Raw genomic sequence first — 55,667 nt, 5'->3', positions numbered from 1 at the left:
GCGCCCAGGCCGAGCAGCAGGTTCGTGAAGGCGCCGGTGGCGGCGGCCTTGGCCGCCAGTGCGTCCGACGGCCTGCTGACCGTGACCTCCTCCGGGTTCCGCGGGTTGACGGTGCGCGGGAGCGCGTCCCGTACCGACTCCACGGCCGCGTCCGACGAGCGCTCGTAGATGGTGGTCGGATAGCCGTCGAAGCCCAGCAGTTCCTCGGCCGCCGGGAACCCGACGAGCGCCGAGCGCTCGATCTCCGGCGCCAGCGGCATCGGCCCCAGGATGCCGATCACGGTGAACCACCGGCCACCCATCCAGACCTGCACCCCGGTCCTGGCCAGCCCGAGGCTGTCGGCCGCCACCGAGCCGAGCACGACCGCGGGCAGCCGCGCGGTGGCCGCGTTGAGCCAGGCGCCTTTGACGACCGTGCCCTCCAGGGTGGCCAGCAGTTCGGTGCTGGCGGCCTGTACGGCGATGCCGCCGGTGACGGTGTCGGGGATGTGGTTGTTGCGCCGGACGGTGGCCTCCACCCCGCCGGTGGCGGCGGCCGTGCGCACCGGGCGGATGCGTTGCACCATCGCCAGCGCGCCGACGGGCAGCTTGGCGTCCTCCCCGAACATGGTCCGGCCGGGAGCGACGGTCAGCAGGTTGGTGCCCAGCCGGTCGAGCTGGCGCAGGAGTTGCTCGCGCGACGAGGCCGAGATCCCGATCACGGCGATCATGGTCGCGATGCCGATGGCGATGCCGAGCGCGGACAGGATCACCCTCGTGGGCCGGGCCCGCAGCCCGGCGGCGCCCACCCGCAGCACGTCACCGGGGCTCAACCGGGCCGGCGTGGGGCGCTCGTGATGGTGGCCGGTCAACGCCTGGCTCCTCTCAAGAGCTCCACCGGGCTCGGATGGTCGTGATCATGGCCGTCGACGATCAGGCCGTCACGCAGGCGCACCTGGCGGGCGCACCAGCCGGCGATCTCGGCGTCGTGCGTGATGATGGCGATGGTGGTGCCCGATGCGTGCAGGTCGGCCAGGAGGGACAGCACACCGGCACCGGCGCCGGAGTCCAGGTTGCCGGTCGGCTCGTCGGCCAGCAGCAGCGGCGGGTCGCCGGCCACCGCACGGGCGAGCGCCACCCGCTGCTGCTCACCGCCCGACAGCTCCGACGGCCGGTGCCGCAGCCGGTGCCCGAGCCCGACCCGTTCCAGCGCGGCGGCGGCGCGCTCACGGCGGGCGCGGCGGCCGGTGCCGCTGTAGAGCAGGCCGTCGGCCACGTTGTCCAGCGCGCTGACCCCGGGCGCCAGGTGGAAATGCTGGAAGACGAAGCCGAGCTGCCGTGAGCGCAGCGCGGACAGCTCGCGGTCGGTCAGCGTGGCGACGTCGTACCCGGCGACGCGTACGGTGCCGGAGGTCGGCCGGTCGAGCGTGCCGATCATGTGCAGCATGGTCGACTTGCCGGATCCGGACGGGCCGACGATGGCCAGCAGGTCGCCGCGGGCGATGGTCAGGTCCACGCCGCGCAGCGCGTGCACCTGACCGGGGTAGGTCTTGGTCACCGCGCGCAGCTCCACGATCCCGTGGGGAGCCGGGGGAGGGGCGGTCATCGGGCGGGCACCCCGACCTTCATGCCCTCGGCCAGCCCCGCGCCCTCGACCTCCACCAGCCCTCCGCCGAACGCCCCCGTCTCCACGGCCACGATCCGGCTCGCCGGCCCCTCCACGACCTCGACCCCGAACCCGCCCTCGCGGAGTGCCAGCAGCGCCTCCACCGGCACGGCCAGCACGTTCTCGTGCCGCTCGCTCTGCATCTCCACCTCCACCGGTGCCTGGTCCAGCTTCGTCCGCGGCGGCTTGGCCAGCGTGATGTCCACGTCGATGGTGGTGCCGGAGTCCTGTTCCTGCTCCGACGCCTCCGCCACCGTGCCGACCGACGTGATCGTGCCCGCGGCCCGCTCCCCGCCGGGCAACGTCACCGTGACCCTGGCCCCCTCCCGCGCCAGCGACTGGTCGCCCGTGTCGAGGTCGACGTGCACCAGCCGCCGGATGCCGCTGACGGTCAGCGCCTGCCGGCCGGGCGCGGTCCTGGTGCCGACCGCGACCTTGGCCCGCGTCACGCGTACGGCACCCGGCTGGAACACGACCTGGGCCACGTCCACCTGGCCGGTCTCCGCCAGCCCCCGGTCGTCCTGCCAGTCCCGCACCGCCCGCGCGGTGGCGTGGCTGAAGTGGCCGTCCACGGTCAGGTCGTCGCCGTAGCCGAGCGCCTTGAGGTTGCGCTCCAGCTGCTCCACGTCCGGCCCGTCCGTCACCCCGAGCCGCAACGTCCGGTACAGCGGCAGCTTCCCGTACATCAGCACCAGCGGCCGGCGGTCCACCCTGAGCAGCGGCCGGCCGCGGCGGACCACCGCGCCTTCGGCCGCCACCCACGTCACGGTGCCGGAGGCGCCCGAGAAGAGCTGCCGCTCCTCCGCGTACGTGAGCGCCCCGTCCACCGTCTTCGTCTCCACCAGGTCCCGCCTGGTGATGTCGGCCGTGGCCGGGACCGGGGACTCGGCCGGCGGGACGGCGGCGGTGACGCCGTGGTTCACGGCCGCCACCGCTCCCCACGTGACGGCGACGGCCACGACGGCGCCGCCGCCGCCCAGGGCGAGGTTCCTCCTCACGGCTTGCCGCCGGAGGTGACGTTCCCGCCCTTGGCGAGGCCGGGCGCGTACTCCTGGCAGGCCTTGTGCGCGGCCTCCATCTGCTCCTTCGAGCCGTTCCTGAGCCGGATGCCCAGCCCCTCGCCGGGTTTGGGGTCGGGGACGTCCACGCCCTGCTCGCGCATGCACTGCGCGAACTTGACCATCCGGTCGAAGTCCTCCTGGCTGGGCGTGGCCCGGTCGCGTACGACGGACTCCATGATGGGCCGGCACGCCTGGTCGGCCTCGTCCACCTTCTTGCGGTCCGTCCCCGGAGGGATGCGCAGCTGGATGTTGCCGTCCGTCGGGTCGGGCATGTCGATGCCGTGGTCGCGCATGCACTCCGCGAACTTCAGCCCGGCCGTCCGCTGGTCCATCGTGGCCGACGGGGTGGCCGTCGGCGTGGTGGAGGCGGCCACGCCGCCCGCGCTCACCACGGTGTCGTCCGTGGTCCCGGCGCGCTGCTCGCCGCAGGCGGCCAGCGCCAGCGTGAGGGGGACGGCCACCAGCAAGAGCCGTACGTTCATGACGATCACTCCTCGACGTCCCGGGTCGTTCGCCCGTGACGCGGCCCCAACTTCAGCCCATGAGGTGCTAAAACCGAATAAGTCCTTACCTGCGGCTAACACCGGATACGTCACGCTCGTGGCCGAGGAGAGGGGCCGGTCATGCGCGTGCTTGTCGTCGAGGACGAGGAACGGCTGGCGGACGCGGTCGCGCACGGGCTCAGGCTGAACGCGATCGCCGTGGACGTGGCCTACGACGGGCAGGAGGCTCTCGACCTGGCCGCGTACGTGGACTACGACGTGGTGGTGCTCGACCGCGACCTGCCGGAGGTGCACGGCGACGACGTGTGCCGGCGGCTGCGCGAGTGCGGCGGGGGCGGCCGGGTGCTCATGCTGACCGCGGCCGGCCAGATCCGCGACAAGATCGACGGCCTGGCGCTGGGCGCGGACGACTATCTGGTCAAGCCGTTCGCGTTCGCCGAGCTGGTGGCCAGGATCAGGGCGCTGGCCAGGCGCGCCCGAACCGGCGCGCACGGCGCCGCCCCGGCGCTCGAACGCGAGGGCATCGCCCTCGACCCGGCCCGCCGCACGGTCACCAGGGACGGCAGGCCGGTGCCGCTCAACCGCAAGGAGTTCGACGTGCTGCGCACGCTGCTCGGCGCCGCCGGCGCGCTGGTCACCTCCGCCGAGCTGCGCAGGATCGTGTGGGACGAGCACGCCGACGCGAGCACGGGCGCGCTGCGGGTCACGATCACGTCGTTGCGCAAGAAGCTCGGCGCCCCGCCGCTGATCCAGAACGTCCCCGGCAAGGGGTACCGGCTGTGACGTCCCGGATGGAGGCCGCCCGCCACTGGTGGAACAGCAGGCGGCTGCGGTTACGGCTCACGCTCCTGTACGGCGGCCTGTTCCTCGTGGCCGGCTCGGTCGTGCTCTGGCTCACCTACCTGATCACCGCGCAGGCCATGAAACAGCAGTTCATCGCCAGTCCCGTCAAGGTCACCGGCGTGGCGCCGCTGCCGGGGCAGGCGCGCGCGCCGGCCCGGGTCATCACCGACTTCGTCCAGCAGGCCGACGTGGAGCACCGGGCGGACAGCGTGCTCAGCGAGATGGTGCGTTCCTCCACGCTCGTGCTGATCCTGGTCGGTATCACCGCGCTGCTGCTCGGCTACGTGGTCGCCGACCGGGCGCTGCGGCCGCTGGACCGGGTCACCGAGACCGCGCACCGGCTGTCGGAGAGCACGCTGCACGAACGCATCGGCCTGCGCGGGCCGCCCGACGAGGTGGGCCGGCTGGCCGACACCTTCGACGCGATGCTGGACCGGCTGCATCGCGTGTTCGACGCGCAGCGGCGCTTCATCGCCAACGCCTCCCACGAGCTGCGCACCCCGCTGGCCGTCAACCGTACGGTGCTGGAGGTGTCGCTGGAGGAGCCGGCGGCCTCGGAGGACCTCAAGGCGCTGGCCAGGGCCCTGCTCGGCACCAACGCCCGCTACGAGCGGCTCATCGAGGGCCTGCTGCTGCTCGCGCAGTCGGAGCAGGAGCTGACCGTGCGCAAGGTGGTGGACCTGGAACAGGTCGTGCGTGCCGTGGTGGAGCAGATCGACCTGCAGTCCCGCAAGCGACCCGTCACGCTGCACCAGGACCTGCGCCCGGTGCTCGTCGAAGGGGATCCGCTGTTCCTGGAGCGGTGCCTGTTCAACCTGCTGGAGAACGCCATCAAGTACAACGTCCGCGACGGCCAGGTCTGGCTCACTCTGGGGCGGCACCGGGGGGACGGCGTGATCACGGTGCGCAACACCGGGCCGCTGGTGCCTCCTTACGAGGTGGACGACCTGTTCGAGCCGTTCAGCCGGCTTCAGGGGGATCGGGTGCGCTCGTACAAGGGGACCGGGCTGGGGTTGTCGATCGTGCGCGCCATCGTGACCGCGCACGGCGGCCAGGTCGGCGCCGTGGCCCCGCCGCAGGGCGGCCTGGAGGTGACGGTACGGCTCCCGTCCGCTGAGCATCCCTGACGGATTGGGTAGCTCCACTATCTAATGTTGGATAGTATGGCTATCTGAGGGGAGTGATTCTCATGACCGTGATCGTCCTTGTCCTGGCCACGCTGGGTTTCCGCTTACTGGGGAAGTTGTCCGGGTCGGCCCGGTTCGCCACCTGGCGAGCGAGTGCCGGGCACGGGCTGGCCGTCATGCTGGTGATGACGGCCAGTGCGCACTTCGTCCCGCCAGGCGTGAGCTTCATGCCGAACCATGCCGACCTGCTGGCCATGGTTCCGCCGTTCGTTCCTTTCCCGGCGGCCGTGGTCTACCTGACCGGGGTGCTGGAGTTGGCCGGCGCCGTGGGGCTGGTCCTGCCGGGCACCCGTCGGGCGGCCGGGGCCTGCCTGGCGCTGCTGTTCGTGCTCCTGCTCCCGGCCAACGTGTACGCCGCCCTGGCGGACGTGCCCTTCGCGGGCGGTACGGCGACGCCGCTGTGGCAGCGCGTGCCGGAGCAGATCCTCTACATCGGCGTGGCGCTCTGGGCGGCCGGCATCCTGAGGCGGCCTGCCGGCCGTACGGCCACCGCGTCCCCCGCCGCACGGTGAATGTGCGGCCAGGGCACGGACAGGCCCGGAGGCTCGAAGCCTCCGGGCCTTCCCGGGGTTGCGGACGGGTGTTCAGCACGTGTGCCAGGGCTCTCCGCAGGGGATGGGGGCCGCATTGGCGGTCATCGTGCTGGTGAGGGCCAGTCCGCCGGTGGTGGCGATCATGGAGATGAGGACGATCCCGATGGCCTTGACGCTGAGTCGCTTGCTCATGTTCTGCCTGCCCCTGTGATCCGTCCGGCAGCCCCGCTGGCTCCCGATCAGGTGAACTGCCGTCACGGTCACAACCGGGGCCATCTCCTCCTTATCCGATCCCTTCCACCCCGATATCAGCCCAGGCCACCGCGGTTGCACCGGCCCACGCCCACACCTTCCGGGAGGAGAAACCCGAGATCACAGCCCGGCGGCCGACCGAACGACGCGGGGATAGCGCGGCGAAGGCGATCCGATTGCGCGGACCGGAACATTCACCACAAACCCGGGTGAACCCCCGCACAACGGCAGGGCGGTTCCGTACCCTAGGATGCCGGAATGATCATCAAAATCCTGGCGGGCATGGCGATCGGCCTGACCGCGTTATCCGGTACGGCGGCAGCGGATCCCATCGTCGGCGCGCCCGACCTGACCGGTAACAGCCTCTACAAGGCGGGCAAACTCCCCAAGACGTCATGCCCGGCCAAGAAGGGCACGAGCAGGTCCTCCACCGAGAAGTACCTCCGAATCCTGGTCGGTTGTCTGGACAAGGCCTGGCGCGGCGACAAGGTGAAGCTTCAGATCACCTATCAGGCGAACGGCAGCAAGAAGTACAAGTCCTGGCCGTTCATCACCCGCGACGGCATCTACGTCGGCCTCGCGGACGACTGGGTCAAGGCCGGGAACGACCAGCGCGTCTTCCACGAGATGGCCTCCGTCTACGGAGAGGTCATCCAGTCGCGGACCGGCATCGCCCAGGCCGCCCACACGCTGAACTACGGCGGGGACGAGAAGGTGCTCAAGCAGCAGGAACGCCGCTACGCCTACCAGAAGGACTGCCTGGCGGGCGCGGCGGCCAGAGCGCTCGGACGCCCGGCGAAGAACTCCTCGCTGAAGGGCAACGAACGCTACTGGTTCGAGCAGGGGTACAAGGCGGGCGGTCCCAAGGCCTGCAACACCTGGAAGGCCTCGGACGCCAAGGTCGCCTGACCGAAGGAGCCGCCGCACGGGCCCGGACGGCGAGGGGACACCCGCGGGCGTTCCCTCGTGTCGCCGCCGTCCGGGGGAGCGCGTGGAAGCCACGAGACCGGCCGCGGAAGGGGGCCCGACCCCCGGTGGCAAAGAGCGGTCACACGCCTTGTCAGGCCGTACGCGCGAGCGCACAGTCGAGGCACCTTCTCATCCACCGGAGGATGCATGAACGTGCACCCGGCACCAGATCGCCACCGGAAGAGCTTGGTACGACGGTTGTCATCGGCCGCCCTCGCGGTGCTCGCCACGGCGTTCCTCGTGGCGCCGCCCGCCAATGCGCTGGCCCTGCCGACACCCCGGGAGTTCGTCTCGAACCTCGACCTGGAGTGCTTCAGGACCACCCCGTACCAGCCGCCCTCGGTCACCCTGGCGCTGCGGCACCTCAACCCCGTGCTCGTGAACTTCCCCATCGGCCAGGTCACGCTCGGCCAGCGCGAGCAGCTGTGCGTCCCGGTGGCCAAGAACAACGTGTTGCCGCCACCGAACACCATCGACTACCTCAGGTTCGTCGACCTGTCGTGCTACCGGGTCACCGGAACCGCGCTCGACCAGAGCCTGTCGCTGCGACATCTCAACCCGGTGCTGCAGAGCGTGCCGGGCATCCAGGTGGTCCTGGACCGGCCGGAGCACCTCTGCGTGCCGGTCGCCAAGAACGGCCTGGTCCCCGCCCCGGACGTACTGCGGGTCATCTCGCACATCGACCTCCTGTGCTACGCTCACCGGCCGAACGTGCCCATGAACCGCGCCCTGGCACTCCAGCAGCTCAACCCGGTGCTGACCGGCCAGATCCCCACCGCGTCCGTCCGGGTCACCGACCCCCGCCAGCTCTGCGTGCCGGTGCTCAAGGCCGGTGACACCATCCCGCCGGACGTGCTTGACATCGTCCGATGGATCGATCTGGAGCGGTACGACATCATCGCCCCGGCCATCCCCCAGGTCACGCTGAGCCTGCGGCACCTCAACCCGGTGCTGGCCGGCCTGCCGGGCGAGACGGCGACGCTCACCGGCGCCCTGCAACTGGCCGTCCCGGTCGCCAAGAACGGGCAGGTCCCGCCCGGCTGAGCCACGTCCTCACCTCCGGGCGGGACCACGGCCTCTCACCGGGGGCTCGCGGTCCCGCCCGGAGATCCGTCCTACGTCAGGGCTCCCTCCGGAGCGCCGGAGGCCCAGGTCGCGTAGTCGGCGCCGCCGCGCTCGTATTCGGCGGCGTACGGCCCGGGACCCAGCGCGTCCCGCACCACCGCCGTGGTCTCGTCGACGGCCAGGCGCTCCGCGAGGGGAGGGGCCGCCGCAGCCGTGGACGTCCTGGCGGCGGCGGCCGTGCCGAGCAGCCGGGCGGCCGGGACGTGCTCGCCCATGAGCGCGAGGGTGCCCGCCAGCCCCTCCAGCGCGCGGGCGACGGTCCGCGGATCACCTCCGTCGCGGGAGATCCGGCAGGCCTCCTCGTGCCGGGCCCGGGCCTGCCCGGCGTCGCCGCGCCGGTGGGCGAGGAGCCCGAGCTCGGTCAGGGCGGCGGCGCCCACGTTGGGCTCGTGGCCGTGCTCCCTGTGCCACTCCAGCACGACGCCCAGGTGGGCCTCGGCGATGTCGAGGCGGTCCGTCAGGCGCGCGATGCGGGCGAGCCCGATCAGGGCGTACGTCTCGGCGGACCGGACCGACTGCTCGGCGGCCAGGCGCCTGGCCCGCTCGTAGAGCCGTTCGGCCGTATGGTGCTCGCCCGTCGCCAGATGGACCTCCGCGAGCCCGCACAGCTTGAACGGGATCTCGATGCCGAACCCCAACTGCTCGGCGATGCCGAGGCTGCGCCGGAAGAGGGACGCTGCCCGCTCGTAACGTCCGGTGGCCTCGGCCGCCCCGGCCAGGCTCTCCAGGGCCATCATCTGTCCCCACGCGTCGCCCAGCTCGGTGAATGCGGCCAGGCTCCGCTCCGCGTCCCGCTCGGCCGCGGCGATGGCGCCCCGGGCCGTGGCGTGCCAGGCCAGCGTGTTCAGGGCCGCGGCGGTCCCCCAGACGTCACCCCGGGCCTCGAACGCGGCCAGCGCCCGCCGGGTCAGCCGCTCACTCCCGGGCAGGTCGCCCACCCCGAAGAGGCTGGAGCCGAGAATCCACCCGGCCCGCGGATCGTCGATCTCGCCGAGCTCGGTAGCCAGGAGGCCGTGGCCGGTCGCGGGCGCCCGGCCACCGCCGATGGCCTGACCGGTGATGAGGGCGAGGGCCGAGCACCATGCCGCGCTGCCGGGGTCGCCGGCGCCGAGCGACAGCACCCGGGTGAACGCCCGATGTGCCTCCTCCAGCCGCCCCCGTAGCAGCCAGTACCACGACAGAGCGGTGGCCAGCCGGCGCACCAGCGGCCCGTCACCCGCGCGTACGGCGTCGTCGAACACGCCGCGCAGATTGGCCGTCTCCGCGTCCAGGAGCCGCAGCCAGCGCCGCTGGCCGGGACCGCGCAGCAGCGAGCCGGCGCGCTCGGCCAGCCCGGCGTAGTGGTCGTGGTGCCGCCGCCGGGCCGTGGCGAGCTCGCCGGACTCGGCCAGCCGCTCGACACAGTAGGCGGCGACCGAGTCGGCCAGCCGGTAGCGGTCGCCGGTCACCGCCACCAGCGAGCGGTCCACCAGGCCCGCCAGCAGGTCGGCCACGTCGTCCCGGGGCACCCCGGACGTGGCGCACACCGACTCCGCCGCGTCGAGGGTGCAGCCGTCCGGGTGCAGCGCCAGCCGGCACAGCACGACCCGTTCGGGCCCGGCCAGCAGCTCCCAGCTCCAGTCGATCACCGCGCGCAGCGTGCGCTGCCGGGCCGGCGCGTCCCGCCGCCCCCCGGTCAGCAGCCGGAAGCGGGCGTCCAGGCGGCGGGCCACCTCGGCCACCCCGAGCGACCGCACGCGTGCCGCGGCCAGCTCCAGCGCCAGCGGGATGCCGTCCAGCCGGCGGCAGATCACGCCGACGGCCTCGGCAGTGCGTGCGTCGAGGACGAGCTCTCCCGCGGCGGCGGCCGCCCTGGCCACGAACAGCCGCACCGCGTCGGCCCGCGCGACCAGCGCGGGGTCGGCGCCGGCGGCGGGCACCTCCAGCGGGGCCACCACCTGCAGGTGCTCGCCGGCGATGCCGAGCGGCTCGCGGCTGGTCGCGAGCAGCCGCAGGCCGGGCGCGCCGGCCAGGAGGCGCGCGGCCACCTCGGCGGCCGGCTCGACGACGTGCTCGCAATTGTCGAGCACCAGCAGCATGCGGCGCTCGCGCACGGCGGCGGCGACCCGCTCGACGATCGGGGCCGGGTGTCCTCGCGGCCCGGGCACCGTGGCGTCGGCGAGGCCGAGCGCCGCGGCGATCAGCGTGGCGACGTCGGCGGGCGTGGCGCGGGCGCCGGCGCGGGCCGGATGATCCAGTGCCGCGAGCTCGACCAGCCACACCCCGTCGGCGAAGGAGCGGGCCAGCCGGTCGGCGGCGGCGACGGCCAGGCGGGTCTTGCCCACGCCGCCGGCTCCGGTGAGGGTGACCAGCCGGTTCGCGCTCAGCAGCCGCTCCAGGCGGGCCACCGCCGCCTCCCGCCCGATCAGCTCGGTGACCGGCACCGGCAGGTTGCCGCGAAGCCGGGCAACGCCCAACCCCGTGTCCTGCCGGAGGATCGCCTGGTAGAGGGCCGCCGACTCCGGTGACGGATCCAGCCCCAGCTCGCCGGCGAGGCGTTCGCGCAGGTCGTGGTAGGTTTCGAGGGCTTCGTTCTGGCGGCCGGAACGGTAGAGGGCCTGCATGTAGGCGGTGCGGAACCGCTCGCGCAAGGGGTGGCGCCGCACCCGCTCGGCGAGGTCTCCGAGCAGATGCTCGTGCCGGCCCAGCGCCAGCTCGACCTCGGCGTGCTCCTCCATCGCGCTCAGCCGCTGCTCGCCCAGCCTGGTGATCGTGCCCTGCAGGAACGTCTCGCCGGCGAAGTCCGCGTAGGCCTCGCCCCGCCACAGCGCGAGCGCGTCGGCCAGCAGGACCGCCCGGACGGCCGGGTCCGCGACCGCCCGCGCCCGGCCGGTCAGGACGCCGAACCTGCGGGCGTCCACCGCGTCGGCCTCCACCCGCAGCGCGTATCCGGGTGGTTGCCACACCACCAGGTCGCGGCCGCCGCGCTCGGCGGACTCCAGCGCCCGCCGTAACTGCGCCACCTTCGTACGGAGCACGGCGGCGGGATCGCGTGGCGGGGCCGCTCCCCACAGGTCCTCGACGAGCCGGTCCACCGGCACCGAGCGCCCGTCATGGCTCAGCAGGTCGGCCAGCAGCAGCCGGACCTTCACCTCCGGAACCTTGACCGGCGTGCCGTCGTCCGTCGACACTTCCAGCGGGCCCAGCACCCGAAACCGCATACCCGACACGGTAGCCGCCGCCACCGACACCGGATCAGAACCGGATCACAACCGGCGGCCCGCACCGTGGGTCCATGCTGACAGAACCACGTCCGGCGACCCGTGCCGGTGCCCGCGAGTGGATGGGGCTGGCCGTGCTCGCGCTGCCCACGATCCTGCTCGCGCTTGACCTGACCGTCCTGTACATGGCGCTCCCTCAGCTCGGCGCGGAGCTGGGCGCCACCAACACCCAACTGCTGTGGATCACCGACATCTACGGTTTCATGATCGCCGGGGTGCTGATCACCATGGGGACGCTCGGCGACCGGGTCGGCCGCCGGCGGCTCCTGCTGATCGGCGCGACCGCGTTCATCGGGGCCTCGGTACTGGCCGCCTACTCCACCAGTCCCGAGATGCTGATCGTGTCCCGGGCGCTGCTCGGCCTGGCCGGTGCCACGCTGACGCCGTCCACCCTGTCACTGATCACGAACATGTTCGCCGATCCCCGGCAGCGGTCGCTGGCGATCGGCGTGTGGTTGACGTCGTTCTCGGTCGGGGGCGCGATCGGTCCGGCGGTCGGAGGCGCCCTGCTGGAGCGGTTCTGGTGGGGATCGGTGTTCCTGCTGGGCGTGCCCGTCATGGTGCTGCTGCTGGTCTGCGGGCCGGCGCTCCTGCCCGAGTACCGCAATCCCGGCGCCGGCCGGCTCGACCTGGTCAGCGCCGTCCTGTCGCTGGCCGCGATCCTGCCGGTCGTCTACGGGGTCAAGCAGATCGCCAAGGACGGCCCGCAGGCCGGGCCGCTCTTGGCCGTGGCGGCCGGCCTGTGCGTGGGCGTGGTGTTCGTACGACGCCAGCGCACCATCCCCGAGCCCCTGCTCGACCTGCGCCTGTTCGGCAACCGCCGCTTCACGGGCGCGCTGGTGAGCATGCTGCTGGGGATGATCACGCTGTACGCGTTCACGTTCTACTTCACCCAGTACCTGCAACTCGTCGAGGGCCTGTCCCCGTTCGCCGCGGGGTTGTGGTTCATCCCGATGGCGGCCACGACCATCGCCGCCGCCATGGCGGCCCCGCTGATCGCCCGCCGGTACCCGCCGCCCAGGGTGATCGCCGCCGGACTGGTGATCGCGGCGGGTGGTTTCGTCATGCTCGCCGTCATCGACGCGGGCTCCGGGCTGTCGATGATGATCGCCGGCGGCATCGTCATCGCGGTCGGCATCAACCCCTTGCTGGTGCTCAGCACCGATCTGATCGTGGGCTCCGCCCCGCCGGATCGCACCGGATCGGCCGCCGCGTTGCAGGAGACCAGTGGTGAGCTCGGCGCCGCCCTGGGCATCGCCGTCTTCGGCACCCTCGGAACGGCCGTCTACAGCGCCCGGATGGCGGGCATGCCCCTCGACGGCCTGTCGTCCGCGGGGGCCGAGACCGCCCGCGACGGCTTCGCGGGCGCCTTCGCGCTCGCCGCCGAACTGCCCGCGGCCGTCGGCGGCGCGCTCCTCACGGCCGCCCGCGAGGCGTTCGTGACCGGGATGAACGTCGTCGCCGCCATCAGCGCCGTCGTGCTGCTCGCCATCGCGGTCCTCACCGTGGTCGTGCTCCGCGGGGTACGCCCCGTCGGCAGCGAGACCGAGAGCGACGACCCGGCCTGAGCTGCGCCCCAGAATCCGCCTCGCCTGGGCGGCCGGGACCAGGCCCCGCCCCGCCTCGCCTGGCCGGGACCAGGACCCACGCGCCTCGCCTGGCCGGGACCAGGCCCCGCCCCCGCCTCGCCTGGGCGGGACCAGGCCGGGACGGGCCCCGCCCGGGCCCGGCGCGCTCGGCCCCCGTCCAGTCAGCCGGTCATGGTGCCGATCTGGCTGGGCTGCGGCCATTCCGCGTCGATGGAGAAGTTGTCATGCCACTTCTTCGCCTCCGGCCGGAACCGCCGGCTGTCCGACTCCGCCACGATCACGTCGGCGGTCTCCCCCCGGGTGAACGCGATCACGTCGGCCTTGCCGTCGCCGTTGAAGTCGCCCACGCCCGGCACCTGGTCACCACCCGCGAAGCCGCCGTGCCAGCGGCCCTTCGCGCCGAACCGCTCGCCGTCAGAGAGCGCGACGTACACGTCGGCGGCGGTTCCCCGGCTGAACACGGCGACGTCGTCGCGGCCGTCCCCGTTGAAGTCGCCCACCGCGGGCGTCTCGCCGTTACGCGCGAAGTCCTCGTGCCACGTCACGACGTCGGGCCCGAAGGCGGTGCCGGTGGACAGCGCCACGAAGACCTCCCCGCTGTCGTGGGCGAAGGCGGCGATGTCGTCCCTGCCGTCGCCGTTGAAGTCGCCCACCGCCGGCGTCTGCTTCCCCTCGGCGAACTGGATGTGCCAGGTCTCGGCGTCGGCGAACCCCGACCCGGTGGACAGGGCCACGAGCGCGTCGCCCGCCGTGCCGCGGTTGAACGCCACGATGTCGTCCTTGCCGTCGCCGTTGAAGTCGCCGACGAGCGGGATCTCCTCGCCCGAGGCGAAGTGGTCGTGCCAGGCCCAGCCGTGCTGCGCGAACCGCGAGCCGTCCGACAGTGACACGTAGACGTCGCCCGCGGCGCCCTTCGTGAACGTCACCAGGTCCGAGCGGCCGTCACCGTCGAAGTCGCCGGTCGAGGCGATCTCCATGTCGACGGCGAAGAAGTCATGCCACCCTTGGGCGAACGGCTCGAAACGCCCGTTCTCGGAGAGCGCGACGTACACGTCGGCCGCCGTGCCCCGGGTGAAGGTCACCACGTCGTCTTTGCCGTCTCCGTTGACGTCGGTGCGGTTGGGTATGCCGCTGCGCCCTGAGACGGCGGGCCCGAGGCTCGTCGCGTCGCCGGTGGCATCCACCGCCTGCACCCAGTAGTACCAGGTCTCGCCGGGCGGGAGCGGGCGGTGGGTGAACCGGGGCTCCTGAGGGGAGCCGAGGAGCCGCTTCTGTCCCGTGGGCGACGTGGCGCCGAACACGTGGTATTCGCGCGGCTTCGCCGGTCCGCTCGGCGCGCTCCAGGCCAGGTGCACCACGTGGTCCATGCCGCTGGTGACGGACAGGCTCCGGTCCCTGGTGGGAGAGGCCTTCGGCGTCGGGTCCGGGCGCATCACGTTGCGGCCGACGTCCTCCAGAATGCCGACGAAAGGCGCGGCCAGCAGAGCGGCGCCGACCGCGAGGCCGACCCCGACCACGGCCGTACGATGCTCCTTCCACATCCGCCGCGCACGCCCGGTGAGGCGGGCACGGAAGGACGGCCTTTCCTGCGGGATGGCGCACCTCCACTGAGAGGAACACGCGGGGCTCCGGGGTGATTACGTTGCGTGTTCAACCCGCTTATATCGAGGACGCCGCATCCGCGTCAGAAGAACGGCGATACCTCCGGATCTATAGGGGTTTCGCCTGGTCCGCGCGGTGCTGCCGCCCCCGCCCGCACTTCATAAGGGCCGTCCGAATAGCATCGCCCAGGCGCGACGTAATGCCCTACAGCGAAGCGAGGCGGATGCACGTGAATGGTCGCCAGGTGTCCCTGCTCAGCGTGACGCCGGCGGTCTTCCTGCCCGCACTGGTCTTCGAGACGGGCATGGGGGCGCTCACGCCGATGCTCGCGTTGAGCGCCCGCGAGCTCGGCGCCTCGATCGGCGAGGCGGGGCTGGTCCTCGCGTTGCTGGGCGTGGGGCAAATCCTGGGCGACGTGCCCGCCGGGGCCCTGGCGGCCCGGCTCGGTGACCGCAAGGCGATGCTCATCGCCGCCGGGGTGGCCGTCCTGACGCTCCTGGGCTGCGCCATGGCGCGTACGGTCTGGCAGCTGGAGCTCGCCGTCACGGCCACCGGCGCGACGAACGCCGTGTTCGTCCTGGCCAGGCAGTCGTATCTGGCCGAGATCATCCCTACCCGTCTCAGAGCCCGGGCGATGTCCACGCTCGGCGGCATGAGCCGCGTGGGGGCCTTCGCCGGGCCCTTCATCGGGGCCCTGGTCGTGCACGACAACCCCGTGCGGTCCGTCTTCTGGCTCGCCCTGGGATGCACGGTGGTGGCCGGGCTGATCGTCCTGTTCGTGCCCGACGTGGCCGGACCTGCCACCTCCCGGGAGCACCGCTCGCCGGCCGTCTCCGTCCGCTCCCTGGTGGTACGGCACCGCCGGGTGTTCCTCACCCTCGGCGTGGCCGTGTTCCTCGTGGGCGCGGTCAGGGCCACGCGGCAGACCGTACTGCCCCTGTGGGCCGAGCACCTCGGCCTCGACCCCGCCACGACGAGCGTCGTCTTCGGCATCGCGGGCCTCGTGGACACCATGACCTTCTACCCCTCCGGCAAGATCATGGACCGGGCGGGGCGGCTGTGGATCGCCGTGCCGTCGATGCTGATCCTCGGGCTGGCGCAAGGACTGCTGCCCCTGACGAACGGCCTCGTGTCGCTGACCGTGGTGGCGATGTTCATGGGGTTCGGCAACGGCATCGGCGCGGGCATCCTCATGACCCTCGGCGCCGACGTCGCGCCGCCGGAGGTGCGATCGAAGTTCCTCGGGGTGTGGCGGCTCTGCGCCGATTCGGGCAGCGCCGGAGGTCCGCTCGTCGTCTCGGCCGCCGCCACGCTGGGCAGCCTGGCGGCGGGCATCGTCGCGATGGGCGCGATGGGCGTGGTCGCCGCCGGGGCGCTGATCCGCTGGGTGCCGAGGTATTCGGCCTTCGCCACCCGTGGCACCGCGTCGAAGGGAGCCCCGGGGGAGCCGTCGCCGGCCGAGGAGGGATCTCAGTAACGATCGCCAGAGCCGAGCCGGAAAGGCGCTGTCACTCGGGGAGCACGATGGGCCCCACGAGCATCGGGCGGTCGAGCATGTCCGGCGTGAGCGGCACCCCGGTGACCTCGGCCGCCAGCGCGAAACCCCTCGGCACGGCGGTGCGATGGTTTGCGTCCCAGGCGGCATAGTCGTGGCGGGTGACCGCCTCCTCACCGGAGTGCTCGCCGAGGCTGAAGCGGCGCATCACCTCCGCCGGGTCGAGCCCACGGAAGAAGGCCACACTGAAGATCACTCCCAGCGGGCCGCCGACCTGGCTTTCGGAGACGTTGAGCCACTGGAACGGGGCCATGACAGGCCGTACCGACAATCAGGCGGCACACCACTCGTTGGCTCGGGCTCTCAGAGAACCCCGGACGTGCGACGGCTCCGTAGCCGGGCGATCATCGACTCGGTCGGCCTGCCGAGCACCCGCTCCAGGTCTGCACTCTGGAATTCCAGCGCACCCGCCCTGACCTGGGCATTGAGCCAGCTCATGGGGCCAGGTCCGGAGTCGGGCACCTCCCGGTAGGCCACGCCGAGCGCGTCGGCCAGTTCGGGATGGCGCCACAGCGGGCCGGCGAAATCGTATGCCCGGCCCAGGTGCCGGTCATCGATCAGCACATTCGCGGCGGCCTCGGCCAGGTCGGACCGGAACGCGGTGTTCAACCCGCGACCACCGGTGCTGCCGGTCAGCTCGCCGCCGGAGATCTGCGGCACGAATGCCTCGCTGTAGTAGGGGTGGCGCAGCATCGTGTACGGCAGGCCGCTGTCGAGGATGGCCTTCTCGGTGGCGTGGTGCGCCTCGGTGACGCCCGTGGCGGAGGTCGCGGCACCCAGGAAGCTGGTGTAGGCGATCGCGCCGACCCCGACGTCACGGGCAGCGGCGATGGCGGCCACGTGCTGGCCGATCCTTCGCGCCGCGTCGAGCTCCGGCGAGGAGATCAGCAGGAGCCTGGTGGCCCCCTCGAACGCCTCGCGCAGGCTCGCCGGGTCGTCGTAATCACCACGCCGCACCGGCACGCCCACCGGAGCCCGCGCCGGATCGCGCACCACGGCGGTCACCTGGGCGCGGGTGGACAAACGGTCGACGACCAGGCGGCCGAGCGCTCCGGACGCGGCCGAGACTACGATCATGTGACTCCTTCGGGAAGATCGCGCCCCAGTCAACTCATGCCACACCGCCGCCGCCACTCATTTATCCCCCCACGAGGCCCGCCCCGGGGTCTGCCTCACGGGCGAGCACCGCGGCGCAGCCTGCGGCCGCGTCTTTCAGGCGCAGCCGTGCACGATGGCCTGAACCAGGTTGTGTACGACGTCCCTGTCAACGCTCCCTGGTGGCGCGGTGACCAGGGTGAACAGCGCGCCGCCGTAGAGCGAGATCATCACGGGGATCCTCTCGCGCGGGATGGTGAGGCCGAGTTCGTCGTGGTGCCCGGCGGTGACGTGCTGCGCCGTGTCATGTAGACCCGCGAGCGCCGAGGCGAGCGCCGGTCGGCGCGCGGCCTCCAGTTGCAGTTCGAAAATCGCCAGGTAGCGGGTGCGCAGCGTGGTCGCGGCGGTGAGCAGCGAATCCGTCAGCAGGTCGACCAATGGCGCCGGCTGCTCGACGGCCCGGTCGGTGTCGCCGTGATGCAACTCGGCGATGCGCTCGGCGGCGGCCACCAGCAGCGCTTCCCGGCTGCGGAAGTAGTTCGAGGCCGTCCCCGGCGGGACGCCCGCCGCTGTCTCCACCGCGCGGTGGGTCAGTCCGTGCACGCCCGACGACGCCAGCAGCTCGATGGCGGCATCGGTCAGGGCCTGGCGGCGGGCCGGATTTGTGGGCGGCATGCGGCCATGCTACCAATAGCCGTACTAGTACGATCGTAGTGAATGGACGAGGAGGGTCCCATGAGGGTGGTGGTGGTCGGCGCCGGGCTCGGAGGAGTGGCGGCCGCGGTGGGATTGCAGCGGGCGGGCCATGAGGTGACGCTGTTCGAACGGGGCGCCGAGCTCCGGGAGGCGGGCACCGGGATCGTGGTCATGCCCAACGGGCTCCGCGCGCTGGATGCGCTGGGGCTGGCCGAAGACGTTCGCCCGCATGTCATCCACGCGACCCAGGGGGGACTACGGGACTGGCGCGGACGGCCGCTGCTGGTCACCAACCTGGCCGACGCGCAGCGGGAGGTCGGAGCCCCTGCCATCCTCGACCGTGCGGAACTGCACCGGGCGCTGAGCGCCCCGCTGCCCCCTCACCTGGTACGAACCGCGACCCCGGTCGAGCGCCTGGAACCCGGCCCCACCGGCGTGACCGTGATCAGCGACGGCCACCCCGTCGCGACGGCGGACGCCGTGATCGCGGCCGACGGGATCGGCAGCAGGCTGCGCGAACAGCTCTTCCCCCGCCACCCCGGGCTGCGGCGGACCGGCCGGATGGACCTGCGCGGCATGCTTCCCCGTCCTCCCGGCCTGGCGCCGGACCTGCTCGCCGGCCAGTTGGTCGACCGCCGCAGCGGGGCGATGTTCGGGCTGTTCCCCGTCGGCGAGGACCGCCTGTACTGGTTCACCGACTCCGCCCTGCTCGGCACGCCGCCCGGCGCGGAGGAGGCACGCCGGCAGATGCTGTCCCTGATGGCCGACTGGCACCCCCTCGTCACGGCGCTGATCGAGGCCACCCCGCCCACCGACATCCACGTCGACCCGATCGCCAGCCTCGCCGGGCCCCTGCCCTCGTTCGCGGCCGGCAGGATCGCGCTCCTCGGCGACGCCGCGCACGCCATGCCACCCGACCTCGGCCAGGGCGCCAGCCAAGCCTTCGAAGACGCCGCCGCCCTGACCCGCCACCTGACCGGCGCCGAGCCGGCAGACGTCGCCCAGCGGCTCCTGCGCTACGACGCCGAACGCAGGCCCATCGCCAACCGCATGATGCGGGCGGCGTCCCGGCAGTCGCGGCTGACCTCCCAGACCGGCGTCGCGGCGTGGTTACGAGACACGTTGCTGCGCGCCGTACCGTCCCGGCTGGCCACCCGCCAACTCGCCGCACTCTGGCAGGCCTAAGCTCCGTGCCGAAGGCGGTGACATCCGTTCGCAACGCCCAGCGCCCCCGCGAACATCGCCGCCAGATAGTGCCACAACACCGACTCCTCCGCCGCCCCCCTCAGACAGGTACTACCGAGGGAGTGCACCTGACAGGCGTTGTCCATGCCATTCCTCTGTCCGCCAAGGCCACCCCCACCGGCCGCCGCCGTGGACGAGCTCCGCAGGCAGAGGCTCGGCACGCTGGCGGGCGCGGCGGCTGGCGAGCCGGGAAGACCTCCCGGTCGCCGAGTAGTCCGCCTCGGCCCGGTGCCTCCCTGCCCGCGGCGACGATCATCGGTCTCACCGCGAGCGGACCGCCGTCCGACCACGCCCGTTGAAGATCCGGCCCTGCCGACGTCAGTACCCCAGCCGCGGGCACCCACTGTGCGCCCGAGATTCCCACCGAGCCCTCGGCGTCCATCCTCAAGCGCCCCGTCACCGGCAACGGCCGCCCGGTCCACGCCTGCTGACTTCCCCGCAGGCTCGGGCCGCACACTGGCCCGGACCTGCGCCTTCTCGCGTTCTCCGCCCAGGCCACCCTCTCGTGCCGGACTAATGGGCCTCGGGGACCTGGGTGGTCTCGCGGACGCAGGAGTCGATGACGGCTCGCAGGAGACCGGGGAAGCGGGCGTCGAGGTCGTCCGGGCGCAGGGTGTTCATCTTGGTGGTGCCCTGGTAGTGCTGGCTGATGACGCAGGCCTCGCGCAGCACGTTGAAGTGGTGGGTGGCGGTCGAGCGGGAGACGGGCAGGTCGAAGGTGCCGCAGCTGAGGCCGTGACCCGCGAGGGCGAGCTGAGCGATCACCGAGCGTCGGACGGGGTCGGCGACCGCTTCGAGGAGTTGCTGGAGGGTGACCTCGGCGACCGAGGGGTTGTCCACGGTGCGCGGGGTGGTCTTCGGGCGGGCCACGTGGTCCTCTCCTCCGCTCGTTCGGTGCCGGCACGCCATATTACGACGGACGTCGAAGGAACGGGGCACGCCAGGCAGACAGGCGGCTCAGTGCCGGACGGTGACGACGATCTTGCCGACCTGGGTGTTGGACTCCATGTGCCGGTGGGCGGCGGCGATGTCCTCCAGATCGAAGATCCGGTCGATGACCGGGTCGAGCACCCCGAGGGCGAGCCCGGAGTTGACGAACGCGACGGCTCGGCTGAGGCGCTGCGGGTCGGTGGTGACCTCCAACAGCGTGTAGGTGCTGGTGGACAGCGCCGGGTAGCTCCGCGCGTTGGGCAGCGGGGTCGGGCGCGGGTCGAGCGAGCCGTAGACCACCAGGCGGCCGCCGGGCACCACGCTCAGGGCGATCTCCTCGACCCCCGGCCCGGCGATCGGGTCGAACGCGAGCCGGACCCCGGCCCCGCCGGTGAACTCCTTGACCGCGAGGGTGAGGTCCTCGTCGTCGGTGACGACGACGTGCGCGGCCCCGGCGTCCAGGAGCCTTTGCTTCTTGGCCGCGCCGCGGGTCGTGGCGATCGGGGTCGCGCCGATGCGGTTGGCGATCTGGATCGCGGCGATGCCGACGCTGGACGACGCGGCGGTGATCAGGACGTTGTCACCCGGCCGTACGAAGCCGTCCTCCGCGAGCGCGCCGTACGCGGTGATGTAGGCCATCCACACGGCGGCGGCCCGCTCCGCCGGGATCGACGCGGGCCGGTGCACGGTCGCGGCGGCGGGGACGAGTGCGTGGTCGCCGTAGGTGCCGTACCGCGCCTGGGAGAAGGCCGGGACGACGCCGACGGTGTCGCCGACCGCGAACCCGGTCACCTCCGGGCCGATGGCCTCCACCACCCCGGCGGCCTCGCTGCCCAGACGGGCGCCGGGGAATGTCGGCTTGTAGAAGTAGGTGTCCGTCCGGAACATGATCTCGGCCCGGTTGAGGCCGATCGCGTCGACACGGATCCGCAGCTCGCCGGGGCCGGGGTCGCGGACTTCGACCTCGCGCACCTGGAGCACCTCGGGGCCACCGAACTCGTCGAACTGCACTGCCTTGGGCATGTCTCCGCAACTCCCTCTCCGGATGTGACCGTTGCTCGCCCGCCTAGACAATACCAAATGACGATGGCCGTCAAACTAAGACACAAGTCGAAATATGCTGACCCGTCCGGCGATCCATGACACGACGTCGGACCTGCGGGTGCTCCGCCGGCCGCACCTGGCCGAAGGGCGGCTCGACCGCGCGGTGAACACGAGGCCGCCCGGGCCGGCGTGGGTCACACCGGCTTCCTCGGACCCGCGGCGCCGGCATGGGGAGCCAGGTGGGACGCGAGGCGGCGGGTGACGAGCTTGCGCCAGCCGCCCCGGTGCATGAACGCCAGCAACGCGCCGCTCGGTCCCTCGAATCCCTGGTGGTCCAGGCGGAGCCGGGTGCCGGCGGCGTCCGGGAGTGCCGTCAGCGTCCACCGGACGGTGGTGGCGCTCCGCATCCGGCTGGCCTTCCAGCTGTAGGCCAGCCGGTACGGCTCCTCGGCTTCGAGCACCTTGGCCTCGATCACCCCGTCCCAGCCCGGCATCGGCTTGGCACGCAGCTGGAACCTCTGGCCGACCACCGGGGCGAACCCGTGCACGGGCATCAGCCATTCCGACAGGGCGGCCGGATCAGTGAGCGCCCGCCACACGTCGGCCGGCGGGTGGGGGAGATCGGTCTCCAGAGTCAGGTCACGTCTCATCGTCAGGCTCCTGGGTGGGGGGTGGGCCGGCGGTGTCGCTGCTCGCCTGCCGGTCGAGGTAGGAACGCAGTCCTTGCATCCGTTCCGACCAGAAACCGCTGAACAGGGCCGCCCAGTCGTACAGGTCGTGCAAGGGTTCCGGCCGCAGGCTGTAGAGCCGCCGGCGCCCCGAGCGCCGCTCGCTCACCAGACCGGCGGCGCGCAGGACGGCCAGATGGCGGGAGAGCATGGGCAGCCCGACGCCGAGCCGGTCGGCGAGTTCGGTGACCGGCACGTCGTGGGCGCCCATCAACGTCTCCAGGACCGCTCGCCGGGTGGGATCGGCCACCGCACGGAAGACGTCTTCGGTCACACTCGGCCGGGGCATGGTCCATATTTACGTTAAATGTGAAATGACGGCAAGCCCTCAGCGGTGATCACGAAGAAAGGCGGGGATGTCGGCGCGGGTCGGGTAGTTCCGCAGGGGCGCCGGCCTGCCTCGCAGGAACGCGGTGATGACGGCGGCGGCTCGTTCGTCGTTGTCGTCGAGACCGTTCCACATGCGGTGTCCGACACCGGGCATGTACTGGGTGCGCTGGACGGCGGGGTCGCCGACGAGGATGACGGTCGCCCACTGGCGGACCTGCGACGAGCACTCGGCGATCATGAGCATTGCGGGGGTGCGGGAGCGCCCCAGCCGCGGGGCGATGGAGGGGGAGTCCTTGATCGTCTGCTGGACCTGGAGGCTGGCGGCGGCGCTGAAGGAGAAGTTCTCCGCCGTGTCCTCGACGGGGATGCGGTGCGCGTCCCGTGCGCAGTAGGCGGACGCGGTGTCGCTGCCGAGGTCGGCGGCTCTGAAGGCGTTGACCCCTTCCGCCTGCCCGATCAGGCCGGTGCCGGGCGGGAGGAGCCCGAGTCGCATGAGGCCGAGCGCGACGGCGTACCGGGGGATGCTGGTCGACCGTGGTCCGGTCATGGCCGGCGCGAGGTCGCGCGCGGACGGCCGCCCCTGGTGCCCGCTGATCCGCGCGGTGGGGCCGTCCATCGGGCCGGGCTCGGCGATGATCGCCCGGTGTACGCGGGCGGCGACGTCCGGGGTGGCCAGGGCCCGGGTGAGCACGACGGCGCCCGCGGAGAATCCGAGGACGTCGGCCGGGCCCCGGCCCAGGCGGTCGAGGAAGGCGGCGAGGTCGCGTACGGACCTGGAGATCGTGTACTGGTCCATGGGCAGCAGGTCGCTTCGCCCGCCGCCGGCCTGTTCGTAGGCGTAGACGTCGTGCCCCCGCCGTGCCAGGAGCCGGAGGAATCGGTGGTCGAGCACGGAGATGCCGCGAACGGGTCCGCCGTGCAGGTAGACCAGCGGCGTCGGTTGCCGGACGACGCCGGGAGCGGGCGGGTAGTGGTAGACCGCGACCCGGCTTCCGGTGGCCAGGCTCCAGCGTTGCGTCGCCACGAACGGCAGGTCCGGCGGGTATCGCCGCTCCATGGGCACGCTGGGAACGCAGACCGACCCCGTCAGCGCCGCGGCCACGAGCACCGGTAACAACGCCCTCGACCGGCCCGGCCACCTGCGGCGGCGGCCCCGCCACAGTGCGGCGGCGATTCCGGCCCCGACGGCGGTCGCCCACGCGGCCAGCCCCGACAGCGCGCCGTCCGTCAGGACGACCAGTACGAGAAACAGGCCGGCCAACCCCACGACGGCGGCCGTGGCCAAGGCCAGGCGACCGGTGAAGCGGACAAGGTTCGGCATGGCAGCCCCCACATTCAGTTTCATAACGTTGTTTCAAAACAACGTTAGCAGGGACGGTGCTCATCGGCGGCGCGACCTTATTTGTGTGTCGTTGTACGCATTGACCCCCAGTGCGCCTTTCTCCACAGAAAAGGACAAAACGCCCATCTAGCTTGAAAGCACACCGAAGGACGGTGCACAACACCAGGGGGAAACCACATGAACACCATCACCCGACACCTCGCCACCGCGGCCGCCGCCCTCGCCATCGCCGGCGGCATCCTCACCACCACCGCGGGCGCCGCCTCCGCCACCACCACCACGACCACGGCAGCGGCCACCACCACCGTCACGACCGCCACCATCGCCCAGCACCGCGACGAACGCTTCCGCTACGACGGACACCGCTACTACCGCTGGGACGGCCACCGCTGGAGGATCGTCTCCTTCGAATACGCCCGCCGCCACGGCTTCGACCACAACCGCCACGACCGCCGCGACCACGACCGGCGCGACCACGACCGCAACGACCACCGCAACCGGCACTGACCCACCTACCACCAACGCGGCCCGAGAACACGACACAACCACCGGTCCGGCGACAACCACGGAAGGCCCGGAGGCTCGAAGCCTCCGGGCCTTCCCGGGGTTACGGACGGGCGTTCAGCACGTGTGCCAGGGCTCTCCGCAGGGGATGGGGGCCGCGGTGGCGGTCATCGCGCTGGTGAGGGCCAGTCCGCCGGTGGTGGCGATCATGGAGATGAGGACGATCCCGATGGCCTTGACGCTGAGTCGCTTGCTCATGTTCTGCCTGCCCCTGTGATCCGTCCGGCAGCCCCGCTGGCTCCCGATCAGGTGAACTGCCGTCACGGTCACAACCGGGGCCATCTCCTCCTTATCCGATCCCTTCCACCCCGATATCAGGCCAGGCCACTGCCACTTCACCGGCTCACGCTCACCCCCCAGGAGAGAGAAACCCGAGATCACGGCCCGGCGGCCGACCGAACGAGGCGGGTATAGCGCGGCGAAGGCGATCCGATTGCGAGGACCGGAACATTCATCGCCGGGACATTCAGCGGGACAGGAACGGCAGGCGGAATGGGTGGCTTGCAACTGATCCAGGGGAGTGGTCACTCTCGTACCATGATGGGCGTGCAGGGACTTTTCCGCTCCTTGTGGACCGAGCCCCGTCCTCCCCATCCCCCGCGGCGGGTGTGGCGGGACTGGGTGCTGGTGGGGCTGCTCGTTCCCGCCATCGTCCTGGAGGGGGTCCTGCGGACCGACCTCCAGTGGCGGCCGATGTCGGTGATCTTCGGCCTGGTCATGCTCCCGACGCTGTTATGGCGCCGTACGAGCCCGCTGCTCACCCTCTCGATCCCCGTCGTCGTCACCGGCCTGATCCAGCTCCTGACCGGGGCCGACCCGGCCGAGATGGCCTCGATGGCCTACATGCTGCTCCTGCTCTACTCGCTGTCCCGCTGGGGGTCCGGGCGCGAGGCCGTCACGGGGCTGATGCTGATCAGTGCCGCGGTGCTCACCGCCGCCGGGTCCGGGCGCCTCGCGGCGGGGGACGTCGTCGGGGCGTTCACGGTCGTGTTCGCGGCCGTCGCACTGGGCGGTACCTTCCGCTACCGGGCGCGGGCTCGGATGCGGGAGCTCGACCAGGTCAAGCTGCTCGAACGCGAGCAACTGGCCCGTGACCTGCACGACACCGTGGCCCACCACGTGTCGGCGATGGCGATCAGGGCGCAGGCGGGCATCGCCACGGCGGCGGCGAACCCGGACAACGCCGCCGCCGTCGCCGTTGACGCGCTGCGGGTGATCGAGGCCGAGGCGTCCCGCACGCTCGCCGAGATGCGGGCGATGGTACGGGTGCTGCGCCGGCACGACCCCTCGGCACCACCCGAGCTGGCGCCGAACCCGCACCTCTCCGACCTCGAACAACTCGCCGGCCGCTCGCGGGTCGGGCCGTCCGTGGAGGTGGCGATCGAGGGCGATCTGGACAGTGTCGCGCCGTCCATCGGGGCGGCGATCTACCGGATCGCCCAGGAGTCGGTCACCAACGCCCGGCGGCATGCCCGGCACGCCACCCGCATCGAGGTCAGCGTGGCGGCCGACGACACGTCGGTGCGGCTGCGGGTGAGCGACGACGGTGACAGCACCGCGGGCCGTCCCGTCGTCGCCTCCGGGTACGGGCTGCTCGGCATGATCGAACGGGCCGGCCTGCTCGGCGGCACCTGCGAGGCCGGTCCCAACCCCGGTCGCGGCTGGACCGTGACCGCCGTACTGCCCCGGACGGGAGCCCTCACGTGACCACGACCGGCACCGGCGCCATCAGGGTGATCGTCGCCGACGACCAGGAGATCGCGCGCACCGGGCTGAGGATGATCCTCGACGCGCAGCCCGGTATCGAGGTCGTGGCCGAGGCCGGCGACGGGCTGCGGGCCGTCGAGCTGGCCCGGCGTCTGCGGCCCGACGTGTGCCTGTTCGACATCCGCATGCCCCGCTGCGACGGCATCGAGGCCACCGCCCGCCTGGCCGGGCCCGACGTGGCCGATCCGCTGGCCGTCGTCGTCATCACGACGTTCGACCTGGACGAGTACGTCTACTCCGCCCTCAGAGCCGGCGCCCGCGGCTTCCTGCTCAAGGACGCCGGCCCCGACCTGCTCTCCCAGGCCGTACGCGCCGCCGCCAACGGGGACGCGCTCATCGCCCCGAGCATCACGGCCCGGCTGCTGGGGGCGTTCGCGGGCACGGGTCCCGCGCCGCCCCGGGTGCAGCCGATCGAGCCGCTCACCGAGCGCGAGGAGCAGATCCTGCTGACCGTGGCCCGGGGGCGTACCAACAACGAGATCGCCGACGAGCTGCACATCTCCCTGAGTACGGTCAAGAGCCATGTCGCGAGCCTGATGACCAAGCTGGGCGTCCGCAACCGGGTCGAGATCGCCATGTGGGCCTACGAGACCAACCGGGTGCCGCGCTGACCCCGGCGGATGACCCACTCGGCCACGGCCAGGTTGATCATCCAGGCCGCGCCCAGGAGCAGCGCCCGGGTGAACGCGTCGGGCGGACCGTGGACGGCGAACCAGGCGCCCAGGGTCACCGCCTGCGTGCCGGCGCCGAGCCCGATCGCGTACGCGCGGATCATCCAGGCACGGTGGCGGCGGAGGTCGCGGCGGCGTACGGCGGCCAGGCCGAGCACGAGTGAGCCGAACATGGCCGACCCGAACACCAGCCGGAACACCGCCACCAGCCCCGCGTCCTGCGGCGGGAGCGCGGAGAAGAGCGTCAGCCACAACCCCGACAGCGCCCCCGCGAGACCGCACCCGACCAGCACCCGCCCGGCCCCGCGATGCCACCCCGGCCTGCGCCGCCTGAACCGGGGCGAGAACTGGAACGCCCCCACGAGGCCGTAGACGGTGACGGCCACGATGTGCACCACGAGCGGGACGGAGGAGGCGTCGGCCGCCGGACCTCCCAGGCCCGCGAGCTCGGCCAGCCGGACGGCGCCGGCGAGCACGGGGACGAGGACGAGGAGGATGAGCCCGGTGGGGACGAGCCATCCGGCCCGAGGCCCCCGCCCGGTCGCGGTCCCGTAGCTGTCATTGCGCATGTCCCGATGGTGGCCGCCGGGACGGTCGCGGCTCATCGCCCCAACGGTCCGATCCTGATGAGCCGATCGGCCGGTCACGCGGTCGTACTTTCGGCCGTTACGCCCTCCGCGGGCCGGCCGCACACTCGTGGCTGTCAACGGACCCAGCACACGAGGAGATCACGATGAAGGCGTTCGTCCTGCGCTCGTACGGCTCGCCCGACGCCCTCCAGCTCACCGACGTGGCCAAGCCGGCCCCCGGCCCGGGCGAGGTCCTGATACGGGTACGCGCCACCTCCGTCCAGCCCTGGGACTGGCATTTCATGCGTGGCGAGCCCTACATCGCCCGCCTCATGCCCGGCGGCCCCGGGCTGCGCAAACCGAAGATCACCATCCTCGGCGCGGACGTGGCCGGGCAGGTGGAGGCGGTCGGGGCGGGGGTGACGGAGTTCGAGCCGGGCGACGAGGTGTTCACGATGTCGCGGCAAGGAGGCGGTTTCGCCGAGTACGTCTGCGTCCCGGCGCGCGAGGTGGCGCCGAAGCCGGAGACGCTGTCGTTCGAGGAGGCGGCCGCGGTGCCGCTGGCGGCCGGCACGGCGCTGCTCGCGATACGCGACGCGGGCCGGGTCGGGCCGGGACGGCGGGTCCTGGTCAACGGGGCCTCGGGCGGGGTGGGGACGTTCGCGGTGCAGCTCGCCAAGGCGTACGGGGCGCACGTCACCGGGGTGTGCAGCGGCAGGAACGCGGATCTGGTGCGGTCGCTGGGCGCGGACGAGGTCATCGACTACACGAAGGAGGATTTCACCCGCAACGGAGAGCTGTACGACGCGCTCCTCTACGTCGCGGGGAACCGTTCGTTCTCGGAGTGCCGCAGGGTGCTGACCCCCAAGGGGGTGTACGTGCTGGTCGGAGCGGCGGCCGGCCGGTGGTTCCAACCGGCGGGGCGGATGTTCGCGACGCTGGCGGCGTCGGCGTTCGTCTCCCAGAAGGCGGTGCAGGCGGACGTGATCGGGTACAAGGAGAACCGGCGGAACCTGATCGAGCTGACCGGCCTCATCGCGGACGGCAAGGTGCGGCCGGTGATCGACCGCGTCTACCCGTTCGAGCAGTTGCAGGCGGCGGTCCGGTACCAGGAGGAGGGACACGCGCCGGGGAAGGTCATCGTCACGGTGTGAGGATGCGCGGGGCGTGGGAGGGGCGCCGAGGTCGGGAACCTCGGCGCCCCTTCAGGTCTGTCTCACCAGTTGCGCAGGGTGAACGTCACGATGGTCCGGTCGTCGGGCTGGTCCTCCGCGTCGTTCTGCACCCGGACCTGCTTGGTGATGCTCTGGCCCGGCCAGATGATGAACGGGCGGATGGTCGCCCAGCCGTCCCGGTCGGTGGTGTTCGCGGTGGCGCCCTCGAAGAACGGGATCGAGATGTTGTCCACGGTGACGGTGCCCGCGCTTCCGCGCGTGAGCCGGTAGTGGATCTCGGTGCGGATCTCCCCGCCGCACTTCCCGAAGTACCAGTAGTTCACGGACGGCCCGCCGACCCGCCCCTTGTTGGAGATCGGGACGTTGTGGCGGCAGCGCTCGTTCGCGCCGAACGTCTCGTAGTCCATCATGTCGAACACGACGGTGCCGGTCACGCGCCAGTCCTGCTGCGAAGCCGCCTGGGCGGCCGTCGCCGGCGCGGTGACCGCCATGATCATCGCGGCGGGGACGGCGAGCGCCCGCCAGTTCCTGGAACAGTCCTTTATGGCCTTGCGGATGGTGTTCATGAACAGATCCCTTTCGTATCCCCGTGGTCGTGCCGCGAGTGCTGGTCTCCACCCACGTTCGGCGTACGGGCGGGTGTCCGGCGATGCGGCCGGACGCTTCCGCCTGGGGGACGGTGTATCGGCTGGTGGGGGTCCGTCCTCTGGAGATGGAAAGGGGGTGTCCGGCGGTGCCGGACACCCGGGGACAGGGGGGTCGGATGGGCTGGGAATCGGATCTGCGCCCGGAGTTCGCCCGGCGGCTGCGGGCCCTGAAGGACGCCGCGCAGGTGTCGGTACGCGAGCTGGAGATCGCCAGCAGCCGTACGCCTCGTCGCCGCGCGGGACAGGCGCCCTTACGCTTGAGGCGCAGCACCATCGACGGGATGATCAGCAAGACCCGGCCTGTGTGCCCGCGGCAGGAGCACTTCGAGGTGTTCGTCGACACCTGCCTGCGCATGGCCGAGCAGTCCGGGCGGTCACTGCCGGACGAGCTCGGGGATCGCCGGACGTGGGACGCCGCCTACCGGGACCTGCTGGTGGGCATGGCCGGAGCGCGCAGCACGAGCCGCCTGGCGGCCGAGGCGGCCGAACGGCTGCGCGCGGTGGAAGCGCCACCGTCCACCGCCTCGGAGACCGCGCCTTCCCCCTCCCCCTCCCCCTCCACCGCCACTTCCACCACGGCTTCCGCTGTGCGGGTGGCGCGGCCCGGCAGGCGCAGGCAGGCCGCCCTGGTGAAAGGAGCCGGTGCGCTCGCGCTGACCGGGGTGGCCGTCGCAGTCTGGGCCCTGTCGCCCGTCTCCCGGAGCGAAGGCGGCGGCGCGAAGTCCACCATCGCACCCGCCGACGTGGGCGGTGACGGAGTGCTGCGGCTGGGCGCGCTGGTGCCCAAGAGCGGCAATCTGCAGTTCTTCCACCGTCCGATGGCCGCGGGCATCCGCCTCGCCGTCGCCGACGTCAACGCCGCCGGCGGGGTGTTCGGCCGGAAGGTGACCGCCACCGAGCTGGACGCCGGCGACACCGTCGACCGCGGCACCCGGGCCCTGACCCAGCTGATCTCCCAGCGGAACGACGTCATCATCGGCCCGGTCACGTCGTCGATGTCGCTGACGATGATCGACCAGGTCAAGCGGGCCGGGGTGGTGCAGATCTCGCCCACCGCGACCTCCGACCAGCTCACCGACGCCGACGACGACGGCCTGTTCTTCCGCATGGCCGCCCCGGACGCCATCCAGGGCGACGTCCTCGGGGAGCTCGTCCAGGCCGGGGGCGGCCGGCGGGTGGGCATCCTCGCCGTGGACGACCCGTACGGGAGGGGACTGAGCGGGCACGTCCGCAGGTCGCTGGAGCGCCGGGGCGTCGACCAGGTCCAGGTCGAGACCTACGACACCGCGGACATGAGCTACACAGCGGAGGTGGGCAAGATCGGCGCAGCGGACCCGGACGCCATCGTGGTCGCCGGCTTCACCGAGACCGCGGCCATCGCCCGCGAACTGGAACGGCACGGGCTGGGCGGGCGCAAGTGGTACTTCACGGACGGCTACCTGTCCTCCGGCGACCACGGCAGCGGCCTGCCCCTCGGCACCCTCACCGGCGTCAGGGCGACCCAGGCGGGAGCCGAGGTGGAGGCCGCCTTCCAGGACCGGTTGCGCGCGGTCGACTCCAAGGCGACGGACTTCACCTACGCGCCGGAGGCCTACGATGCCACGATCGTCGCCGCGCTGGCCGCCGTCGCCGCCGGGCGCGACGAGCCGGAGGCCCTCGCCCGTACCATGGCCGAGGTGACCAGGGACGGCCAACGCTGCACCGGCTTCCCGGCCTGTGCCCGGTTGCTCGCCTCCGGCGGGGACATCGACTACGACGGAGTCAGTGGCCCGATCGACTTCACCGACAAGGGCGACCCGGGAAAGGCGCCGATCACGGTGTTCCAGTACGCCGCCGATCACACCGCCACGGCCTTCTCCCACGAACTCGGCGAGTTTCCGGCCTGACGGCGCGTGCCGGACGACCGCGACCTACATCGTCGTCCCGCCCGAGACGTCGAGGCGGTGCCCGGTGACGTAGCGGCTGTCGTCGGAGGCCAGGAAGGCGACGGTGTCGGCCACGTCCTCCGGCGTGCCCAGCCGCCCGAGGGGGGTTTGGGACGACAGCCAGGCCAGGGCTTCACCCACCAGCCGGCCTTGGTGCATGTCGGTGTCGATGACTCCGGGCGCCACGAGGTTGACGGTGATGCCGCGGGGTCCGAGCTGCTTGGCCAGGGCGATGGTCATGACGTCGAGTGCGGCCTTGGACATGGCGTAGTCGATGGCCGCGGGCATCGCGGCGCCTCGGGTGAGCATGGTGCCGACGGTGATGATCCGGCCGCCGTCGCGCAGCCGGCGCAGGGCCTGCTGGGTGATGAAGAACGGCGCGATGGTGTTGACCGCGAACAGGTGCTCGAGGCCCTCCCGGGTGACGCCGTCGATCTCGGTCCGACCGCCGAGGACGCCCGCGTTGTTGACCAGGATGTCCAGCCCGTCGGCGTGGGCGTCGAAGCCCTTCCACAGGGTCTCGGCGTCACCGGGGGTGCCCAGCTCGGCCTGCACGGCGAAGGACTGGCCGCCGGCCGCTTCGATGGCGGCGACGGTACTCTTCGCGGCCGCGTGGTTGCCGCCGTAGTGGACGGCGACGCGGGCGCCTTCGCGAGCCAGCCTGGTCGCGATCGCGCGGCCGATGCCCCGGCTCGCGCCGGTCACCAGAGCCGTCTTTCCGGTCAATCTCCCCATGATCCGCTGTCCTTCCTCGTGGAGGGGCGCGCGAGGCCGACCCCTGCCGCCTTTTCGCGTACTGCGTACTCGAAAGGGACCGTAGCCTTTCAGGTACCATGTACGCAAATGAACGGAAGGGGTGTGGATGGCCGGCGACGAGCCCGTCAGCATCTGGCTGCGGCCGGAGCGTCAGGAGCGCTCGGGGCCGGGGCGGCGTCCCGGCTTCAGCCGCGAGCAGATCACCCGAACCGCCGTCCAGATCGCCGACACCGGGGGAGTGGACGCCGCGACCATGCGGCGGATCGCGTACGAGCTGGGCACCGGCGCCATGTCGCTCTACCGCTACGTGCCCCGGCGCGACGACCTCTACGACCTCATGATCGACCTGGCGATGAGCGAGATCGAGTTGCCCGCCGGCCCATCGGGGGACTGGCGATCCGACCTGACGCTGCTGGCGGGGCAGATCCGCGCGGCCGGCCTGCGCCATCCCTGGCTGGTCGCGCTGCTCACCAGCAGGCCGAACCTCGGCCCTCACCTGCTGCGCGTGCACGAGTTCGGGCTCAGCGCGCTCGACGGTCTCGGACTCGACATCGACGACATGACCGGCCTGGTCGGCATTCTCGGCGACTATGTCCACAGCGCGATCCGCCGCGAGATCAGCTGGCTGGAGGAGGCCGGCCGGAGCGGCCTGGACCCGGAGCGCTGGAAGCGCGACTACATCGGGCCGTACGTCCGCCAGGTCGTCGAATCCGGCGCTTTCCCGCTGTTCAGCCGGACGATGCTGGACTCGCGCACCGCCCATCTCACCCCCGGCGAGCGCTTCGGACACGGGCTCGACCGCGTCCTCGATGCCATCGCCGCACTCATCACCTCGTCCCGCTCATCGCGGTCGCAGGAGGGATAAGGGGCTGTCTCCGGCGGCGACGTGAGCAGGCCGGGTCCTCACCGTGCGACGTCCCTGATGGGGGAGGAGCCGCCGGCCCCGGCGCACACGATCGGCACTCCGGGGGCGGCGGACAAGGGACGTGCGGTCATCGTGACTTACGAGTCGGGCCTGGACCAGCCGGCCCGGCGATCAGGAGCGGGGCCTAGTCGACGCACTTGAAGCCGGCGTCCTCGAATTCCTTGTTCTCCTTGCCGAGGCCCTTGACGTCGTCTATCGACTTGACCGAGCCGTCGATGTAAGCCTGCAGCGAGGCGCTGTCGCCGTACTTCAGCGCCACGTCCGCCAGGCATGACAGGGCCGTGTCGGGCAGTTCCTTGATCTCCGCCTCTTCCTTCATCTTCGCGGTGAGGCTCGCCTTGTCCACACCGCCGGCGACCGCGTTACCGGTGGCCCCACCGCAGGCGGTGAGGACGGCGACCATGACCATGGCCGCGAGACCCAGGGCGGAGGAGCCGGCGAGCTTGGAGAAACGCATCGCGTAGCCTTTCGTATTCATCGTCATTGCCCAGCCGCCATGGGCTGGGACATTTACCTTTCTGGCTCGAATGGCCGGCAGGTCCCGTCCGCGATGGCGGACGCACCTGCACCTGCTCGGCTGACTTTGCTGCCGTGCCCGTTCCGGTCGGTTCGCGGGCAGCGGCCATCGGCACCACGAGCGCCTTTCGCGTTCATAGGTTTTACAGCCTGACGTCCCGGGGCGTGATGATCTTGCGTGCCAAACCATGGTGATTGCGCGCCATCGTGCGACGTGCCGCTCCAGTCGGGCTTTCGGCGCGTGTGACACAGTTCTCACCATGCCGTTGGATGATCTGCCGGACTGGCTGCCGGCCTGGTGTGTGGACCGGTTGGGGGACGAGCCGGTCGGCGTGCTGTTCGAGTCGCGTCAGATGTCGGCGGTGTTCGGGCTGCGGCTGGCCGGTGGGCGGGACGTCGTGGTGAAGGCGCGCGAGGACGACGGCCGGGCCGCGTCGTGTGTCGCCGCGCAGGCCCACCTGGCGGAGCGGGGGTTTCCGTGCGCCCGGCCGCTCACGCCCGCGGTCGGCGTCGGCACGCTGGCCGTGCACGCTGAGGAGTCCCGGCCCGGCGGTGAGCCGCTGCTCGGCGACTCGCCGGAGGTCGCCGTGCGGTACGCGGCGGTGTTCGCCCGGCTGATGGCCGAACTGGCCGGCGTGACCGTCGCGCCGCCGCTGCCGAACCCGCGCTGGGCGCGTTGGGACCACGACGATTCCGGGGTGTGGCCGGCGATCGGGGTGCTGGACGAGCGGGATCAGGGCCTCGTGCCCGCGTACGTCGTCGACATGGCCGCCCGGGTTCGCAAGCGGTTGCTGGCCGCCGACCTGCCGTGCGTGCTGGGCCATGCCGACTTCGAGGCGCAGAACCTCCGCTGGCGCGACGGGGAGGTGTGGGCCGTGCACGACTGGGACAGCCTGGCGTGGCAGCCCGAAGCGGCGCTGGCGGGTGCGGCGTGCGGGGCGTTCGCCAACGCGTCGCCGCCGGCCCTGGCCCCGATCGAGAGCTCCGCCGCGTTTCTGGCGGCTTATCAGGAGGTGCGGGGGCGCCGGTTCACCGCGGAGGAACAGGAGGTCGCATGGGCGGCCAGCCTGTGGACGGCGGTGCACAACGCCCGCTGGGAGGCCGTACACGGTGACACGCCGGTGTCCTGTGACGCCGTCCGCGTACAAGGAGCCGAACGCCTCCGCCGGGCGAACGCGGACGCCTAGGAAGGCGCACAGGACACCACCGCGCGTACTACCCGCGTGTCACCACCGCAGCGGCCGTACCCCCGATCGGGTGGGCGCGTGCCGGTAGGTGCTGAAGTAGAACGCCTCGAAGACCCAGGGCTCCGCTGTCGCGCGTTCGAGCAGTTCCCGCGGGATGCCGACCCGGAACCGGCCGTCGGTCACTCCGCCGTTGAGCCACCTGGTCTCGTCGGGGCGGTCCTGCGGGTGGGCGACGACGCGCACCTCGCCGAACGGGACGGGGTCGCGCGTGCCGTCGTGCTCGTACACGATCGTCCCGAAGACGATCTCGCGGTTGACGTCCAGGTCCTCGAACCGGGTACGCCAGCCTGCGCGCACCCACAGGCCCGCTCCGAAGCCGGGCAGGCCCGAGTCGTGGCGTCCCTCGGGCAGCACGAAGGTCCGCACCGAGACCTCCGAGGTGATCCTCTCGCCCTGCGACCCCTCGAACAGCTCCGCGTACTGCGCGCCGCGTCGCGGGTCGCCGGCGAACGACTCGTACGCGAGCCGCGTCGTTCCGGTCGCCCCGGCGTCGACGATCCGCCATCCTTCGTCCAGGAAGAGGCGGAACTGGTCGCCTGTCTGCTCGACGACGTGCCGCTGCAGTGCCCGGGTCGGGAAGGGGTTCGCCGAGATGATCGCGGTGGTCTCGCGTGAGGATGGTGAGGATTGCGCGGTCGACGCGGTGTTGAAGTTCGACTGCGCCCAGTTGTTGTGGATGACGATCTCGCTGCCCGTCGGATCCACCGGGTCGACGTACCGGTCGATGTCGACGCGCACGCAGAAGTGCTCGGCTTCGATCGCCGGACCCGACGTGGCGGGAACGGTGACTGAGGCCGGGACCATCCAGTCGACCTCGAACGTCGCGCTCGACTTGGCGGCGATGTTCAGGGGCGTGGGGGAGGGGATCGTCTGCCAGGTGCCCGGGGTGGTCGTGAACGGCAGCCACCCGACCCGTATCGTCACCTTGTCGGCCGCTTTGCTCCCGGCGTTGCGCACCCGGATGCGGATGCGGTGCTTGTGCCCCTTCACGACGATGTTCGGGCCCGACGGGCCGTCGATGTCGATGTCGGGGCTCTTCCAGTGGCCGTTGCCGCGGGCCGGGGTGATCTGCAGTTCGGCGCGGTGGGCTCCGACGTATTCGACGCGCACCCGTACGTCGTTGGTGGGATCGAACGGCCCGGAGGCGAGGCGGGTGAGACGGAAGTCGTTCATCCTGTCGGGGTTGGTGACGTCGCTCTCCTCGTAGTCCGTGGCGGCGGCGGAGAGGACGGGCCCGTCGCCGTCGACGTCGTTCGGCAGGAGCAGGATGAGCGGGCGGGCCATGTCGTCGGCGGTCGCCTGGAACACGTCGGTGCCCAGCACGGCGTTCTTCGGCAGGTTCTGGTCGCCGATCTGCCCGGTCTGCTCGCGCCGGTGCTCGAAGTAGTAGTTCCACCCGTCCCGCAGGCGGATCTCGATCCCGGCCTTCTTGCCGGCGGCGGGCCCGGTCCGCGCCAGCGTCTCGAGTGCCTGCAGCGTGATCTCGCGGGTCGCGGGATTCTTCGAGAAGTCGCATACCTCGACCCAGGAGGGGTCGATCCAGCCCAGCCGCATCCGGTGCGGCAATGACAGGTGCGGCAGCGGGACGTCGGAGTGCATGATGTCCCAGTCGCCCACGTAGCGCTCGCCGATCTCGCCCGGATATCCCGGGCCCTGGTACAGGTCCGGCATGCCGAGGGTGTGCCCGAGCTCGTGGACGATCGTCGTGACGTACTCCCTCTCGGCCCACGGCGTCGCGTGACCGGCCGAGATCGCCGCCGGCATGACCACGGCGGGCTTGCGGGTGAACGTCGTCGACCCGTCGCGGGGTTTCCAGTAGACCTGCGCGTCGCCGGCGTACGCCCACGTCCACTGCGCGCCCGTCGTCGTCGCGCCGACCGTGACCAGTTCGTCGGTTCCCGGCAGGATCGTGAAGACCACGGCATCGGCGAACTCCATGACCGGCCGCGTCACTCCGCCGCCGATGACCAGCGGCGTGTCACGGACGAAGGTCGAGAACGTGCCGCCCAGTACGTCCCACGTGTCGGGCTTCGGGTCCCACGATCCCCAGGGGTCGGCGGCGTTGCCGGGGGAGAAGAGCTCGGCGAAGGTGTACGGCACGTCGATCGGCCCGATCACGGAGTCGGTGAGGAGGCGGATGCGGGTGCCCTTCGGCCCGGACGCGGCCGCCGGCGTGTCGGCGTACGACACCTCGCGGAACCACCGGTCGACGGAGTCGCCGGAGGTCGAGACGACGTGCCGGGTCAGCTCGTCGCGGCGCTGATCGGCCGCGCCGGCGGCGTTGATCGCCGCGGTCGAGCCCTTGCACCGGAAGACCGCGACGGCGATGCGGTATTCCTCGGGGGCGGGGTGCACGCGGATGTTCTGCGGCGATCCCGGCCCGCCGCCCCATCCCGGCTTCGCGTAGACCTCGCGCTCGCCGCTGATGACCTGCGGCGGACCGGCCTCGTCGTCGGGCCAGCGGCCCAGGACGCGGAAGCGCCGGGTCGCGAGCACCTTCCCGGACGCGCGCTCGATGGCGACGAGCGTCCGCTCGCCGGGTACGGGGCCGGCGAGCACGCGGTGCTCGTACCGCTCGGCGCCCTCGGTGCCGGGGCGGGCGATCGAGACGCACTCCTCGTCGGCCGCGTCCTCCCAGATCCAGTCCACGTCGCCGGCGGCGATCCCGAGGGAGTCGTAGTCGACGGTCATCGGCGCCCATCCGCCTGCCGCGAGAGGTTGCAGCGAGGCCTCGATCGCGAGGGTATCCGTATCCGATCCCCAGTCCACGACGGTGATGCCGGCGCCGGAGGCCGCGAACACGAGCGAGTGCCACCGCGCGACGGGCCCCGTGACCGGGGTGGGAAGCGCGGCCTCGCCGGCGCCCTCCCCGCTCGCCCACGACAGGTGGCGGATCGTCCCGGCGTCGTCGACGGTCAGCGCCCCGCCGCCGAACGCCACGATCGAGACGACCGGATGCGGTACCGGGACGGTGCCGAGAAGCGTGCCGTCCTGAAGCGAGCGGCGCTCCAGACTCGCGCCGCCTCCGCCGTCGCTGGGGGTCGCGAGCAGCAGCTCGTCCGCGGGCGGGTCCACGCACATCGCGGTCGTCGCGGCGCCGGCCGGGGCGTCGACGAGGAGCTCGAACGCCCCGGCGCGGAGGCGGACGACCGCCCCGTCGCCGTCCAGCAGGAGGAGGGTTCCGTCGTCAAGTCCGGCGGCAGCGCGCAGGCCCGTCGAATGCGTCGCCGACAACTCGGCGTCGGCGCGATCGGCCCGGCCCCGCGCGGCGACGTAGACCTGGCCGCCGGCCGTCACCATCCGGACGGATACGCCATCGACGCCGGGAAGGACGGCGATGGCGTCGGGCCATCCGGTCCCGAGGTCGGTGTGGACCTCCCCGAGAAGGCGCCACGTGCCGATGTGCCCGTCGCCGGTGGCGAACCACACGGCGTTGCCGGGTTCGTCGAAGGCGAGTCCGGTGATGACGGGCGAGGGGAGTGGCGAGGTTCTCGAGATCATGATGGCTCCTGGACGGGAGGTCTGCGCCGGGCCGAGCACCGGAACGGCCCTAAAGAGGGCCTCATGGCGAAACGTGATACATCGAACCGGTCAGGAATGATTCGCGCTTGCTCGGATCGCCGGACGTGACGCCCGCGCTGACCCCCCGGACGTGGCGACCGGTGTTGCTGAGGTGCAGGTCGGGGAAGGTCTGCATGAATGGAAGTGATGGCGGCCGCCGCCGGTGGGTTCGCGGGCCAGGGATGGGTCCAGCTGGGAGAGTTGGGCCTGGCCCTGCTGCTGTCGGCCGCGATCGGGCTGGAGCGGGAGATCCGGCACAAGAGCGCCGGGTTGCGCACCCACACGCTGGTCGGCTTCGCCGCGGCCCTGATGACGCTGGTCTCCAAGTACGGTTTCGCCGACGTGCTGGGGGATGACGTGGTCCTCGACCCCTCCCGGGTCGCCGCGCAGATCGTGTCCGGGATCGGGTTCATCGGCGCCGGCCTGATCTTCGTCCGGCGGGACGCGGTACGCGGCCTGACCACCGCCGCGGTGGTGTGGCTGACCTGCGCGGTCGGGATGGCGGCCGGAGCCGGCCTGTGGCTGCTCGCCGTCGCCGTGACCGCCGGCCACTACCTGGTCGTGTTCGCCTTCCCTCCGCTGGTCAGTCGGCTGCCTCGCTCGAAGTACACCCAGTCGCCCCTGCATCTGACCTATCTCGACCGCCAGGGCGCGCTCCGGCGGGTGCTGTCCACCTGCACCGACCGGGGCTTCGCCATCGCCGAGCTGACCGTGGAACGCGAACGTGACCGGCCCGACCGCCAGATCATCTCGATCTGGCTCCTCGTACAGGGGGCGGGGCCTCTCGACGAGCTCGCCACCGCGCTCATGGACATCGACGGCGTTCTCACGGTCACGAGCACCGACCTCGACATCTCGATCCCTTGACGGGGCCGGGGCGCGAAGCCGACATTTCGCTTGGGTGGTCAGTAATTTCCGAGCGGTGCCAACAGATCAGGATATGAGAAGGGAAAAAGGGCTTCGACGGCCGTTTGCCGCTCCGGCGAATGGAGAACAAGCCCCCCGGGAGAATGGCCTGCCAGACATTCTCGAAGGCGCTTTTCGTCCGATTCGGGAAGATGCCCGAATTTCAGGGGAGAAGCGGCACGTTACCGGGGGAGAAAATGTCCAAATATCGTAATATTGCCTGGCTGCTCGCGATCGGCGCCACGCTGACCTGCGCGGCCACGCCCGTGGCCACCCCTGCCATCGCCACGTCCGCCGTCACGGACGATCCCGCCGGGGCGATGCGGACGTATCTGCGAGACCTGGCCGCGACGGGGCGATTCACCGGCGCGGCGCTGGTGGTGCGGCGCGGCGAGGTTCTGGTACGCACCGCCGCCGGGGCCGCCGACGAGGAGAGGGGCATTCCCAACCGGCCGGACACGGTCTTCCGCATCGCCTCGGTCACCAAGCAGTTCACCTCGATGGTCGTGCTGAAGCTGCGCGACCAGGGGTTGCTCGGCCTGGACGACCCGGTCTGCCCGTACCTCGTCCCGGCCTACCTCAAGCGCTGCCCGACGGCGTGGCGGACCATCACGATCCGCGAAACCCTCACGCACACCTCCGGCATCCCCGACATCCAGGGGCTGCCCGACTTCTATCGCGAGCTGTCGCAGCCGACCACGACCCGGGCGCTCATCCAGCGGTTCGTGCACGAGCCACTGGACTTCAAGCCCGGCACCAGCTGGAAGTACAGCAACTCCGGCTACATCCTGGCCGGGGCGGTCATCCAGGCGGTGACGCGCCAGCCGTACGGGACCGTGCTGCACAATGAGATCACCGGCCCGCTGAACCTCCGGCACACCGGCTACAGCAGGGGAAACCCGCCCGCGGGCTACGCGAAGGGATACCTCACGCTCGGATCACCGGCTGAGCCCATCAACGGCTCCCAGGCGTTCTCCGCGACCGGCATCTACTCCACCGTCGACGACATCGCCCGCTGGGACCGGGCGTTCGGCGCGGCCGAGGTCGCGCCAGCCGCCACCGTCGAGCAGGCGTTCACGCCGCAGGCGCCGTGCCCCGCCGCCGGCTGCCTCAACCTGCCGTCGAGCGCGTACGCCTTCGGCTGGCTCGTCGACCGGCTCCACGGGCACCGTCTCCGCTATCACCCGGGTCTTCTCGAAGGTTACGCGGCGAGCAACATGTACCTGCCCGATGACGACATCGTGGTGGTCGTGCTCAGTAACGTGCAGGACACCGACACCAACCAGATCGCCCGCAACCTCGCCACGATGGCCCTGACGCCGTCCTGGTGGCCGAGGCAGATGTCCTGACGACGGGCACGTCCGGGCTCGCCCGCGTCAGGCTCACGAGTGCCGCGGCGTCGTTCTGAGCACTTCGGTGAGGGCGGTGACGCTGTGGTCGCCGTGGCCCGCCGCGGCGGCCCGTGCCACCAGGTCGTTCAGGGGGGCGAGCCAGGTCGTGTCGACGTTCGTCTCCCTGGTCAGGTCCTCGTCGTGGGCCGCTCCGGCGAGGAAGAGGTTCACCGAGGAGGCGGCGTCGGTGTAGTCGCCGCTGTCGATCTCGCGGGCGTAGATCGGCAGCAGGGACTTGATCATGTCCAGCCACTTGCCCGCGAACCGCACCATGGAGGCCACCTGGAGCCCGCGCGCCTGGAGGGCGGCGGCGCCCTGGAAGAAGCCGACGAGTGCGGGCAGCAGCATGGCGCCCACCGCCATCTCGTACAGGGCGGCGAGGTCGCTCTCGTCCCCGAGGTGTACGGTGTCGCCGCCCAGCACCTTCAGGGTCGTCTCGAACTCGTCGAAGACGGTCCTGTCGCCGCTGTAGTAGAGCAGGGTGTCCGGTAGCCCCACGGCTGACGGCACGTTCTTGACCGCCCCGGCCAGGAACCGGGCGCCCTGACCGACGGTCCAGGCGGCCGTCTCACGGGCGCCGGCCGGGGACCCGCTGTTGAGGGTGACCAGGGCCCGCCCGCGCAGCGCCGGGGCGGCGGGCCGCAGCGCCGAGAGCGTGTCGTCGAAGGTGGTCAGGCAGGTGAGGACCAGGGGACTGGCCGCCACCGCGTCCTCGACGGCCTCGGCCCGCTCGGCGCCCATGGCGATGAGGGGGGCGGCCTTGGCGGCGGTTCTGTTCCAGACAGTGGTCGGGTGCCCGGCATGGACGAGGGCCTCGGCCAGTGCCCGGCCCATCGAGCCCAGGCCGATGACGGTCACCGGGGTCGGATTGTTCTCGGTCATATGCGTACTCCAGCCACAGGGATAAGGGAGTGAGGCGCGGCGCCTTGTTCATGCTGGCTGCAGCACAGACATTCCTTCAAGTACCTACATTTTTGTCGGGTACTGAAGGAAATGTCAGTATGAGTGGGTGACGGAAACCAGGAAACGGACATTCACCTGCGGTCTCGACGCTGCCATCGCTGTCATGGGAGGCAAATGGAAGGGATTGATCCTGTTCGCGCTGCAGGAGGGTCCCTTGCGCTTCGGGGAGTTACGGCGCGCGGTCCCCGGCATCAGCGAGCGGGTGCTGATCCTGCAGTTGCGGGAGATGGAGGTGACCGGGCTGCTGCATCGCGAGGTGTATCACCAGGTCCCGCCGAAGGTGGAGTACTCGCTCACCGACTTCGGCCAGTCGCTCAACGCCGCGATGGCCCCACTGGGAGAGTGGGGCGAGGAGCACATCGAGCGCATCGACGCCATCCCGTGGGACCAGATGCGGTGAACCGTCAGCGCACCCTTCAGAGAGCCGTCCGCTGCTCGGGGACGATCGTGAACGCGGAGGCCAGCCCCGTCAGCTCCATGACCCGGCGTATCCTGCCGTGCACATGGGTCAGCGTCATCGTGCCGCCCTCGCCCGTGACGTCGTCCTGGATCCTCAGCAGCGCCTCCAGCCCTTCGGAGTCGCAGAAACCCAGCCGGGCCACATCGACCACCAGGTCGCGCCGGCCGCCTCGCAACGCGACACCGACCGCGTCCGCCAGGCAGGAGGCCGACGCGATGTCCAGTTCGCCGGACAGCGCCACGACGCCACGGCCGGACTCCTGCCTCACCCATGCTGACAACGGCATCACGATCACCCCACGGAGAGGAGGACCCGGCCTCGGTCGAAGCCGAAGGAGGCGATCCACCGGCGGTGGCCGGTGGCGAGGTCTCGTGTGATCGTGTTCATGTCAGGTCCCCTTGTGCGGTGTGCGCATCAACTTTTGGTGCGTTTTCAACCTAAATAGGCGATTCATCCTTTTCTGTGGAGAAAGGCGCACTGGGGGCGAATGCGTACAACGACCCACACAGCCTCGTAACCGGGTCAGAAGGGTGTGCCGTTGAAGGTGCCCGACAGCGGGGGCCGGTCGTCCGCGGTGAACGCCTCCCACGCCAGTTCCACCCGGTACGCCGGCCCGTCGGGTCGCGGAAGGCTGAGGGAGGCCGTGGCCCTGCCTTCCGGGGTGAGCGTGATCTGCCCGCTCACCGCCACCCCGGGCACGAAGGCGGCCCCGTCCAGCGTGATGGACCCGGCCCCGAAGGTGACGCGCCCGCCCCGCAGCCCCGGCTGGTCCGCCAGCCGGCCGTGGAGGAAGTTGTAGGGGTTGCGGCGGGCGACCGCGTCGGCGGCGGTGGCGAAGGCGGCCCCGAGCAGCCGCCGCCGCTCCGCGTCCAGCCCTGCCGCGGGCACCGGCGCCACCTCGTCCAGCGACCGGGGGAACGCCCCGAGCGCGCGATAGTTCTCCGCGGTGCACCGCATCCGCGGCACCCGGTGATCGGTCACGAACGAGCGCAGCGCCGCACGTACGCAATCGCCCATCTCGCCACTTGCCCCGGAGAGGCTGTGCGTGCCGAACGGGACCCGGACGAACGTCGCATCGGGGAAGACCCGCATCGCCGCGCTCACCTCCGCCGGCGTGTGCGTGTCGAAGTCGCCGCCGACCACCATGACCGGCACGTCGGGCAGGTCCGCGCCCGGCGGCAGCACCGGGCTGCGGCGCGGCGTCGGCCAGTTCACGCAGAATTCCAGGCCCTTGCGCAGGTCCAGCCCCAGGTCGGCAGGCGTGTACGGGGCCAGCGGCCGCTCGCGCAGGAAGTATCGCTCCAACTGGTCCAGCCGCTCGGCCGGGTCCGCGTCCCGGTCGAAGGGGAAGCCGCCGTCGCCGCACCGGTAGGCCAGGTACCCGGCCCACTCCGGCCCCTCGATCGGCTGGGCGGGAGGGCTGGTCATCACTCGGGCCAGCCGCCGCAGCGGCGCCGGATCGCCGGCGAGGTAGGCGGTGGCGGCGGCGTTCAGCTCCCGTCCGACCACCGGCTCGGCCATTCTGTCCATGCTCGTGAGCGTGATGAGGGGAACCTCGGGGTCGGGATGCTCGCGCAGCCGGGCCACCAGCCGCGCGTGGGTGCGGCGGGCATCGCCCGGCAGCGCGCGGCAGGCCGGCGACCGGTCACAGACGACGTCGAGCAGGTCGGGGCGGGACCGCAGGGGCCACAACGCGTACCCGTCCGCCGAGGTGACCATCGTGCTGTCCAGGAACGCCGCGGCCAGACCCTCGGGGTGGCGGGCGGCGTACGCCTGGGCGTAGGCGGTGCCGTAGGACCTGCCGTAGAAGGTGACCGGGCCCGCGCCGAGCGCCCGCCGTACCGCGTCCATGTCGTGCACCGCCTGGTCGGCCGTGAAGAAGCGGGCACGTGAGCCGAGATGAGCCGCGCAGGCCGCGATCGTGTCCGGCTCGACGAGGTTCAGGCCCGGGCAGAGCAGCGGTGAGGACCTGCCCAGCCCGCGCGGGTCGACGACGAGGAGGTTCTGGTGGTCGAGGGCGGGGCCGAGCGCCTGCTGGATGCGGGGCAGGTCGGGCAGCGCGGGCAGCGGGCCGCCGGGGTTGGCGAGGATCGTACCGGTGGCGCCTCGCGGCGCCGGGATCCAGGCGAAGGCGACCTCGATGCGCTCGGAGGAGGGATCGCTCCAGTCCAGCGGCACCGCCAGCGTGCCGTCGCACCGGGCCACGGCGCGGGCGCACTCATGCGGCTGCTCCAGCGAGGACCGGCCCTGGACGGCTTCAAAGGCCTGGACGGCTTCAAGGGCCTGGACCGGTGGAGCGGCGGGCAGCAGCGTCGCGGAGAGGACGAGACTCGCCACCACGCCGGTGAAGGTCGTGAAGATCATGCTTCCACCCTCGCCCGCGGAATCCGGCGAAGCCTCCCCCCGAAGGAGGAACCGGACATGGGAGCAGGGTCCTACTCCCGCGCGGCGGCTGCGGAGTGGCAGCCGCCGCCCGCCGGCCGGCCCGGCCAGATCACAGTGCGGCGACGCGCGACTCCGCGGCGGGCCTGGCGGGCTCGGGCCGCCGGCCCAGCGGAGCCAGCCCCACGATGTTCAGCACCGCGCTGAGCAGCAGCAGGTCCCGGTTGACGGCCACGACGGCGACGCCGACCACGACCAGTGCCGGGCTCCACCAGCCCACCCGCCCGGCGGTGGCCTGCAGGATGACGAGCACGGCGAGGCCGGCGTAGAAGAACGTGGGCACGATCGTGTAGACGACGGGCTCCACCCCCGGGACGGCCTGGATCTGGTCGAAGAGCACGCCCATCCCGGCGCGGTCGGCCGCGGCGAACCCGACGACGACGTCGATGACGAACTGGGCGGCGCCGGCCGCCACGCCCACCAGCGCGAACGCGGCGATCGCCAGCCCCGTCCGCCGGTACGGCGCCCGGCGGGCGAGCTCCACGACGAGCGGCACGAACAACGCGAGGGCGGCGAGGAAGGCGAGATGGCCCGCCGTCCACGCCAGGCCCGGCCCGTGTGTGCCGTCCAGCCCGTCGAGCAGGCTGATGACGGCGTAGACCAGGACGAGAGCAGGGGCCAGGACGAAGGATTTGGCAGTGAGGTTCATACCCACCACGGTCGGGCTCCGGCCCCGGTGTTGGGATCGCCGGGCGCGGGGATTCATCGCCTCGCCCCCGCGGACCAGTGCCGCGCCGGAAACTCCCTCCCGCCGGTGATGTGCCCCGGCGCCCACTGTGGTTACGTGTCCCCATGGCGCTTCTGGACCGACTCCGCGCGCTGCCGCCTCCCCTGGTCGATCTCGGCCTGACCGTGGCCGTGCTCGCCGCGCAGCTCGCGCCGTTCACGTCCGCCGACCAGGCGTGGCCGGCCGCGCTCCTGCTGCCCGTGCTGGCGGCCTCGCTGCCCGTCCTGCTGCGGCGCCGGTTCCCCGTGACGGTGATGCTGGCCGTCCTGATCGCGATCCCGTTCTACGACATCATCGGTGACGGCCCCAACCAGCCGATCTGGTACGGCTGGATGGTCGCGGTCTACACGGTCGCCTACCGGTCCCCGCCCGTGCTGCGGCTGGCCACGATCGCGGTCACGGCGGCGGGGATGCTGCTCGTCGCCGGTTCGCTGGACACCTACGTGCGCGGGATGGCGACGTGGGTGGCGGCCTACGCCCTGGGCCGGGTGGCCGTACTGACCAGGCAGCAGTCGCTGACGCTGCAGGAGCGGGCGATGCGGCTGGAACGGGAGCGGGAGCTGGCCGCCGAGCGGGCGGTCCAGCGCGAGCGCGCGCGGATCGCCAGGGACATGCACGACATCCTCGCCCACGCGGTCAGCCTGATGGTGGTGCAGGCGGAGTCGGGGCCGCTGGCCGTCCGTACCCGGCCCGAGCGCGCGGAGGCGGCGTTCGAGGCGATCGCCGCCAGCGGGCGGGACGCGATGGGGCAGTTGCGCCGCATGTTGGGGCTGCTCAAGGACGCCAAGGGCGAGCTCGGGCCGCAGCCCACGCTGGACCGCATCCCCGAGTTGGTCGAGCGGGTCTCCCAGGCGACGCTCGTCGAGACGGGTACGCGGCTGGAGCTGTCGCACGACGTGGAGGTCGCCGCCTACCGCATCGTCCAGGAGTCGCTCACCAACGTCGTCAAGCACTCCGGAGCCCGCTCGGCCGAGGTCCGGCTGGTGTGGGAGAGGGACGCGCTGCGGGTCACCGTGACGGACGACGGCCGCGGCCCGCTCGGCGGCGGGGGCGGCCAGGGCCTCATCGGCATCAGGGAGCGGGCCGCGGCCTGCGGCGGTCACGCCGTCTTCGGCCCCACCCCCACGGGCCGGGGCTTCCAGGTCATGGTATGGCTCCCGCAGGGGCTCGCGGAGGTGCACGGATGACGATCAGCGTGGTGGTGGCCGACGACCAGGAGCTCGTGCGCAGCGGGTTCGCGCTGATCCTGGACACGCAGGCCGACATGAGGGTGGTGGCCGAGGCGAGTGACGGGTTCGCGGCGATCGAGGCCGTGCGCGCGCACCGGCCGCAGGTGCTCCTCCTCGACATCCGGATGCCGGGAATGGACGGGATCGAGGCGGCGCGGGTGGTGTGCGGGGAGACCGACACGCGCGTCCTCATGCTGACCACGTTCGACCAGGACGACTACGTCTACGACGCCCTGTGCGCCGGGGCGAGCGGCTTCCTGCTCAAGGACGTGCGCAGGGACGACCTGGTACGGGCCGTGCAGGTCGTGGCGGACGGGGACTCGCTGCTCGCTCCGTCCGTGACCCGCCGGCTGATCGACGACATGGTCTCCCGGCGGCCCCGGCAGGCGCCCGCCGGGCTCGACCTCCTCACCGCCCGCGAACGCGAGACGCTCACGCTGCTCGGGCGCGGCCTGTCGAACGCGGAGATCGCCGCGGCGTTCGTGGTCAGCGAGCACACGGTGAAGACGCACGTCAGCAACCTGTTCGCCAAGCTGGGGCTCAGGGACCGGGTGCAGGCCGTCATCACGGCCTATGAGTCGGGCCTGATCCGGCCGGGCGGCTGACCGGCCCGCAACCCGCGCCGCCTTCAAGGGCTGCGTGATCTCGTCGCCTTCCTCGGCCCGGCGATCGGCCTCTTCCAGCTCGCCATGTCCGACCCGACGAGCGCCCCCTGGGTGCGTGAGCACGTTTTTCCCTGGGCCTCCTTAGCGTTGCAGAGGGCTCAGGGACTTTACGGCGAGTTCCTGGCAGAGTCGGCATGGTGGGCGCTTCCCCTCAAATGCGCCCTCGCGTGGGCGGGGCCGGCCGTCATCGGCTTCAGCACGGGCCGGAGACTCCGTCGCGAGGTGTGGACCGGACTCCCTTGGCGCCATCGAGTCAGCTCGTTCCTGTTCTACGTCCCCATCACGCTGGGAGGCGTCGCGTACGTCTCCCATACGCTCGCCGCGGTCCATGGGGTGCTGGTCCCGGCAACGCTGCTCGTCGCCACGACGGCTGAGGGCGTCGCAGGGGTGAGCCGCCTTCGCTGCGGACCGACCGTTGTCGTGCGGTTCAGAGCATGATCGGATCGCGTTGGCGCGGGCTTTCGCCTGTGTTCCGCTCGCTGGGCCACCATGCGGGGGACCCCAGCCCATCCTCTCAGGAGGCGCGATGCGTCCCTCAGTCACCACAGCCACCCTCGCGGCCGTACTCTGCCTGGCCGGAACGGTCGCGGCGCCCGCGGCCGCGTCGGACACCCTGCCCGGCATATCTCCCGAGGTCGAGACGCCCGCCCTCTTCGACGACGAGGCGGGCGGCAACGCCAACGGCGACGACCCGGCCATCTGGGTGCATCCGGCCAAGCCCGGCGGCAGCGTGGTGGTGGCCACGGCCAAGGACAACGGACTCTACGTCTACTCGCTGGACGGCGCCCAACTGCAGCACGTCCCGGCGCCGGCCGCCCCGGGCGAGGACGACGAGCCGGGCCGGTTCAACAACGTCGACCTGGTCTACGGCTTCCGGCTGTCCACGGGCGCGAAGGTCGACCTCGCGGTGGTGTCCGACCGCGGCCGCGACCACATCCGCTTCTACGCGATCGACCCGGCCAGAGCCGCCGCCGGGCGGGCGCCCCTGACCGACGTGACCGACCCGGCCGTGCCGCACGTGTTCAACGACAGCCAGGAGGAGGTCAACGAGGCGCGGACCGCGTACGGGCTGGCCACCTGGCGCGACCAGGTCCTGGTCAGCAGGCGGCACAGCACCTCCCTGGGCCTGCTCAAAATGGTCGCCGCCCCCTCCGGCAAGGTGTCCTACCAGCGGGTCCGCACCTTGGACCTGCCCGAGTCGTTCACGCTGCCCGGCGGCGCCACCTGGACCCCCTGCCTGGAGCCCGGCGAGCAGCCCCAGGTCGAGGGCATGGTCGTGGACGGCGAACGCGGGGTGCTGTACGCGGCGCAGGAGGACGTGGGGATCTGGCGGATGCGCGCCGACCTCACCGGCAGTCCGGCCCTGGTCGACAAGGTCCGCGAATACGGCAGGCCGGGTGTCTACGACCCCGAGACCGAGGAGTGCGCGCTCGGCCCCGACCAGGGCCTCGGCGGGCGGCACCTCTCGGCCGACGCCGAGGGCCTGACGATCTACCACGGCGCCCACGGTAAGGGTTACCTCCTGGCGTCCAGCCAGGGCGACGACACCTTCGCGGTCTACCAGCGCGACGGCGGCAACGCCTACCTCGGCGGCTTCCGGGTGACGCCCGGGAACGGGCTGGACGGGACGCAGGCCAGCGACGGGGCGATGGTGGTCAACGTCCCCCTCGGCCGGCGCTATCCCCAGGGCCTGTTCGTCACCCACGACGGCGCCAACACGCCCGAGGCGACCGGCGAGGACGGCGAAGTGCGGGAGAACACCGACTTCAAGTTCGTACGGTGGGACCACATCGCCGGACCCCTCGGGCTGACGGTCGACACCCGCAGCGGAAACCCGCGCGGCTGACAACGGAGGGCTAACGGTGCTCGCCCTCCGCCTGAGCCGCTCAGGTGAGGGGGAGCACCAGGCGCTCGTTGAGGGGTTCGACCGCGACCTGCCGGTTGGTGAGGACGACCCAGGTCCTGCCGCCGCCCGTACCGACGCGCCCCGGCCGGATGATCAGTGACGCGGAGAAGCCGGAGCCGGCGCCGGGGTGCCCGGCGACGTCCTTGGGCGGCATGAGCATCCAGCCGAGGCCCACCTGGCCGCCGAGGCCGTCCCGGTCGGCCTGCGGCCGGAGCGCCTCGCGGGCGAGCGGGCCGGGCAGCAGCGAGGACCAGGCGAGGCCGAAGCGGACGAGATCGGCCGCCGTGGTCCACAGGCCGCCCACGGCCGGCACGGCGGACACCTGTGCCGGTACGCCCTCGAACAGGCCCTCGTCGGTGAGGCGATGGCCGATGACCGCCGCGGTGGCCGGCCAGGTGCGCGGGAACCACGAATCGCTCATCCCGAGGGGTTCGAGCACCATGCGGGTGGCCGCCTCCACGTAACCCGTCCCGGTGACGTCGGCGATCAGCTGCCCGAGCAGCGCGTACTCGCCGTGGCCGTAGGCGAACGTGCCGCGCGACCCGCCGCACGCCGCGACCGGCCCCGTGACCGACACCAGCTCGGGCACGCGGTCGGCGAACAACTCCCCGGGATTGTCGACGCCGCCGCTATGGGTCAGGAGCTCCCGTACGGTGACGGCGTCGTCGGCGAGCCGGACGGTGCGCAGGTGCGCGTTCGCGGGGTCGTCGAGCCGTACCCGCCCGTCCGCGACCAGCCGCAGGACGACGACCGCGGTGACGAGCTTGGTGATCGAGTAGACGGGGAACCGGTGCTCGGGCAGCAGCACCTCACCCTGGCCGAGGTCCGCCCAGCCCCGTGCGGTCACCCACACCGAGCCGCCACCGGAGTCACCGGCCACGATGAGGCCGGCCAGCCCCAGTTCGCCGAACGCGTCCGCGGCCACCGCGCTCACCTCCCCGGGCACCGCGCCGGAGGCACGCGCCGCCGGTGCCGCCACGCGCGGGTCGTCGACCTTCGTCTCCAGCGAATACAGCCGCAGGGTGCGCAGCCGGTACGGCGGGCCGGGCTCGGTCGCCGCCTCGACCCTCAGATCGGCGATCCGCGCGCGCAGCCGCAGCGGCTCGGCCCGTACGTCGGCGAGGTCCTCGCGCAGCTGCCGGGCCACCGTGCCGAGCAGGGCGGACAGCCAGTCCGGCGGCAGGAGGCCCAGGTAGTGGTCATCGAAGTGGCGGCGCAGTTCGTCCTCGTCGGGAGGCGTCCATTCCGGGGTGTCTGCCGTCCCGAAGCGGGAGGTGACCCACCGCACCTGCGTGAGGGCGTGACTCGTCGGAGCCACGGCCTCGATGCGCGCTTTGAGCGCGGTCCAGCTCGACAGCCCGTGCTCGCGGGCGATGGCCAGCTGGGCCTGGTGAAGCGTTGCGAACTCCCCGGCGGAGAGGCGGCGTTTCGCCTCCAGCTTCAGGTAGCGGAGACTCGGCTGGTCGGGAAGCTCACGCAACTGATCGGACAAGGCAGTCCTTCCCTCGCTGCCCGTGGGTCCGCGACATCGGGCGGAGAAGACCTGCCGTCGATGTGCCTTGGTGAACCGGTGAGCTTGCAGCTCTGCCCGCGGACCCAGAGGCGGCCGGGAAACCGCCGAATTGATCGTACCGGGTCGTTCCGGCGACCGCGAGCGGGTTGTCGTGCCGGTGGCGGCATGCATGACGTTGGTCATAGGGCGTCCGTGACGAGCATGACCCGAAGCGTGCCGCATGACGGATATCCGGCCTGACGCTTCCCCGCCTACCGTTGACCTGCGCGAACTCGTCAACCGGGATGCGAAGGAGGCCTCATGCAGCAGGTGCGTGTCGACCGGGACGAAAGGGCGGTGCGCCCGCCGTGGGCGGGTGTCGTCGTCGGCTTCCTCGGCCTCACCGCCATGATCGCGATCGCGCGGGGACTGTGGGACGCCCTGCCCGAGACCGTGACCACCCGCGTGGCCGCCGAAGGCCGTCCCGGCGTCGAGGTGTCACGCCTCGTCTTCGCCGGAGCCCTGCCCGCGGTCCTGGTCGCCGTCGGGGTCCTCGTGGCGGTCGCGGTGATGGTCGAGGATCGCCTGCGGGGACGCCTCCCCGGCTGGTTCGTCGCCCCCCGGAGGGTGCGGAGGAGGGCGATGAACGTCGTGTTCGTCATCCTCCCGCTGCTGCTCGTCGTGCTCCAGGCGGGCCTGCTGGCCAGGACCGCCGGACACGCCTTCCCGCTGGAGCGGGCCATCGGGGTCGCGCTGGGCGGCATGCTCGTCGTCGTCGGCGCCGCGCTGCCCGGCATCGTCCCGGACGGCTCCGGCGGCGGGCCGGCCGGCCGCTTCTCGCTCGCCTGGCGGCGCTCACAGCGTCCGGCGGGCGCCGCCCTGATGCTCCTCGGGGCGGCGTGTGCCGTGGGCGTGTTCGTCCTGCCGCCGATGTGGACGGTGGTGGGCGCGGCGTTCCTCATTCCGGTGCCGTTCGTCCTGATGGCCCTGCTCACGGCGTGGTGGATGCGCTGACCCGGAGGCCCGGGGAGGCGGCCCCCTTACGGTCGCCGGGCGGGCTTCCATGGCCCTGCGGTGGTTTTTCGGGTGCGGCCGAAACACGTTTACCCGCGAATCGGCGGTCGCCGAGGATGAGCATGCTCGCAGTTGCCGGGGGCGTGACGGCCATCCGAGCAACGGCGACGCCGACCACCCGAAAGGGAAGACAACCACAGGAAGGCTGGTGCCATCCATCATGAACAAGCGTCTGGCGATCGCGGGTGCCCTGGCGGCGGGAGCTCTCGTGCTGGCGGGGGCCGCGCCCGCGAGTGCCGCGTTCGGCGACCCCATTCAGACCATGGGGTCCTGCGGTCAGGTCGTGAACGACGTCAAGGTCAGCGGCGGGCAGGCGAGCTGGTCTCACTCGTGCTCGGGCGGCAACATCCGGGTCTCGGGCTGGGTGAAGGACACCAAGGCCGACGGGAAGTGCGCGCAGGTCAAGGCGGAATACTCCAACGGCACCCAGTGGAGTGCCAGGGCGTGCCCGACGAATGACCGCAAGACCTTCGACTTCAACGGCCCGGGGAACTCCGTCCCCGTCTACCTGTTCGTCAGCTAGTCGCGAGGTTTCCCAGGTGGGCCCCCCGGTCCCCGTCCGGAAAGGGACAGGGACCGAGGGCCGCGCGTGACTCAGCTGGGGAGCCTGGCCTGGGTGGCCGTGGAGACCACCGTGTTCTTCTGGGCGGTGGTCATCAGCCCGGCCGCGATCCACTCGTCCGCGATGCGGGTCACGGTGGAGACGAACTGGGCCTGGCTCGCGAAGGGCGCGTTCCTCCAGACCGCGTCGAGGAACGTCACCGCGTCCGGCCGCGCGCGGTTGGGCACGCCGGAGTCGATCCGGCCGAAGACGATGGTCGGCTCGACCCGCCGGAAGTAGGCGTGGTAGCGGTCGGTGTTGTTGATGTGGAGGGGGACCAGCGGCAGGCCGTTCGCCGTGAAGCTCATGGGCCCGGTGGACGTGACGGCGCGGGCGAGGTCCCCGGACAGGGTGAAGTCCCGGTAGAAGGAGAACTGCCGGAAGGTGGTCTCGTTGCTCTTGACGACCATCGGCACCGGCCCGTAGGCGATGCTCTGGGTCGTCGGCGCGTCCAGCGCCTTCTCGACGCGCAGGGAGAACGGCATCGTGATCCTGATCGTGTCGCCGCTGCGCCACTGCCGGTCGAGCGTGACGTACTCGCCGGGCCTGGCGTCGAGCTGCTGGGCGGCCCCGTTGACCAGGACCGTGAAGCCCTTCTCCACCCAGTACGGCACCCGCAGCTTCACCACCAGCCGCCCGTTGCCCGTCACCGTCAGGGTCGTCACCCCCGCCGGGTCGGCCGGGTAGTTCGTGGACTGCTTGATCACGAAGCCCTTCTCCGCCCAGTTGAGCTCCGAGGCCAGGTAGAGGTTCACGTAGAGCGTCGAGTCGTCCACCGACCGGAAGTAGATCGAGTCCTGGAACTTGGTGTGGCTCTCCAGGCCGGTGCCGCCACAGCAGGTGCCGAGGTTGCCGTAGCTCCGCGCCGCGCCCGGCCGCATCGGGATGAAGTAGGTCAGCAGCGGGTTCGTGGTGCTGTCGGTGTTCCGCCGGGAGGCGAGGATCTGGCCGTAGAGGGCCCGCTCGTAGTACTGCATGTACTTCGGGTTCGCGGTGTGGAAGAACAGGGCCCGGCTCAGCTTGAGCATGTTGTAGTTGCAGCAGGTCTCGGCGTTGTTGGTGCCCAGGGTGCCGACGATGACGCCACGCGCGCCGAACAGCTCACCGTTGTCGGTCGGGCCGGCCAGCCCGCCGTCGGTGAAGATCCGGTACGGCACCACCATGTCCCAGAAGTTCACGGCGGCGTTGTAGTAGTGGCGTTCCTGGTTGCGCTCGTAGATGGACAGGTAGCCGATGAACTGGGGGATGTGCTGGTTGGCGTGCTTGCGGTTCAGCGTGTCCTCGTTGCGGACCGTGGCCGCGAGCAGGGTGGTGTTGTCGAAGCACTTGGCCGTCGTGAGGTATTCCGGTTTGCCGGTGAGGGCGTGGAGGTCGGCCATCACCGCGTTCATGCCGTTGTACTCGCCGGCGATGTAGATGCCCCACATGCGGTCGAGCTGGGCCCGGGGCAGGTGGCCGAGCCTGCTGTGCACCCAGTCGCCCATCTTCAGCACGATGTCGAGCGCCTGCTGGTTGCCGGCGTGCTGGTAGGCGTCGAGCAGCCCTCTCATGATCATGTGGCAGGTGTAGTAGGGCGCCCAGATGGTGGGATAGGTCGTGTACTGCTCCAGCAGGATGAACTGCGTCTCGGGGTAGGCGGCCAGGAAGCCGGGATGGCTCGGCCCGCCGGGTCGCCCCACCCTGGCGGCCAGCGCGGCCTGGCACTGGCCCAGCGCGGTGACCATGTAGTCGACCTTGTCCTTGTAGAACGCGTCGCCGGAGCCCGCGTACGCCAGGGCGAGGGCGCTGAGGAAGTGCCCGCTGTAGTGGCCGCGCAGGTTGCCGGTCGCGTCGTCCCAGCCACCGGGCGGTTGGGCGCCCAGCGTGTCCAGCCCGGCGTTGGCCCGGAAGTTGGCCAGCATGCGGTCGGCCGGGTAGGCGCGCAGGAAGTTCAGGATCCGGTCCCGGTTGGCGGTGAACAGGCTCGTGCTCAGAGTGACCTGGTCGTTGGCGAAGGGCTTGACGATCCAGCTGCCGGGCACCGGAAGGTCGTTCCGGAGCGGGGCCGCCGTGTCGGCCGCGGCCTGGGCTGTGCCGGCGGGCGTCGCCAGCGCGAGCGCGGGTGGGGTGACGGCCGTTAACGCCGCCAGTCGAAGCGCGTCGCGCCTGGGCACCATTGCAGTCATCGCACTGTCCTCTTCGTCGCTCGGGATCCGATGGGAGGGCATGTGGTGCTGAATGGTAGCGCTAACATTTCGGCCGAGCGCCTCTCCAACCCCACATTCGGGGAGTGTCGACGGCTTTCCCTGGCCCGTCAAGAGTCCATGAGCGGCCTCCGCGCCGGGTATCCGCCGCTCGCGCCGTCGCCGCCCCGGCGGCCGAGACGGGCCGGTTGAGATTGGGGCAAGCTTGCCGGTGTGATGGCGATCCACTCGCTGCCCACGCAGCCACCGGCGGAGCCGTACGAGATGATCACCCGTCTGTCGCCGCCGCACCTGCGCCCGTACGTGCTGGGGTGGGCCGGCTTCCGCACCCCGGCGGGGGAGCACGCGCGGCCCAGCCGGATGCTGCCGCTCAACGCGGCCACCCTGATCATCGACTTCACCGGCCTGGGCCCGATCGTCACCGGCCCCCGCGCCACCGTGACGTTCTCGGCCCACACGCCGTGGCGTCACGGGGTGGCGGTCGGGCTCACCCCCGCCGGGATGTCGGCGCTGACCGGGGCGCCCATACGCGAGGTGGCCGGCACGACCGCGCACCTGGAAGACCTCCTCGGCAGCCGTGCCGCCGAGCTGGCCGACCGGTTGATCGCGCCGGCGGGCTGGGCGGACCGCTTCCGCCTGCTGGAAGGGCGGCTGACGGCGTGGCTGCGCCCCGACGCCGGCCCGGACGGCCTGATCATGCGCGCCTGGTGGCGGCTGCAGGAGCCGGCCGGCCCGCCCACCATCGCCTCGCTCGCCGGCGAGCTGGGCGTCAGCCGTCGTTACGTCGAGCTCGGATTCCGCCGCGTCGTGGGCCTGTCGCCCAAGACGGTCGCCCGCATCGCCCGGTTCCAGCGGACCGTGGACCTGTGGAGACGGCCCTCGGCCATGCTGACCGAGGCCGTCGCCTGCGGTTACGCCGACCAGCCGCACCTCACTCGCGAGATCCGGGCGATGACGCGGATGACCCCGAAGGAGCTGTTCGCATTCGTTCAAGACACCGACCGGCTCACGGGCTAGCGTGACCTTCCGCTCCGGACCGAACGGGGGCCGGGGGAGAGGAAGGGGCAACACGTCATGGCGGGCGTTCTCGCGGCCGATCCCACCCTTGCCGACTTCGGCAGGGACCCGCTGTGGATCACCATCGTCAAGGCCGTGCTGCTGTTCCTCTTCCTGGGGCTGGGCGTCGTCTTCGGGGTCTGGTTCGAGCGGAAGCTGATCTCGCGGATGCAGCACCGCTACGGTCCCAACCGGGCCGGCAGGTTCGGCATCCTGCAGTCGGTGGCCGACGCGATCAAGATGGGCCTGAAGGAGGACCTCTTCCCCCGTAGCGTGGACCGGGTGCTCTACTTCCTGGCGCCGGTGATCATGGTGGTGCCGGCGTTCCTGGCCTTCTCCATCATCCCGTTCGCGCCGATGGTCGACCTGTTCGGCGTGCGGACGCCGCTGCAGCTGGTGGACCTGCCGGTGGCGGTGCTGTTCATGCTGGCCATGGGGGCGGTGTCGGTCTACGGTGTGGTGCTGGCCGGGTGGTCGTCGCGTTCGCCGTACGCGCTGCTGGGTGGTCTGCGGTCGGCGGCGCAGGTGGTCTCGTACGAGATCGCGATGGGCCTGTCGTTCGTGGCCGTGTTCATCTTCGCCGGGACGCTGTCCACCTCGGAGATCGTCAAGGCGCAGGCGGACACCTGGTTCGTGGTGCTGCTGCTGCCGTCGTTCCTGATCTACGTGATCTGCATGTTCGGCGAGGCCGCGCGCATCCCGTTCGACCTGCCCG

General features: G+C 71.7%; 52 protein-coding genes (1 of these 52 running past the window's edge). 25 read left to right on the top strand and 27 right to left on the bottom strand.

The window, feature by feature from the left end; all coding sequences use genetic code 11:
- The 4 genes in view from BLS95_RS50810 to BLS95_RS50795 are tightly spaced (each overlapping or abutting the next) and all read right to left on the bottom strand, a layout consistent with a single transcriptional unit that may run on beyond the window.
- Window positions 1-851, bottom strand: partial view of an ABC transporter permease gene (locus BLS95_RS50810; RefSeq protein WP_090946840.1) — the 5' portion only. Its footprint begins 355 nt before the window's first position; only the first 851 of its 1,206 coding nucleotides appear in the window; its start codon is at window positions 849-851; its stop codon lies beyond the left edge, outside the window.
- Window positions 848-1,585, bottom strand: coding sequence for an ABC transporter ATP-binding protein (locus tag BLS95_RS50805; RefSeq protein ID WP_090946839.1), 738 nt, complete (start codon window positions 1,583-1,585; stop codon window positions 848-850). Before BLS95_RS50805 ends, BLS95_RS50810 begins: the two co-directional genes overlap by 4 nt.
- On the bottom strand, window positions 1,582-2,643 hold the full coding sequence (locus tag BLS95_RS50800; RefSeq protein WP_245765774.1) for a peptidoglycan-binding protein: 1,062 nt from the start codon (window positions 2,641-2,643) through the stop codon (window positions 1,582-1,584). Before BLS95_RS50800 ends, BLS95_RS50805 begins: the two co-directional genes overlap by 4 nt.
- Entirely contained in the window at window positions 2,640-3,188 is a 549-nt protein-coding gene (locus tag BLS95_RS50795; protein WP_143044259.1) for a hypothetical protein, read from the bottom strand. Before BLS95_RS50795 ends, BLS95_RS50800 begins: the two co-directional genes overlap by 4 nt.
- Before the next feature lie 141 nt (window positions 3,189-3,329).
- On the opposite strand from BLS95_RS50795, the gene BLS95_RS50790 reads away from it, so the two are divergent.
- From BLS95_RS50790 to BLS95_RS50780, 3 genes are all read left to right on the top strand, one after another.
- Complete coding sequence (locus tag BLS95_RS50790; RefSeq protein WP_090946837.1) at window positions 3,330-3,992, top strand: response regulator transcription factor; 663 nt, start codon at window positions 3,330-3,332, stop codon at window positions 3,990-3,992.
- Window positions 3,989-5,179 (top strand): sensor histidine kinase, encoded by a 1,191-nt coding sequence (locus BLS95_RS50785; protein WP_090946836.1) that lies wholly within the window; start codon window positions 3,989-3,991, stop codon window positions 5,177-5,179. The genes BLS95_RS50790 and BLS95_RS50785 overlap by 4 nt, the downstream gene beginning before the upstream one ends.
- Window positions 5,180-5,241: 62 nt before the next feature.
- Complete coding sequence (locus BLS95_RS50780) at window positions 5,242-5,751, top strand: DoxX family protein (RefSeq protein ID WP_176993855.1); 510 nt, start codon at window positions 5,242-5,244, stop codon at window positions 5,749-5,751.
- Between the two features lie 72 nt (window positions 5,752-5,823).
- Here BLS95_RS50780 and BLS95_RS56515 read toward each other — a convergent pair whose 3' ends face one another.
- Complete coding sequence (locus BLS95_RS56515) at window positions 5,824-5,964, bottom strand: hypothetical protein (protein ID WP_176993854.1); 141 nt, start codon at window positions 5,962-5,964, stop codon at window positions 5,824-5,826.
- A gap of 318 nt (window positions 5,965-6,282) precedes the next feature.
- Here BLS95_RS56515 and BLS95_RS50775 point away from each other — a divergent pair, with 318 nt between their 5' ends.
- Both BLS95_RS50775 and BLS95_RS50770 read left to right on the top strand, forming a co-directional pair.
- The gene (locus BLS95_RS50775; RefSeq protein WP_090946835.1) at window positions 6,283-6,933 is read left to right on the top strand and encodes a hypothetical protein; all 651 of its coding nucleotides are present in this window, start codon (window positions 6,283-6,285) and stop codon (window positions 6,931-6,933) included.
- Window positions 6,934-7,191: 258 nt separating this feature from the next.
- Complete coding sequence (locus BLS95_RS50770) at window positions 7,192-8,037, top strand: hypothetical protein (protein WP_245765773.1); 846 nt, start codon at window positions 7,192-7,194, stop codon at window positions 8,035-8,037.
- A gap of 71 nt (window positions 8,038-8,108) precedes the next feature.
- Here the strand turns inward: BLS95_RS50770 and BLS95_RS50765 are convergent, their stop codons facing one another.
- The gene (locus tag BLS95_RS50765; RefSeq protein WP_090946833.1) at window positions 8,109-11,318 is read right to left on the bottom strand and encodes an AfsR/SARP family transcriptional regulator; all 3,210 of its coding nucleotides are present in this window, start codon (window positions 11,316-11,318) and stop codon (window positions 8,109-8,111) included.
- 74 nt (window positions 11,319-11,392) lie between these two features.
- Here BLS95_RS50765 and BLS95_RS50760 point away from each other — a divergent pair, with 74 nt between their 5' ends.
- Complete coding sequence (locus BLS95_RS50760; RefSeq protein ID WP_090946832.1) at window positions 11,393-12,946, top strand: MFS transporter; 1,554 nt, start codon at window positions 11,393-11,395, stop codon at window positions 12,944-12,946.
- 182 nt (window positions 12,947-13,128) lie between these two features.
- Here the strand turns inward: BLS95_RS50760 and BLS95_RS50755 are convergent, their stop codons facing one another.
- Window positions 13,129-14,508: an FG-GAP repeat domain-containing protein gene (locus BLS95_RS50755; RefSeq protein ID WP_090946831.1), complete on the bottom strand. Its 1,380-nt coding sequence runs from the start codon at window positions 14,506-14,508 to the stop codon at window positions 13,129-13,131.
- A gap of 305 nt (window positions 14,509-14,813) precedes the next feature.
- Between BLS95_RS50755 and BLS95_RS50750 the strand changes: the two genes are divergently transcribed.
- Complete coding sequence (locus BLS95_RS50750; RefSeq protein WP_218136414.1) at window positions 14,814-16,046, top strand: MFS transporter; 1,233 nt, start codon at window positions 14,814-14,816, stop codon at window positions 16,044-16,046.
- Window positions 16,047-16,077: 31 nt separating this feature from the next.
- Here BLS95_RS50750 and BLS95_RS50745 read toward each other — a convergent pair whose 3' ends face one another.
- From BLS95_RS50745 to BLS95_RS50735, 3 genes are all read right to left on the bottom strand, one after another.
- Window positions 16,078-16,377 carry a hypothetical protein gene (locus BLS95_RS50745; RefSeq protein WP_090946829.1) on the bottom strand — a complete coding sequence of 100 codons (300 nt, stop codon included), beginning with the start codon at window positions 16,375-16,377 and terminating at the stop codon, window positions 16,078-16,080.
- A gap of 50 nt (window positions 16,378-16,427) precedes the next feature.
- On the bottom strand, window positions 16,428-17,201 hold the full coding sequence (locus BLS95_RS50740; RefSeq protein WP_090946828.1) for an NAD(P)H-binding protein: 774 nt from the start codon (window positions 17,199-17,201) through the stop codon (window positions 16,428-16,430).
- A gap of 135 nt (window positions 17,202-17,336) precedes the next feature.
- Window positions 17,337-17,894 carry a TetR/AcrR family transcriptional regulator gene (locus tag BLS95_RS50735; RefSeq protein WP_090946827.1) on the bottom strand — a complete coding sequence of 186 codons (558 nt, stop codon included), beginning with the start codon at window positions 17,892-17,894 and terminating at the stop codon, window positions 17,337-17,339.
- Window positions 17,895-17,954: 60 nt separating this feature from the next.
- Here BLS95_RS50735 and BLS95_RS50730 point away from each other — a divergent pair, with 60 nt between their 5' ends.
- Window positions 17,955-19,100, top strand: coding sequence for an FAD-dependent oxidoreductase (locus tag BLS95_RS50730; protein WP_176993853.1), 1,146 nt, complete (start codon window positions 17,955-17,957; stop codon window positions 19,098-19,100).
- Between the two features lie 573 nt (window positions 19,101-19,673).
- On the opposite strand, the gene BLS95_RS50725 is transcribed toward BLS95_RS50730, so the two are convergent.
- From BLS95_RS50725 to BLS95_RS50705, 5 genes are all read right to left on the bottom strand, one after another.
- The gene (locus BLS95_RS50725) at window positions 19,674-20,030 is read right to left on the bottom strand and encodes an ArsR/SmtB family transcription factor (protein WP_090946825.1); all 357 of its coding nucleotides are present in this window, start codon (window positions 20,028-20,030) and stop codon (window positions 19,674-19,676) included.
- A gap of 87 nt (window positions 20,031-20,117) precedes the next feature.
- A complete protein-coding gene (locus tag BLS95_RS50720) occupies window positions 20,118-21,113 on the bottom strand; it encodes a zinc-dependent alcohol dehydrogenase family protein (protein ID WP_090946824.1) in 996 nt (331 codons plus the stop codon).
- A 215-nt stretch (window positions 21,114-21,328) separates the two neighbouring features.
- On the bottom strand, window positions 21,329-21,784 hold the full coding sequence (locus BLS95_RS50715) for an SRPBCC family protein (protein WP_090946823.1): 456 nt from the start codon (window positions 21,782-21,784) through the stop codon (window positions 21,329-21,331).
- Window positions 21,774-22,151 carry an ArsR/SmtB family transcription factor gene (locus BLS95_RS50710; protein ID WP_090946822.1) on the bottom strand — a complete coding sequence of 126 codons (378 nt, stop codon included), beginning with the start codon at window positions 22,149-22,151 and terminating at the stop codon, window positions 21,774-21,776. Before BLS95_RS50710 ends, BLS95_RS50715 begins: the two co-directional genes overlap by 11 nt.
- A 39-nt stretch (window positions 22,152-22,190) precedes the next feature.
- Window positions 22,191-23,513 (bottom strand): alpha/beta fold hydrolase, encoded by a 1,323-nt coding sequence (locus BLS95_RS50705; protein ID WP_090946821.1) that lies wholly within the window; start codon window positions 23,511-23,513, stop codon window positions 22,191-22,193.
- Window positions 23,514-23,711: 198 nt separating this feature from the next.
- Here BLS95_RS50705 and BLS95_RS56510 point away from each other — a divergent pair, with 198 nt between their 5' ends.
- Window positions 23,712-24,041: a hypothetical protein gene (locus tag BLS95_RS56510; RefSeq protein WP_176993852.1), complete on the top strand. Its 330-nt coding sequence runs from the start codon at window positions 23,712-23,714 to the stop codon at window positions 24,039-24,041.
- A 114-nt stretch (window positions 24,042-24,155) separates the two neighbouring features.
- On the opposite strand, the gene BLS95_RS56505 is transcribed toward BLS95_RS56510, so the two are convergent.
- Complete coding sequence (locus tag BLS95_RS56505) at window positions 24,156-24,296, bottom strand: hypothetical protein (protein ID WP_176993632.1); 141 nt, start codon at window positions 24,294-24,296, stop codon at window positions 24,156-24,158.
- A 348-nt stretch (window positions 24,297-24,644) separates the two neighbouring features.
- On the opposite strand from BLS95_RS56505, the gene BLS95_RS50690 reads away from it, so the two are divergent.
- Both BLS95_RS50690 and BLS95_RS50685 read left to right on the top strand, forming a co-directional pair.
- The gene (locus BLS95_RS50690) at window positions 24,645-25,805 is read left to right on the top strand and encodes a sensor histidine kinase (RefSeq protein ID WP_425434804.1); all 1,161 of its coding nucleotides are present in this window, start codon (window positions 24,645-24,647) and stop codon (window positions 25,803-25,805) included.
- Complete coding sequence (locus tag BLS95_RS50685; protein ID WP_281250141.1) at window positions 25,802-26,476, top strand: response regulator; 675 nt, start codon at window positions 25,802-25,804, stop codon at window positions 26,474-26,476. Before BLS95_RS50690 ends, BLS95_RS50685 begins: the two co-directional genes overlap by 4 nt.
- Here BLS95_RS50685 and BLS95_RS50680 read toward each other — a convergent pair.
- A complete protein-coding gene (locus BLS95_RS50680) occupies window positions 26,449-27,105 on the bottom strand; it encodes a DUF2306 domain-containing protein (RefSeq protein WP_245765772.1) in 657 nt (218 codons plus the stop codon). The two genes, BLS95_RS50685 and BLS95_RS50680, sit on opposite strands and share 28 nt — an antisense overlap.
- Window positions 27,106-27,269: 164 nt before the next feature.
- On the opposite strand from BLS95_RS50680, the gene BLS95_RS50675 reads away from it, so the two are divergent.
- Window positions 27,270-28,259, top strand: a complete 990-nt coding sequence (locus BLS95_RS50675) for an NAD(P)-dependent alcohol dehydrogenase (RefSeq protein ID WP_090946815.1) — start codon at window positions 27,270-27,272, stop codon at window positions 28,257-28,259.
- 62 nt (window positions 28,260-28,321) lie between these two features.
- Here BLS95_RS50675 and BLS95_RS50670 read toward each other — a convergent pair whose 3' ends face one another.
- Window positions 28,322-28,846 carry a hypothetical protein gene (locus BLS95_RS50670; RefSeq protein WP_090946814.1) on the bottom strand — a complete coding sequence of 175 codons (525 nt, stop codon included), beginning with the start codon at window positions 28,844-28,846 and terminating at the stop codon, window positions 28,322-28,324.
- Window positions 28,847-29,043: 197 nt separating this feature from the next.
- Between BLS95_RS50670 and BLS95_RS50665 the strand changes: the two genes are divergently transcribed.
- Window positions 29,044-30,813, top strand: coding sequence for an ABC transporter substrate-binding protein (locus tag BLS95_RS50665; protein ID WP_143044258.1), 1,770 nt, complete (start codon window positions 29,044-29,046; stop codon window positions 30,811-30,813).
- A 24-nt stretch (window positions 30,814-30,837) separates the two neighbouring features.
- Here BLS95_RS50665 and BLS95_RS50660 read toward each other — a convergent pair whose 3' ends face one another.
- A complete protein-coding gene (locus BLS95_RS50660) occupies window positions 30,838-31,587 on the bottom strand; it encodes an SDR family oxidoreductase (protein ID WP_090946812.1) in 750 nt (249 codons plus the stop codon).
- Window positions 31,588-31,714: 127 nt separating this feature from the next.
- Here BLS95_RS50660 and BLS95_RS50655 point away from each other — a divergent pair, with 127 nt between their 5' ends.
- Window positions 31,715-32,473: a TetR/AcrR family transcriptional regulator gene (locus BLS95_RS50655; protein ID WP_090946811.1), complete on the top strand. Its 759-nt coding sequence runs from the start codon at window positions 31,715-31,717 to the stop codon at window positions 32,471-32,473.
- 184 nt (window positions 32,474-32,657) lie between these two features.
- On the opposite strand, the gene BLS95_RS50650 is transcribed toward BLS95_RS50655, so the two are convergent.
- Complete coding sequence (locus BLS95_RS50650) at window positions 32,658-32,990, bottom strand: hypothetical protein (protein ID WP_090946810.1); 333 nt, start codon at window positions 32,988-32,990, stop codon at window positions 32,658-32,660.
- 319 nt (window positions 32,991-33,309) lie between these two features.
- Here BLS95_RS50650 and BLS95_RS50645 point away from each other — a divergent pair, with 319 nt between their 5' ends.
- Window positions 33,310-34,236: an aminoglycoside phosphotransferase/kinase family protein gene (locus BLS95_RS50645; protein WP_090946809.1), complete on the top strand. Its 927-nt coding sequence runs from the start codon at window positions 33,310-33,312 to the stop codon at window positions 34,234-34,236.
- A gap of 39 nt (window positions 34,237-34,275) precedes the next feature.
- Here BLS95_RS50645 and BLS95_RS50640 read toward each other — a convergent pair whose 3' ends face one another.
- Entirely contained in the window at window positions 34,276-37,797 is a 3,522-nt protein-coding gene (locus BLS95_RS50640) for a metallopeptidase domain-containing protein (protein WP_090946808.1), read from the bottom strand.
- A gap of 198 nt (window positions 37,798-37,995) precedes the next feature.
- Here BLS95_RS50640 and BLS95_RS50635 point away from each other — a divergent pair, with 198 nt between their 5' ends.
- Window positions 37,996-38,724, top strand: a complete 729-nt coding sequence (locus BLS95_RS50635; protein WP_342742847.1) for an MgtC/SapB family protein — start codon at window positions 37,996-37,998, stop codon at window positions 38,722-38,724.
- Between the two features lie 236 nt (window positions 38,725-38,960).
- Window positions 38,961-40,112: a serine hydrolase domain-containing protein gene (locus BLS95_RS50630; protein WP_176993851.1), complete on the top strand. Its 1,152-nt coding sequence runs from the start codon at window positions 38,961-38,963 to the stop codon at window positions 40,110-40,112.
- A 33-nt stretch (window positions 40,113-40,145) separates the two neighbouring features.
- Here BLS95_RS50630 and BLS95_RS50625 read toward each other — a convergent pair whose 3' ends face one another.
- The gene (locus BLS95_RS50625) at window positions 40,146-41,036 is read right to left on the bottom strand and encodes an NAD(P)-dependent oxidoreductase (RefSeq protein ID WP_090946806.1); all 891 of its coding nucleotides are present in this window, start codon (window positions 41,034-41,036) and stop codon (window positions 40,146-40,148) included.
- Window positions 41,037-41,220: 184 nt separating this feature from the next.
- On the opposite strand from BLS95_RS50625, the gene BLS95_RS50620 reads away from it, so the two are divergent.
- Window positions 41,221-41,517, top strand: a complete 297-nt coding sequence (locus BLS95_RS50620) for a winged helix-turn-helix transcriptional regulator (protein WP_090946805.1) — start codon at window positions 41,221-41,223, stop codon at window positions 41,515-41,517.
- Between the two features lie 16 nt (window positions 41,518-41,533).
- Here BLS95_RS50620 and BLS95_RS50615 read toward each other — a convergent pair whose 3' ends face one another.
- The 3 genes from BLS95_RS50615 to BLS95_RS50605 all read right to left on the bottom strand — a co-directional run bounded on the left by BLS95_RS50615 (window position 41,534) and on the right by BLS95_RS50605 (window position 44,668).
- The gene (locus BLS95_RS50615) at window positions 41,534-41,857 is read right to left on the bottom strand and encodes an STAS domain-containing protein (RefSeq protein ID WP_176993850.1); all 324 of its coding nucleotides are present in this window, start codon (window positions 41,855-41,857) and stop codon (window positions 41,534-41,536) included.
- Between the two features lie 242 nt (window positions 41,858-42,099).
- Window positions 42,100-43,941 carry an alpha/beta fold hydrolase gene (locus BLS95_RS50610; protein ID WP_090946803.1) on the bottom strand — a complete coding sequence of 614 codons (1,842 nt, stop codon included), beginning with the start codon at window positions 43,939-43,941 and terminating at the stop codon, window positions 42,100-42,102.
- 130 nt (window positions 43,942-44,071) lie between these two features.
- On the bottom strand, window positions 44,072-44,668 hold the full coding sequence (locus BLS95_RS50605) for a hypothetical protein (protein ID WP_090946802.1): 597 nt from the start codon (window positions 44,666-44,668) through the stop codon (window positions 44,072-44,074).
- Window positions 44,669-44,811: 143 nt separating this feature from the next.
- Here BLS95_RS50605 and BLS95_RS50600 point away from each other — a divergent pair, with 143 nt between their 5' ends.
- The 3 genes from BLS95_RS50600 (at window position 44,812) to BLS95_RS50585 (ending at window position 48,486) form a co-directional block, all read left to right on the top strand.
- Entirely contained in the window at window positions 44,812-45,933 is a 1,122-nt protein-coding gene (locus BLS95_RS50600; protein ID WP_090946801.1) for a sensor histidine kinase, read from the top strand.
- Entirely contained in the window at window positions 45,930-46,580 is a 651-nt protein-coding gene (locus BLS95_RS50595; protein ID WP_090946800.1) for a response regulator, read from the top strand. Before BLS95_RS50600 ends, BLS95_RS50595 begins: the two co-directional genes overlap by 4 nt.
- A 586-nt stretch (window positions 46,581-47,166) precedes the next feature.
- On the top strand, window positions 47,167-48,486 hold the full coding sequence (locus BLS95_RS50585) for a phytase (RefSeq protein ID WP_090946798.1): 1,320 nt from the start codon (window positions 47,167-47,169) through the stop codon (window positions 48,484-48,486).
- 40 nt (window positions 48,487-48,526) lie between these two features.
- On the opposite strand, the gene BLS95_RS50580 is transcribed toward BLS95_RS50585, so the two are convergent.
- On the bottom strand, window positions 48,527-50,038 hold the full coding sequence (locus tag BLS95_RS50580) for a serine hydrolase domain-containing protein (protein ID WP_090946797.1): 1,512 nt from the start codon (window positions 50,036-50,038) through the stop codon (window positions 48,527-48,529).
- A 321-nt stretch (window positions 50,039-50,359) separates the two neighbouring features.
- Between BLS95_RS50580 and BLS95_RS50575 the strand changes: the two genes are divergently transcribed.
- On the top strand, window positions 50,360-51,052 hold the full coding sequence (locus tag BLS95_RS50575; protein ID WP_090946796.1) for a hypothetical protein: 693 nt from the start codon (window positions 50,360-50,362) through the stop codon (window positions 51,050-51,052).
- Window positions 51,053-51,272: 220 nt separating this feature from the next.
- Window positions 51,273-51,635 carry a hypothetical protein gene (locus tag BLS95_RS50570; RefSeq protein ID WP_090946795.1) on the top strand — a complete coding sequence of 121 codons (363 nt, stop codon included), beginning with the start codon at window positions 51,273-51,275 and terminating at the stop codon, window positions 51,633-51,635.
- A 71-nt stretch (window positions 51,636-51,706) separates the two neighbouring features.
- On the opposite strand, the gene BLS95_RS50565 is transcribed toward BLS95_RS50570, so the two are convergent.
- Window positions 51,707-53,878, bottom strand: coding sequence for a glycoside hydrolase family 127 protein (locus BLS95_RS50565; protein WP_090946794.1), 2,172 nt, complete (start codon window positions 53,876-53,878; stop codon window positions 51,707-51,709).
- Between the two features lie 234 nt (window positions 53,879-54,112).
- Between BLS95_RS50565 and BLS95_RS50560 the strand changes: the two genes are divergently transcribed.
- Window positions 54,113-54,913, top strand: a complete 801-nt coding sequence (locus tag BLS95_RS50560) for a helix-turn-helix transcriptional regulator (RefSeq protein WP_090946793.1) — start codon at window positions 54,113-54,115, stop codon at window positions 54,911-54,913.
- A gap of 57 nt (window positions 54,914-54,970) precedes the next feature.
- Window positions 54,971-55,667, top strand: a 697-nt coding sequence (locus tag BLS95_RS50555; protein ID WP_176993849.1) for a complex I subunit 1/NuoH family protein, incomplete at its 3' end; no start/stop codon positions are given.

The sequence above is a fragment of the Nonomuraea jiangxiensis genome, assembly GCF_900099965.1.
Lineage (GTDB): Bacteria > Actinomycetota > Actinomycetes > Streptosporangiales > Streptosporangiaceae > Nonomuraea > Nonomuraea jiangxiensis.
The sequence above is the reverse complement of the archived record's forward strand: the minus strand, read 5'-3'. Positions and strand labels throughout refer to the sequence as shown.

Bases quoted from the DNA above. Each gene is read 5' to 3' on its own strand.
- BLS95_RS50805 (WP_090946839.1), bottom strand. From the start codon at position 1,585: ATGACCGCCCCTCCCCCGGCTCCCCACGGGATCGTGGAGCTGCGCGCG.
- BLS95_RS50795 (WP_143044259.1), bottom strand. From the start codon at position 3,188: ATGAACGTACGGCTCTTGCTGGTGGCCGTCCCCCTCACGCTGGCGCTG.
- BLS95_RS50790 (WP_090946837.1), top strand. From the start codon at position 3,330: ATGCGCGTGCTTGTCGTCGAGGACGAGGAACGGCTGGCGGACGCGGTC.
- BLS95_RS50780 (WP_176993855.1), top strand. From the start codon at position 5,242: ATGACCGTGATCGTCCTTGTCCTGGCCACGCTGGGTTTCCGCTTACTG.
- BLS95_RS56515 (WP_176993854.1), bottom strand. From the start codon at position 5,964: ATGAGCAAGCGACTCAGCGTCAAGGCCATCGGGATCGTCCTCATCTCC.
- BLS95_RS50775 (WP_090946835.1), top strand. From the start codon at position 6,283: ATGATCATCAAAATCCTGGCGGGCATGGCGATCGGCCTGACCGCGTTA.
- BLS95_RS50765 (WP_090946833.1), bottom strand. From the start codon at position 11,318: ATGCGGTTTCGGGTGCTGGGCCCGCTGGAAGTGTCGACGGACGACGGC.
- BLS95_RS50760 (WP_090946832.1), top strand. From the start codon at position 11,393: ATGCTGACAGAACCACGTCCGGCGACCCGTGCCGGTGCCCGCGAGTGG.
- BLS95_RS50755 (WP_090946831.1), bottom strand. From the start codon at position 14,508: ATGTGGAAGGAGCATCGTACGGCCGTGGTCGGGGTCGGCCTCGCGGTC.
- BLS95_RS50745 (WP_090946829.1), bottom strand. From the start codon at position 16,377: ATGGCCCCGTTCCAGTGGCTCAACGTCTCCGAAAGCCAGGTCGGCGGC.
- BLS95_RS50740 (WP_090946828.1), bottom strand. From the start codon at position 17,201: ATGATCGTAGTCTCGGCCGCGTCCGGAGCGCTCGGCCGCCTGGTCGTC.
- BLS95_RS50735 (WP_090946827.1), bottom strand. From the start codon at position 17,894: ATGCCGCCCACAAATCCGGCCCGCCGCCAGGCCCTGACCGATGCCGCC.
- BLS95_RS50730 (WP_176993853.1), top strand. From the start codon at position 17,955: ATGAGGGTGGTGGTGGTCGGCGCCGGGCTCGGAGGAGTGGCGGCCGCG.
- BLS95_RS50720 (WP_090946824.1), bottom strand. From the start codon at position 21,113: ATGCCCAAGGCAGTGCAGTTCGACGAGTTCGGTGGCCCCGAGGTGCTC.
- BLS95_RS50715 (WP_090946823.1), bottom strand. From the start codon at position 21,784: ATGAGACGTGACCTGACTCTGGAGACCGATCTCCCCCACCCGCCGGCC.
- BLS95_RS50710 (WP_090946822.1), bottom strand. From the start codon at position 22,151: ATGCCCCGGCCGAGTGTGACCGAAGACGTCTTCCGTGCGGTGGCCGAT.
- BLS95_RS50705 (WP_090946821.1), bottom strand. From the start codon at position 23,513: ATGCCGAACCTTGTCCGCTTCACCGGTCGCCTGGCCTTGGCCACGGCC.
- BLS95_RS56510 (WP_176993852.1), top strand. From the start codon at position 23,712: ATGAACACCATCACCCGACACCTCGCCACCGCGGCCGCCGCCCTCGCC.
- BLS95_RS56505 (WP_176993632.1), bottom strand. From the start codon at position 24,296: ATGAGCAAGCGACTCAGCGTCAAGGCCATCGGGATCGTCCTCATCTCC.
- BLS95_RS50680 (WP_245765772.1), bottom strand. From the start codon at position 27,105: ATGCGCAATGACAGCTACGGGACCGCGACCGGGCGGGGGCCTCGGGCC.
- BLS95_RS50675 (WP_090946815.1), top strand. From the start codon at position 27,270: ATGAAGGCGTTCGTCCTGCGCTCGTACGGCTCGCCCGACGCCCTCCAG.
- BLS95_RS50670 (WP_090946814.1), bottom strand. From the start codon at position 28,846: ATGAACACCATCCGCAAGGCCATAAAGGACTGTTCCAGGAACTGGCGG.
- BLS95_RS50665 (WP_143044258.1), top strand. From the start codon at position 29,044: ATGGGCTGGGAATCGGATCTGCGCCCGGAGTTCGCCCGGCGGCTGCGG.
- BLS95_RS50660 (WP_090946812.1), bottom strand. From the start codon at position 31,587: ATGGGGAGATTGACCGGAAAGACGGCTCTGGTGACCGGCGCGAGCCGG.
- BLS95_RS50655 (WP_090946811.1), top strand. From the start codon at position 31,715: ATGGCCGGCGACGAGCCCGTCAGCATCTGGCTGCGGCCGGAGCGTCAG.
- BLS95_RS50650 (WP_090946810.1), bottom strand. From the start codon at position 32,990: ATGCGTTTCTCCAAGCTCGCCGGCTCCTCCGCCCTGGGTCTCGCGGCC.
- BLS95_RS50645 (WP_090946809.1), top strand. From the start codon at position 33,310: ATGCCGTTGGATGATCTGCCGGACTGGCTGCCGGCCTGGTGTGTGGAC.
- BLS95_RS50640 (WP_090946808.1), bottom strand. From the start codon at position 37,797: ATGATCTCGAGAACCTCGCCACTCCCCTCGCCCGTCATCACCGGACTC.
- BLS95_RS50635 (WP_342742847.1), top strand. From the start codon at position 37,996: ATGGAAGTGATGGCGGCCGCCGCCGGTGGGTTCGCGGGCCAGGGATGG.
- BLS95_RS50630 (WP_176993851.1), top strand. From the start codon at position 38,961: ATGTCCAAATATCGTAATATTGCCTGGCTGCTCGCGATCGGCGCCACG.
- BLS95_RS50625 (WP_090946806.1), bottom strand. From the start codon at position 41,036: ATGACCGAGAACAATCCGACCCCGGTGACCGTCATCGGCCTGGGCTCG.
- BLS95_RS50620 (WP_090946805.1), top strand. From the start codon at position 41,221: ATGGGAGGCAAATGGAAGGGATTGATCCTGTTCGCGCTGCAGGAGGGT.
- BLS95_RS50610 (WP_090946803.1), bottom strand. From the start codon at position 43,941: ATGATCTTCACGACCTTCACCGGCGTGGTGGCGAGTCTCGTCCTCTCC.
- BLS95_RS50605 (WP_090946802.1), bottom strand. From the start codon at position 44,668: ATGAACCTCACTGCCAAATCCTTCGTCCTGGCCCCTGCTCTCGTCCTG.
- BLS95_RS50600 (WP_090946801.1), top strand. From the start codon at position 44,812: ATGGCGCTTCTGGACCGACTCCGCGCGCTGCCGCCTCCCCTGGTCGAT.
- BLS95_RS50595 (WP_090946800.1), top strand. From the start codon at position 45,930: ATGACGATCAGCGTGGTGGTGGCCGACGACCAGGAGCTCGTGCGCAGC.
- BLS95_RS50585 (WP_090946798.1), top strand. From the start codon at position 47,167: ATGCGTCCCTCAGTCACCACAGCCACCCTCGCGGCCGTACTCTGCCTG.
- BLS95_RS50575 (WP_090946796.1), top strand. From the start codon at position 50,360: ATGCAGCAGGTGCGTGTCGACCGGGACGAAAGGGCGGTGCGCCCGCCG.
- BLS95_RS50570 (WP_090946795.1), top strand. From the start codon at position 51,273: ATGAACAAGCGTCTGGCGATCGCGGGTGCCCTGGCGGCGGGAGCTCTC.
- BLS95_RS50565 (WP_090946794.1), bottom strand. From the start codon at position 53,878: ATGACTGCAATGGTGCCCAGGCGCGACGCGCTTCGACTGGCGGCGTTA.
- BLS95_RS50560 (WP_090946793.1), top strand. From the start codon at position 54,113: ATGGCGATCCACTCGCTGCCCACGCAGCCACCGGCGGAGCCGTACGAG.